Here is a 50294-nt window from a genome sequence, read left to right as displayed (position 1 = left end):
CGTTCTCCCCGTCGACCTCCACCACCGCGCCCCGCGGCGCCCGCAGCGCCGTGTGCAGCACCGCCCGGTCCTCGGTCGTGTTGATCTTCTCGCCCCGGAACATCGCGTCCCGCAGCCCGAACACGTCGGTGGCGACGGCGAGTTCCTGGAGCAGGGCCAGGGTCTCGTCGGTGATCAGATGCTTGGAGTAGTCGATCCGCAGGTCACCGACGCGGACGACATAGCGCTCGGCGCGAGCGGGGTCGGCGGCGAACAGCTCGCGCAGCCGCGGGTGGAGCAACGCGGTCGCGCGGTGGTCCTCCAGGGCCACCCACTCCGGGCGCCGGGTGGGCTTGGGGGAGTCAGACATGTCGGGGGGTCTCCTTGGTTACCTCGCCCCGCAGGGCGATGGCGTACATCTCGTCCGCGTCGAGGCGGCGCAGTTCCTCGGCGATCAGCTCGGAGGTGGGGCGCACCTTCAGCGCGAGGGTCCGGGAGGGCTGCCCGGGCAGGGTCAGGGTGGCCAGCGGGCCTTCGGGGCGGTCGATCACGATCTCGCCGTTCGCGGTGCCGAGCCGGACGGCCGTCACCACGGGGCCCGCGGTCACGACGCGTTCGGTCCTGACCTTCAGGCGGGCCTCCAGCCAGCGGGCCAGCAGCTCGGCGCTCGGGTTGTGCGCCTCGCTCTCGACGGTCGCCGAGATCACCTTCGTACGGGCCTGGTCGAGGGCCGCCGCCAGCATCGAGCGCCACGGGGTCAGCCGGGTCCAGGCCAGGTCGGTGTCGCCCGGCGCGTACGAGGCGGCGCGGGCGTCGAGGGCCTCGAGAGGGCCCTCGACGGCGTACATGTCGGTGATCCGGCGCTGCGCGAGGGCGCCCAGCGGGTCCTTGACCGGGTTGTCGGGCGCGTCCACCGGCCACCAGACGACGACCGGGGCGTCCGGCAGGAGCAGCGGCAGGACCACCGAGTCGGCGTGGTCGGAGACCTCGCCGTAGGTCCGCAGGATGACCGTCTCGCCGGTTCCCGCGTCGCTCCCGACGCGCACCTCCGCGTCCAGACGGGAGTTGGTGCGGTCGCGCGGGGTGCGGGCGACGCGCTTGATCACGACGAGGGTGCGCGAGGGGTGCTCGCGGGAGGCGTCCTCGGCCGCCTTCATCGCGTCGTACGCGTTCTCCTCGTCGGTGACGATGACCATCGTCAGAACCATGCCCACGGCGGGGGTGCCGATGGCCCGGCGCCCCCGTACGAGCGCCTTGTTGATCTTGCTTGCCGTGGTGTCGGTCAGGTCGATCTTCATGGCCTGCGCCAGCTCCGTCCGTCTCTTGCGAGCATCTCGTCGGCTTCCTTCGGGCCCCAACTGCCCGAGGGGTACTGCGCGGGCGTGCCGTGCGCGTCCCAGTACCCCTCGATCGGGTCGAGGATCTTCCACGACTCTTCCACCTCCTGGTGACGGGGGAAGAGATTGGCGTCGCCGAGCAGGACATCCAGGATCAGCCGCTCGTACGCCTCCGGGCTGGACTCGGTGAACGACTCGCCGTACGCGAAGTCCATGGTGACGTCCCGGATCTCCATCGACGTACCCGGCACCTTCGATCCGAAGCGCACCGTCATGCCCTCGTCGGGCTGGACCCGGATGACGATCGCGTTCGCGCCGAGTTCCTCGGTGACCGTGGAACCGAACGGGGAGTGCGGAGCGCGCTGGAAGACCACCGCGATCTCCGTCACCCGTCGCCCGAGGCGCTTGCCGGTCCGGAGGTAGAAGGGGACGCCCGCCCAACGGCGGTTGTCCACCTGGAGCTTGACGGCCGCGTAGGTGTCGGTCGTCGAGCCGGGATCGATGCCCTCCTCCTGGAGGTAGCCGCGCACGTGCTCGCCGCCCTGCCAGCTCGCCGCGTACTGGCCGCGCACCGTGTGCTCGCCCAGGTCCTCCGGCAGCCGCACCGCCCTGAGCACCTTGAGCTTCTCGGCCAGCAGCGACCCGGCGTCGAAGGAGGCCGGCTCCTCCATTGCGGTCAGCGCCATCAGCTGGAGGAGATGATTCTGGATCACGTCCCGGGCGGAGCCGATGCCGTCGTAGTAACCGGCCCGGCCGCCGATCCCGATGTCCTCGGCCATCGTGATCTGGACGTGGTCGACGTACGACCGGTTCCAGACGGGCTCGTACATCTGGTTGGCGAAGCGGAGCGCCAGGATGTTCTGGACGGTCTCCTTGCCCAGATAGTGGTCGATCCGGAACACCTGGTCCGGGTCGAACACATCGTGCACGATCCTGTTCAGCTCGCGCGCGCTCGCCAGGTCGTGGCCGAACGGCTTCTCGATGACCGCGCGCCGCCAGGAACCCTCCGGAGCGTCCGCCAGCCCGTGCTTCTTGAGCTGCTCGACCACCTTCGGGAAGAACTTCGGCGGCACCGAGAGGTAGAACGCGTAGTTCCCGCAGGTACCCCGGGAGGCGTCCAACTCCTCCACGGCCGAACGCAGTTGCTTGAAGGCCGCGTCGTCGTCGAAGTCGCCCGGGATGAACCGCATGCCCTCGGCGAGCTGCTGCCAGACCTCCTCGCGGAACTCGGTGCGCGCGTGCTCGCGGACCGAGTCGTGCACCACCTGCGCGAAGTCCTGGTGCTCCCAGTCACGGCGGGCGAACCCGAGGAGCGAGAAGCCCGGCGGCAGCAGACCCCGGTTGGCGAGGTCGTACACCGCCGGCATCAGCTTCTTGCGGGACAGGTCGCCGGTGACGCCGAAGATGACGAGACCGGAGGGGCCCGCGATCCGGGGGAGCCGACGGTCGCGCGGGTCGCGCAGCGGATTGTCCCGGTCGACGGCGGGGACGCCGAGAGCCTCGGCGCTCAGGCCGCCCGCTTCCACGGCCGGGTCACCGGGTCCCTGCGGCGCGGCGGGCGCACCCTGCGGACCGTCGTCGGAAAGTGCCTCACCCTTCGTCATGCCCCCTCGACCCCCTTGCCGCGGAGCGAGGTCGCCACCGCGGCGAGAAGGTCCTCCCAGGCGGCCTCGAACTTCGAGACGCCCTCGTCCTCCAGCAGACCCACGACCTCGTCGTAGGAGATCCCGAGCGCCCCGACCGCGGCCAGGTCGGCGCGAGCCCGGTCGTAGCCGCCGGTCACCGCGTCGCCGTGGATGTCTCCGTGGTCGGCGGTGGCGTTGAGCGTTCCCTCGGGCATGGTGTTGACGGTGCCCGGCGCGACCAGTTCGTCGACGTACAGGGTGTCCTTGTAGGCCGGGTCCTTGACGCCCGTGGAGGCCCACAGCGGACGCTGCCTGTGGGCGCCGGACGGGGCGAGGGCCGTCCAGCGGGCGCCGCCGAAGACCTCCTCGTAGGCCTCGTAGGCGAGTCGCGCGTTGGCGAGCGCCGCCCGGCCCTTGAGCCCGAGGGCCTCGTCCGTGCCGACCTTCTCGAGCCGCTTGTCGATCTCGCTGTCGACCCGGGAGACGAAGAAGGAGGCGACGGAGTGGATGCCGGCGAGGTCGATGCCCGCGGCCCGCGCCCGCTCCAGGCCCGCCAGGTAGGCGTCCATGACCTCGCGGTAGCGCTCCAGGGAGAAGATCAGCGTGACGTTGACGCTGATGCCGAGCCCGATGACCTCGGTGATCGCCGGGAGACCGGCCTTCGTCGCCGGGATCTTGATCATCACGTTCGGGCGGTCGACCAGCCAGGACAGCTGCCTGGCCTCGGTGATCGTCGCCGCGGTGTCGTGGGCCAGCCGGGGGTCGACCTCGATGGAGACCCGGCCGTCGCGGCCGCCGGTCGCCTCGTACACCGGACGCAGGACGTCGGCGGCGGCGCGCACGTCCGCGGTCGTCATCATGCGGACGGCCTCGTCGACCGTCACCCCGCGCACGGCGAGGTCGGCCAGCTGCTCCTCGTAACCCTCGCCGGAGCCGATGGCGGCCTGGAAGATGGACGGGTTGGTGGTGACGCCCACCACGTGGCGGGTGGCGACGAGTTCGGCCAGGTTGCCGGACTCGATCCGCCTGCGGGAGAGGTCGTCGAGCCAGATGGAGACGCCCTCGCGCGAGAGGCGCTCAAGAGGTACCGCGGTCGCGGTTGCTTCGGTCACAGTGATCATCTTCCTTCGTGCGGGCGGATCAGCCGCGCAGGGCGGCGGTGGAAGTCGTGGAGTCGAGCGCGGCCCGCGCGGCGGCGGCGACGTTCTCCGCGGTGAAGCCGAACTCGGCGAACAGCGTCCCGGCGTCGGCGGAGGCGCCGAAGTGCTCCAGCGAGACCACGCGTCCCGTGTCACCGACGTACCGGTACCAGGTCAGACCGATCCCGGCCTCGACCGCCACGCGGGCCCGCACGGACGGCGGAAGGACGCTCGCCCGGTACTCGGGGGTCTGCTCCTCGAACCACTCGACGGACGGCATCGACACCACGCGGGTGCCCACGCCCTCGGCCTCCAGCAGTTCGCGCGCCCCGACGGCGAGCCGCACCTCGGAGCCGGTCGCGATGAGGACGACGTCCGGGGTGCCGGTGGAGGAGTCCCGCAGGACGTAGCCACCGCGCGCGGCCTCGGGGTCGGCCGGGTAGGTCGGCACCTCCTGCCGGGTGAGGGCCAGACCGTGCGGGGCCGGGTGCGTGGAGTGGCGCCGGAGGATCTCGGCCCAGACGATCGCCGTCTCGTTCGCGTCGGCCGGACGGACCACGTTCAGACCGGGGATCGCGCGCAGCGAGGCGAGGTGTTCGACCGGCTGGTGGGTGGGGCCGTCCTCGCCGAGACCGATCGAGTCGTGCGTCCAGACGTACGTCACCGGGAGCTGCATCAGCGCGGAGAGCCGTACGGCGCCCCGCATGTAGTCGGAGAACACGAGGAAGGTGCCGCCGTGGACACGGGTGTTGCCGTGCAGCACGACGCCGTTCATCTCGGCGGCCATCGCGTGCTCGCGGATGCCGAAGTGGATCGTGCGGCCGTACGGGTCGGCCTCCGGCAGGGGGTTGCCCCTCGGCAGGAACGAGGACGACCCGTCGATGGTCGTGTTGTTCGAGCCGGCCAGGTCGGCGGAGCCGCCCCACAGTTCGGGGACGACCGCGCCGAGCGCCTGGAGGACCTTGCCGGAGGCGGCGCGGGTGGCCAGGGACGTGCCCTCCTCGAACACCGGCAGGGCGGTCTCCCAGCCCTCCGGCAGCCGTCCCGCGACGACCCGGTCGAAGAGCGCGGCGCGCTCGGGTTCGGCGGTGCGCCACGCGCCGATCCGCTTGTCCCAGGCGGCGTGCGCCTCGGCACCCCGGTCGAGCGCCCCCCGGGTGTGGACCAGGACCTCCTCGTCGACCTGGAACGTCCGCTCCGGGTCGAAGCCCAGGATCCGCTTGGTGGCGGCGACCTCCTCGGCGCCGAGCGCCGAGCCGTGCGAGGCCTCGGTGTTCCGCGCGTTGGGAGCGGGCCAGGCGATGATCGTGCGCATGGCGATGAGGGAGGGGCGCCCGGTCTCGGCCCGCGCCGCCGTGAGCGCTGTGTACAGGGCGTGGACGTCGATGTCGCCGTCGGTCGAGGGTTCGATCCGCTGCACGTGCCAGCCGTACGCCTCGTAGCGCGCCGGCACGTCCTCGGAGAAGGCCGTCGCCGTGTCGCCCTCGATGGAGATGTGGTTGTCGTCGTAGAGGAAGACCAGGTTGCCGAGCTTCTGGTGGCCGGCGAGCGAGGAGGCCTCGGCGAAGACGCCTTCCTGGAGGTCGCCGTCGGAGACGATCGCCCAGACGGTGTGGTCGAAGGGGGACTCCCCCTCGGGGGCCTCGGGATCGAACAGGCCGCGTTCGTAGCGGGCGGCCATCGCCATGCCGACCGCGGTGGCGGCGCCCTGCCCGAGCGGACCGGTCGTCGTCTCCACGCCCGCGGTGTGTCCGTACTCCGGATGGCCGGGCGTCTTGGACCCGTGGGTGCGGAACGCCTTGAGATCGTCGAGGCCGAGTTCGTATCCCGACAGGAAGAGCTGGGTGTAGAGCGTCAGCGAGGTGTGGCCGGGGGAGAGGACGAAGCGGTCGCGGCCGGTCCACTCCGGGTCGGCCGGATCGTGACGCATCACCTTCTGAAAGAGCGTGTACGCGGCCGGGGCCAGGCTCATCGCGGTCCCGGGGTGCCCGTTGCCGACCTGCTGCACGGCGTCGGCGGCCAGGACACGGGCGGTGTCGACGGCGCGGCGGTCCAGTCCGGTCCAGGTGAACCCGTCGGAGCCCTGCGTACTCATCTTCAAGAAGTCCTCACTGAATGGGCGATCCCTGGTGTCGTGACTTCAAAAGTAAAAGTCAGACTTTTGCCGGGGAAGGTGCCCGTGTGTCAGCCTTCGGTGAAAGTGGGACACGCAAGGGCGTGGCGAGCCGACGCGAGAAGGACATGGCAGACAGAACCACTCAAGGCGGTACCGGGAGTGAGGACGGCCCGGACGGCATCAGGACCTTCCCGTTCCCGGCCGATCTGAGCCTGTCCGGGGTGGGCATGCAGGTCGGCGCGATGGGGACCGGGCGCATCTGGCACGCGGACGCCCCGCTGGAACGCGTGCACCGCATCGACTTCCACGTCGTGATGCTCTTCCACGAGGGCCCGGTCCGGCACATGGTCGACTTCGCCGAGTACGAGGCGGCGGCGGGCGACATCCTGTGGATCAGGCCCGGCCAGGTGCACCGCTTCTCCAGCACCGACCGCTACCAGGGCACCGTCCTGACCATGCAGCCCGGCTTCCTGCCCCGCGCGACCGTGGAGGCGACCGGCCTCTACCGCTACGACCTGCCCCCGCTGCTGCGCCCCGACCCCGCCCGGCTGGCCGCCCTGGAGCACTCGCTCACCCAGTTGGAGCGCGAGTACGTCGACACGACCACGCTGCCGCTCAGTCTGCACACCTCGGTGCTGCGGCACTCGCTCACCGCGTTCCTGCTGCGCCTCGCCCATCTCGCGGCGAGCTCCGCGGAGACGGCCCGCGAGCACACGGACACCACCTTCACCCGCTTCCGGGACGCGGTCGAGAGGGACTTCGCCGTCAACCACAGCGTCAGCGCCTACGCCGACACCCTCGGCTACTCGCGCCGCACCCTGGTCCGGGCGGTGCGCGCCGCCACCGGCGAGACGCCCAAGGGGTTCATCGACAAGCGGGTCGCCCTGGAGGCCAAGCGGCTCCTCGCCCACACGGACCTGCCGATCGGGCGCGTCGGAGTGGCCGTCGGCTTCCCGGACGCGGCCAACTTCTCCAAGTTCTTCCACCAGCACACGGGGGCGACCCCGGTGGCCTTCCGCGCCGAACTGCGCTGAGCGGGACGGACCGTGTGGTCCGCCCCGCTCAGCCGGCCGTGCGGCGGCCGTCCGTCACCGGCGTCCGAAGCGGACTTCGGAGCGGCCGTGGAACAGATGGCTCTCCGTCGGTTCACCTGCCGGTGACGGTCGGTGGCCTCTGGTGGGTCAGTGGCCGAAGTCGAACCAGTTGACGTTCACGAAGTCCGCGGGCTGGCCGCTGGTGAACGTGAGGTACACGTCATGGGTTCCGGTGACGGAGCTCATGTTGGCGGGCACGGTCCTCCAGGACTGCCAGCCACCGGTGTTGCCCAGCGCGAAGCTGCCGACCGGTGTGCTCGTACGGCTGTCGAGGCGCACCTCGACCAGACCGCTGACGCTGCCCCCGGCACCGCTCGCGACCCGGCCGTAGAACTGCTTGGCCGCCGTGGAGCCGAAGTTGACACCCTTGTAGACCGCGTAGTCGCCGTTCGCGATCGAGCTGATGTTCTGGCCGCCGCCGGTGTCCGTGGTGGTCTCGGTGCCGACGCCCGTCTGGCTGTCGTACGACTCGGCCTGGATGGCGCTGTACGCGTCACGGTTGCCGGTGGGCGGCGGGGTGGTGCCGCCTCCGCCGCTGCCCGACTGGAGCACCTGCACGTAGTCCACGACCATCGGGTGGCCGGGCTGGGTGTCACCGTCGAGTCCGCCGCCGAACGCGTCCGGGAAGCCGCCGCCCATCGCCACGTTGAGGATGACGAAGTAACCGTGTCTGGTGGCGTTGGCCCAGGTCGTCGCGTCCACCTGGTTCGCGTTCACCGTGTGGTAGTTGACGCCGTCGACGTAGAACCGGATCGCCTCCACGCTGCCCGAGCGGTCCCACTCCATGCTGTAGGTGTGGAAGCCCGACTGGCAGGTCGTGTTGGGACACGCGACGGAGTTGCCGATGCCGGTGGTCTCGTTGCACGGACCGCCGGGGTTGCTGCCGCAGTGCACCGTGGCCCAGACCTTGTTCAGCCCCTGGACGTTCTCCATGATGTCCAACTCGCCGACGGACGGCCAGTTCTGGTAGTTGCCGCGGTACGGCGCGCCCAGGGCCCAGAACGCGGGCCAGTACCCCTCGGCGGCGGTGCCGGTGACGTTGGGCATCTGGATGCGGGCCTCGACGCGCAGCTTGCCGCCGGACGGCGGCTGGAAGTCGGTCCGCGTGGTCTCGATCCGGCCCGAGGTCCAGCGGCCGGCGGAGTCGCGCAGCGGGGTGATGCGCAGGTTGCCGCTGCCGTCGAGCGAGACGTTGTTCGTGCTCGACGTCATCGTCTCGACCTCGCCGGTGCCCCAGTTGGCGGCGCCGCCCGGATAACTGGTGCCCGTGTCGTACTGCCAGTTGGCGGTGTTGACCCCGGTTCCGGCGGCTCCGTTGAAGTCGTCGAGGAAGACCTGGGACCAGCCGGTGGGGGGTGTGGGGGCGGAGGCGTTCGCGGGGAGGGTGGCCGCCGTTGCGGCGGCCGCCGCCAGGCTGATCGTGCTGAACACGGCGATGAGCACGCGTCGCAGTGAGCCGCGTCTGACGGGTGTGCCGGAAGTTTCACTCATGGGGTGTGCCTCTTCGGGTACGGGATGTGGGGTGCGCGGGTGACCGTGAGAGCGCTCCCATGGCCATTGAGAGCGCTCTCACAGCAGTTGCGCGGCCAATGTGCTCTCTGCCACTCCCGTCGTCAAGAGGTGAAGCCGAGAAAGTCCTTTCGTGGCAAGGGAGTTCACGCCGTGAAAGAAGCGGGTGAACAGGAGGGGCGGGCCCGGCGCGTGCGCCGGTACCCGCCCCTCGGCCGGACCGTCACGGAGCGCTCCCCGCCTTCCGGCCCGCCCACGACAGGTTCCAGCCGTTGAGTCCGTTCGACGCTTCGACGGTCCGCTCGCCCGAGTTCTCGACGACCACCACGTCACCGGGCCTCGAGCTCTCGTGGAACCGTGCGCCCGGGACCGAGTCGTCGCCCGCGTCCTTCGCGTCGTGCGGCCCGATGCGGCCGTGGCTGGTGTCGGCACCGCCGAACACCGAGGTCGCGGCCCCGTAGTTGCCGTGGATGAAGGTGCCCGAGGTGGTCAGGCGCTGAGCGTGCGGCACGTCCGCGATGTCGTACTCGTCGCCGAGCCCGACCGTCGAGGACTCCGTCCGGGTCGTCCGGAGCCGCTCGCTGATCACCATGATCCCGGACCAGGTGGTGTGGTCGGCGTCGCCACCGGTGACGGGGTACCGGGCGAGCGTCGCGCCGTCCCGCTCGACGGTCGTCGTCCGCCCCGCCAGGTCGACCGTGCTCACCTGGCGGCGTCCGATGGGGAAGGTGACGTCCTTGGAGTGGACGCCGTACGCGCCGTCCGCGCCCTCGGCGTCCCGCAGTCGCAGGCTCGGCGTGATCTGCGTGCCCGCCGCCCGGTACTCCGCGGGCCGGAAGTCCAGCCGGGTGTCCCCGAACCAGTGACCCACCACCTCCACCGCGGGCTCCGCCGTCACCGTGACGGCCTTCTCGACCGCCGTCCGGTCCGCCACGGCCTTCGTGAAGTTGATCGGCACGGGCATGCCGACCCAGGAGGTCGCATTCACCTCGGGCGTGAAATAGCCCGCGAAGGTCCCGCCGGGCGACTTCGTCACGAACCTCGCGGTGTACTCCGCGCCGCCCTCGGCTCCGGCCGTGACCGTGTATTCGGTACCCGAGTACGGATTCCGGCGGAGGCCCATTTCGTACGCCCGTCGTCGAAGGAACCGGCCAGAGTGGAACCTTCGTTGGCGGACACCCCGACGCTCGACAGCGTGCCGTCCTTCACCGAGACCTGGACCGGACTCGTGAAAGCCGCCTTCCTCGCGCCGTCGGCGGGAGTGACCGTGAAAGCCGGCGTCCTCACCTGGGCTTTCGTCCCGGTCCCGGCTTTCGCGCCGCCGCTCGCCAGCGCGTCCGCCGACTCGGCCGCGTCCGCCGGGTCACCGCATCCGCTCAGCGCGAGGGCGGGTACGGCGGCTCCGAGGACGGCGAGGATTCCGCGCCGTGACCAGGCGGGACGCCCCGGCCGGTGCCGCGCCCGCCCCGAGGTCCCCGGTGCGGGACCGGGCCGGTTCGATATCTCAGGGACGTCCACGAAACGCCTTTCCTCGGTTTTTCGCTCAACCACTGCGGACGCATCCTGGGCGACTTTCCTGGGTTGATTCTTTGAATCCGGCGGCTCCAACCTGAGATTCCTCTGAAGGCACCCGAGGAGACGGCCGAATTCCACGGTTGCCGGGTCGTCCTGGATTGTGAACAGAGTATGAAGGGCCGGCCGGACCCCCTGAATCTTCCGTGAGATCTCCCGTCCCGGAGTCCCTTTCGGCGCGTCCGGCCGGCGCTTCGATCAAAGAGTTCCGCTTGTCGGTTCCGCAGCAGACACCGCCGGAGGTATCCGTGAATCCAGCCCGTGGGCGGCACACCGTGGCCATCGTCGGAGCGGGTGCGGCGGGGACGCTCACCGCCGTGCACCTGTGCGAGACGGCGGCCCGTCGCCGGACGGCCCTCGACGTGGTCCTCGTCGACCCGGCCCCGGAAGCCGGACGGGGCACCGCGTACGCCACCCCCGATCCCCGGCACCGGCTCAACGTGCCGGCCGGCGGCATGAGCTGCTACCCGGACGACCCCGGCCACTTCACCCGCTGGCTGTGCCGGCACGGCGAACCCGACGTCAGGGAAACCGACTTCGCCACCCGCTACCGCTACGGCGCCTACCTCGCCGACACCCTGGCCCGGGCGATCGTCCACGCCCACGGAACCGTCGCCGTGCACCGGCTGCGGACCCGGGCGGAAGGCTGCGCCCGCGCCTTAGACGGGCGGCTGGAGCTCCGACTCGCCGACGGGGGGAGCCTGTCGGCCGACAGCGCGGTCCTCGCCACCGGACCCGCGGCCACGACCGGTGACTGGGCCCCGCCGGGACTCCGTGCCTCCGAACGGTTCGTCCGGTCCCCGTGGGCGCCCGGCGCCCTCGACGGACCGCTCGCCGATCCGGCCGCCGGCGCGGACGACGGCCCGCCCGGCGACGTCCTGCTGGTGGGGACCGGTCTCACCGCGGTCGACCTCGCCCTCGGTCTCGACCGGCCGGGACGCACCGTGCACGCCCTCTCCCGCACCGGCCTGCTCCCGCAGCCCCACGCGCTGAGCCCCGCCGCGGAGATGGCCGCGCCCGAAGGACTCGACGTGCCGACGCTCGCCGCGCTGCGCCGGACCGTCTACCGTCACATCGGCCGCGCCGTGCGCGTCCACGGCGACTGGCGGCCCGCGCTCGACAGCCTGCGACCGCACACCGCCCGCCTGTGGCGCAGCCTCACCCCCACCGAGCGTGCCGCGTTCCTGGAGCGCGAGGGCGCGCTCTGGAACACCCACCGCCACCGGATGGCGCCGACGACCGCCGAGTCGGTGGCCCGTGCCCGTACCGCCCGGCGGTTGCGCGTGCACACCGGCAGGATCACCGGTGCCGTCCCGCGGCCGGACGGCACCGTGCTGGTCACGTTCTCCAACGGCCTTCACATCAGCGTCGGTTGGGTGATCGACTGCACGGGTCCCGGACCCCGCCCCGAAGACCCCCTGTGGCGTTCGCTGTTCGACACGGGCGCCGCCGTGCCCGGCCCGCTCGGCCTCGGTGTCGCGACCCGGGACGGCAGGCTCCTGGACGCCGAAGGCCGCTGCGGGCCACCGGTGTTCACCCTCGGCGCCCCGCGCCGCGGCGAACTGTGGGAGACGACCGCCGTTCCCGAGATCCGGGTCCAGGCCGCCGACCTGGCGGCGGAGCTGCTCGCACCCCTGACCCCACGACCCCGGACCGCGCGACGCCGTCCGGCCGACGCGCACGGGCTTCCGCTGTCCACCCACGCGGACGCGGCCGCCGCCCACCGCACCGGCCTGGAGCGGGTCCTCAAGGTCAGGGCCGGCGCCGAGGCCTCCTTCGCGCGTGCCGTCGCCCTCGACCCCGGCTTCGCGCTCGGGCACGCCGCGCTCGCTCTGCTCGGCCACGAATGCGGCGCCGACGTCGACGTGCCGAGGGCGCTGGCCGACGCGCGACGCTGCGCGCGGGAACGGGCGGACGAACGCGAGCGCTCCTTCGTGGACGTGGTGACCCGGCGGGTGCGCGGCGACTCCCCGGACGGTGGCGCGGGGGCCCTGCTCGGGCACCTCGCCACGCACCCCGCCGACGCGCTGGCGCTCGCCGCCGCCGTGCCCACCATCGCCTTCTCCGGCATCAACGACCTCGACCCGGCCTACGCGTTGGGCCTCGTCGAACGGGCCGCGCCCGCCTACGACGGCCACTGGTTCCCGGTCTCGCTCCTCGCCTTCCTGCGCCAGGAACAGGGCCGGTACGACGAGGCGACCGCCCTGGCCCGGGACGCGCTGGCCGCCGAACCGGCCTCCGGACACGCCGTGCACGCGCTCGCCCACGTCCACTACGAGTCGGGAGCCCACGCGGCCGGCCGTGACTGGCTGGACGCCTGGGTGTCGGGGCACGGACGCGGCGCCGTCCACCGGGCACACTTCTCCTGGCACATCGCCCTGCACGAACTGGCCCTGGACGATCCCGCCGCCGTCCGCAGGCGCTGGTTCGCGCAGCTCGCGCCGGGGCGGGTGACCGGCGTACGGGCCCTGGTCGACTCGGGATCACTGCTGTGGCGGGCCCGGCTCAGCGACAGCTGGCGGGGGCGCGTACCGGCGGCGGACGTCCTCGACAGCGTGGCCCGCGAGATCGTGGAACGGCCGGCGACCGCCTTCACCGCGCTGCACGCGGCGGTCGCCCTCACCGCCGCCGGCGACCTCGCGGCGCTCCGCCGGCTCCGTGATCACGCGGCGGGCGCCGACCCCGTGCAGCGCGAGGTCGTCGTCCCCCTCTGCGAGGCCTTCGCGGCCCTCGTCGAGGAGCGCTTCCACGAGGCGGCCCGGGGCCTGGATGCGCTCCTCCCGGTCCTCGGCCGGGTGGGCGGCAGCGCGGCCCAACGCGAGGTGGTCGAGGAGACCCTGCTGTACGCCCTGGTCGCGGCGGGCAGCTGCGAAGCGGCCCGCCGTCTCCTGGACACCCGCCTCGACCGCGGCCACGCACCCCGCGATCGCCGCCTGATGGCGCAGCTGACCGGGTGAGGGCCGTCCCGCCGATCGCGGTGCCGGGACCCGCGGTGCCGGGACCCGTGGTGCCGGGACTCCCGCGTGATCGGCCGGGTGTGTTCCGGGGCCTGCCCGGTCGGGCAGGCCCCGGCCGGGCGCGTCCCTCGGACGGTTCAGACGCCGGCCGGCCAGCGACGCTCGGCCGGCGCCTCGCTCACGCCGAGCCGGTCGTGCGCCCTGCGCAGCGAGGACGGGGCCCACCACGCCCACCGGCCGAGGAGCGCCATCGTCGCCGGGACGAGGAGCATGCGGACGACGGTCGCGTCGATCAGGACGGCGAGGGTGAGGCCGAGCCCGATCTGGAGGATGGGCGAGAAGCCACCGGTCATGAACGCGCCGAAGACGACGGCGAGCAGCAGGGCCGCGCAGCTGACGACCCGCCCCGACCGGCGCAGCCCGGTGACGACGGCCTCCCGGTGGTCACCGGTCCGCAGCCAGGTCTCCCGCATCCGGGCCAGGATGAACAACTCGTAGTCCATGGCGAGCCCGAAGGCGATCGCGATGATCAGCGGCGGAGCGGTCAGGCTGAGCGACCCGAGACCCTCGGCACCGAGCGCCCCGGCCAGATGCCCGTCCTGGAAGACCCAGGCCACCGCACCGAGCGCCGCGCCGAGACTGAGCAGCGTCGTCGCGATCGTCCGCAGCGGGATCAGGACCGAGCCGGTGAAGGCGAAGAGCAGGACGAGGATGCCGACGAGCACCGTGACCGCCGCCCAGGGTGCCCGGTCGGCGAGCATCGCGCGGAAGTCGACCAGCCGGGCCGCGACTCCGGTCACCTCGACGGGTTCCTCGCCGCGCACCTGGCGTACCCGCTCGACCAGGTCGGTCGCCGCCGCGCCGTCGGCGCTTCCGGAGGGCCGCAGACTCACCAGCGTGCCGCCGTCGGGCAGGACCCGCGCGTCACTCGTGGCGGTGAGGGCACGGACGCGGTCCACCGTGCCGGAGCCGGCGCCGGGGCCGACCACCACGGACACCGGGGACACCCCGGTACCGGGCGGGAAGTGGGCGCCCAGCGTGTCGTACAGCCGCCGTGCCTCGGTGCTCGCGGGCAACTGCTTCGCGTCCCCGATGCCGATCCTCATGCCGACGGCCGGCAGCGCGAGGACGATCAGGGCCGGGACGAGGGCGACGAGGACGACGACGGGGCGACGGGTCGCGAACCGGGCCAGGCGGGCGAAGAGGCGCCCCTCGACGGCGGGGCCGTCCCCGTTGCCCCCGGCGTTCACCCGGGCCGGTGCGATCCGGGCCCCGAAGCGGGTCAGCAGGGCGGGCAGCAGGGTGAGCGCCGCGAGCATGTCGACGACGACCACGGCGGCCACCGCGAGACCCATGCTGCGCAGGAACGGACTCGGGAAGACCAGCAGCCCGGTGAGGCTGACGGCGACGGTGAGCCCGGAGAACAGGACGGTGCGTCCGGCCCCGGCCACCGTGCGGTGCACGGCCTCGACCACGTCGTCGGTGCGGCGCCTCTCCTCGCGGAAGCGGACCACCATCAACAGGGCGTAGTCGATGGCGAGTCCGAGCCCCAGCATGGTGGTGATCTGGATCGCGTACACCGAGATGTCGGTGACCCGGCTGAAGGCGAACAGCGCGAGGAACGCGCCCGCCACTCCACTGATCGCGATCACCAGCGGCAGAGCGGCGGCCCGCAGCCCGCCGAAGACGACGAGGAGCAGGGCGAGGACGACCGGCAGGGAGATCAACTCGGCCCGCTGCACGTCCTCCTGGGCCCGCTCGCCCATCTGCTGTCCGAGCAGCGGGCCGCCGCTGACGTGGGCCTCGGGCGCGTCGACGCGCTTGACGCGGTCGGCCGCGGCGTCCACGGCCCGCTCCTCGTCCTCGGACGACAGACCGCCCTTGAGGGTGACGGGAATGACGAGGGCCCTGCCGTCCTCGGACGTGAGGCCGCGGGTGGTGTAGGGGTCGGGTACCTCGGCGATGCCCGAGACGGTACGCAGGTCCGCGACCGCCCGTTCGACCTGGGCCCGCAGCCCGGGGTCCGACACGGAGGTGCCCGCGATGACGGCGGTGATCGACTCGCCGGTCGGGTCGACGCGGTCGAGACGGGCGGCGAGGCGGTCCGACTCGGTGCCCGGGACATCGGGCACCGAGTCGACGAGCCGGCCGAAGACGCCCGTGCCGAGGCCGAAGCCGATCAGCAGCATGAGCAGCCAGACGAGGATCACGGTGATCGGGCGGCGGGTCGCCGCCCGGGAGATCGTGGCGAGCACGGTGCGCCTCCCGGCGGTGGCTACGGGTTCCTGACAACCCGTTCAGCGTCGTGCCCGACCGGGGTCCGGCGGATCGCCTGAGGGAGCGGTTTCCGGTATCCCCCGCAGGAGTGAGACGTCCCGACGGCTCATGCGCCGGGACCGGTTCCGGGGCGCGTCCAGAGCGCGTCAGGGCTGTGTCCAAGGCCGGTTCCAGGGCTGTGTGCAGGGCCGGTTCCAGGACCTGGGCGCGGCGGCACCCGGGTGTGGGGGCGAGCAGCCCGGTGGATGCCTTGTGCCCGCCGCGTCCGAACGGACACGTCCTAGGGGGAACCCGGGGTCACGAGTCCCGTCTCGTACGCGCAGATCACCGCCTGCACCCGGTCCCGTAGGCCCAACTTGCCCAGCAGATTGCTGACATGGGTCTTGACGGTGTGTTCGCTCACGAAGAGGCTCTTGGCGATCTCCGCGTTGGACAGCCCGCGGGCGAGCAGCAGCAGGGTCTCCTCCTCGCGGGCGGTGAGGACGTCCGGCCGCCGGGGCGTGACCTCGACGGCCGCCTCGGCGAGCCGGCGCCGCACGATGTCCGCGACCAGCCTGCGGGTCACCGTCGGGGCGAGCAGCGATTCCCCGGCCGCGACCACCCGCACCGCGTGGACGAGATCGTCGCGGCGGACGTCCTTGAGCAGGAAGCCGCTCGCTCCCGCGCACAACGCCTCGTACACGTACTCGTCCAGGTCGAACGTGGTGAGCATGAGGACCTTGCAGCCCGACTCCGCGCACACCACGCGCGCCGCCTCCAGGCCGTCCATACGCGGCATACGGATGTCGAGGAGCAGGACGTCGGGCGCGTGCTCGCGCACGGCGGCCACCGCCTGGAGGCCGTCGCCCGCCTCGGCCACCACCTCGATGTCCCGCTGGGCCTCCAGGATCATGCCGAAGCCGCTGCGGACGAGTTCCTGGTCGTCGGCGACCACCACGCGGATGCTCACCCGAGGGCCGCCCGCCGGTCGGCCGCGGCCGGCAGGCGCACGGCGACCCGGAACCCGCCGTCGGGGCCGCGGCCGGTGTCGGCGCTGCCTCCGCAGGCGGCGGCCCGCTCGCGGATGCCGATCAGCCCGTGTCCGCCGGTCGGGGGTCCGAGTTCCCGACCGCCCGGCGGGCGCACCGGCCCCCGCCCGTCGTCCGTCACCGTGAGCGTCAACGCGTCCTCCGACCAGTCGAGTTCGATCCGTGCCGACGCGGCGTGCGCGTGCTTCACGGTGTTCGTGAGGGCTTCCTGCACCACCCGGTACGCCGCGACCTCGGTGTCCTGGTGCAGGGTGCGGCGCTCGCCGGTGATCCGCAGCTCGACGCGCAGCCCGGTCGACTCCGTGACCTGCGCGGCGAGTTCACCGAGCGCGCCGACACCGGGCTGCGGCACCCGCGCCGACGGACCGCACCCCGGTTCCTCCTTGAGGACGCCGAGGATGCGCCGCAACTGGGTCATCGCGTCACGTCCGCTCGTCGCGATCGCCTCGAAGGCCGCCTCGGCCCGCTCCGGATCACTGCGCACGACCACGGGTCCCGCCTCCGCCTGCACCACCATCAGGCTGACCGCGTGGGCCAGGATGTCGTGCATGTCGCGGGCGATCCGGGCCCGTTCCTGGGTCTTCGCGCGCGCGGTGTCCGAGGCGCGCTCCCGTTCCAGGCGTCGGGCCCGGTCCTCCAACTCCGCGGTGTAGGCCCGCTGTACGCGGGTCAGGACGCCGAGCGCGTACGCGCCGAGGAAGCTCGTGAGGTGGAAGGCGTACTCGAAGGGCTGGGCGTGCTCCTTGGCCGTCATCGTCAGCGAGGCGCCGACCAGCCAGGCCACCAGCATGAAGCGGCGTCGCGCGGGCGGGCAGAGAGCGGCCACCGTGTAGAGGACGACCAGGCCGCCGTAGGAGACGTTCGGCGGCGGCGCGTGGTGGACCGCCATGGCCGATGTGCAGAACGACACCGCGAGGGCGGACCGGAACGGGGCCCGGCGCCGCCACACCAGCGGCGCGGCCGTGCCCACGGCCAGCAGGAAGCCCTGCCAGGACAGCCGGTCGTCGCCCTCGTCGGGGAACATCCACTGGAGCGAGGCGGCGAACAGCACGAGCGAGGCCAGCACGCTGTCGAGCAGGTACGGACGGGTCGTGCGCAGCCGCGCGACGACCGGCCGCCAAGGGGCCGCGGCGGCGGGTGACACGGCCGCCCGCCAGCGCGCGGCGACGGGCGTGATCCGGGACGGGGCGGTCATGCGCGGCTCCTTCGGACAAGGGCCGTCCCAGTATCCCGATCCGGTAGGGCGGGCGCCTCACCGGCGAGAGGGATATCCCGTCCGGGCCGGGAGCGCCCACCCGGCGGGCTTCGTCCCGTGATCGGACCCGGGGCGCGTCAGGTGTACGGCCGTGCTCCGGTCGCCGGACGCCAGCCGAGGGCCCGGGAGATCCCACGGGCCGCCAGCCCGACCGCCGGGGCCAACACCCTTACCTGGGCGTCCGCCTGGGGCACGACGACCGACACGGCCGCCGTCACCGTCCCGTCCGTCCCGCGCACCGCCGCCGCCACCGACAGGGCGTCCTCGGTCACCTGACGGCTGCTCACCGCCACGCCGGTACGCCGGACTTCTGCCAGGGCGCGGCGCAGCCGGTCCGGATCGGTGAGGGTGAACGGTGTGAAGGCGGCCAACGGCCCCGTGCAGTAGGCGTCCTGGAACGCGGGCGGCGCGTGCGCCAGCAGTGCCAGCCCGACCCCCGTGGCGTGCAGCGGCCAGCGGGCGCCCACCTGGATGCGGACGCCGACCGAGGAACGCCCCGCTATCCACTCGGTGTAGACGACCTCGGTGCCGTCCCGGACCGCCAACTGCACGTTCTCGTGCGTCGCTTCGTACAGGTCCTCCAGGTACGGCAGCGCGATCTGCCGCAGCGCCAGGCCGCGCGGGGCCAGCGCCGCGATCTCCCACAGGCGCAGACCCACGTGGTACGCGCCGCCGGCGTCGCGCTCCAGCGCGCCCCACTCGGTGAGCGCGGCCACCAGCCGGTGGGCGGTCGTCAGCGTGAGGCCCGCCCGGCGGCCGATGTCCGTCAGGGACAGTGCCGGGTGCTCGTGGTCGAAGGCCGCCAGCACGGCCAGGAGGCGGCCGGGGGCGTCGACGCGGGCGGGCCCGCGGGGACGGTCTCCGGCGCGCTGCTCGGCTGAGATGGCGGGCCTCCCGGGTCCGGGCCCCGGGACGGGCGCGGGGCGGGTTCGGACGTACGGATCCAGGATGCCGTACGTCCGAATCCCCGGACCGGGTCGGTTCAGCCGGTACGCGTACACGGAGGTCGCGACGGCGCACGCGCCGGGCTGGACCACCTCGGCACGCAGGGTCCCGCTGTGCCGGTCCACGGGTCACCTTCTCCGGACGCGTGCGAAACCGGGCCGTACGGAACCGGACCGTGCCGGTGGGGCGCCGCGCCGAGGTGTCCGACGCGGGGTGCGGCGAATCCTCCCGAGAAGTGATGGAAGGCGACGGCTATTGTTCAGCCTTGCCGCCCGGGTGACCGGGCGATGGACGTGATCCCTCGCCGCGCGATCCGCGTCCCCCCACGAACGGCGAAGGCGGTACCTGCGTGAGGCTGACCATTCTGGGCGGCGGCGGATTCCGCGTCCCCCTCGTGTACGGGGCGCTGCTCGGGGACCGCGCCGAGGGGCGCGTCACCCGGGTCGTGCTGCACGACCTGGACGCGGGACGGCTCTCCGCCGTGGCCCGGGTCCTGGCCGAGCAGGCGGCGGGGCACCCCGACGCGCCGGAGGTGACGGTCACCACGGACCTCGACGAGGCCCTGCGCGGCGCCGACTTCGTCTTCTCCGCGATCCGCGTCGGCGGCCTCGCGGGGCGCGCGGCGGACGAGCGCGTCGCCCTCGACCAGGGCGTCCTCGGCCAGGAGACGGTCGGCGCCGGCGGTGTCGCGTACGGCCTGCGCACGGTGCCCGTCGCCGTGGACATCGCCCGCCGGGTGGCCCGGCTCGCGCCGGACGCCTGGGTCATCAACTTCACCAACCCGGCGGGCCTGGTCACCGAGGCCATGTCCCGGCACCTCGGCGACCGGGTGATCGGCATCTGCGACTCGCCCGTCGGCCTCGGGCGCCGGATCGCCAAGGTGCTCGGAGCGAACCCGCGCGAGGCGTGGATCGACTACGTCGGGCTCAACCACCTCGGCTGGGTACGGGGCCTGCGCGTCGCGGGCCGTGACGAACTGCCGCGGCTGCTCGCCGACCCCGCCCTGCTCGGCTCCTTCGAGGAGGGCAGGATCTTCGGCCCTGACTGGCTCCGGTCGCTCGGCGCCGTGCCCAACGAATACCTGCACTACTACTACTTCAACCGCGAGACCGTCCGCGCCTACCAGGGTGCCGACCAGACCCGCGGCGCGTTCCTGCGCGACCAACAGGCCCGGTTCTACGACGAGATGAAGGACCCGGGAGCCGGGGCGCTGACCGCCTGGGACCGTACCCGCGCCGAGCGCGAGGCCACGTACATGGCGGAGAACCGCGACGCGGCCGGTGCCGGGGAGCGCGACGCCGACGACCTCTCCGGCGGCTACGAGAAGGTGGCGCTCGCCCTGATGCGGGCCATCGCCCGCGACGAGCGCACCACCCTGATCCTCAACGTCCGCAACCGCGGCACCCTGGCCGTCCTCGACGGCGAGGCCGTCATCGAGGTGCCCTGCCTGGTCGACGCCAACGGCGCGCACCCCGTCGCCGTCGATCCGCTGCCCGGCCACGCCACCGGCCTGGTGTGCGCGGTCAAGGCGGTGGAGCGGGAGGTGCTCGCCGCCGCCGGGTCGAGGTCCCGTACGACCGCGGTGAAGGCCTTCGCGCTCCACCCGCTCGTCGACTCGGTGAACGTGGCGCGCGCCCTGGTCGACGGTTACACGGCCGTGCACCCGGGCCTGGACTACCTGAGGTAGGGACCCGCGGGACCCGCGCCGCGCTGCGGGGCGTACGACGGCGCGAGCGCGCGGCCCGACATCGGGGCCGGGCGGACGGCGCGCGGGACGAGCGTGCCGGGGCCGGACGCGACGGGCCGCCCGGAGGTCCCGGGCGGCCCGCCGCGCTGTCCCGTCGTCGTGCGTCAGCCGGTGAAGCCGGCCGTGATCGACGTGAACTGCCAGGTGCTCTGGTTGATGCCTGAGCAGTTGCTCACCACGCCGCCGCCGGGGCAGGGCCGGTCACGGTTCACCGACCAGTAGGCGAGCCGCGCGATGTGGTGGCTGTTGGCCCAGTCACGGATCGACGTCCAGATGGCCGGGGTCGTGGTCTCCTGCTGGTCGGACAGGCCGTTCATGCCGGAGATGCCGATGTGGGAGTAGGCCGTGGCGTCGTCCCAGCCGAAGGTCGACTTCAGCTTGTTCTTCAGCCCCTCGGTGGCGTTGACCGTGTTGCCGTACATGTCGGAGCCGCCGCCGAAGTCGAACGGCATGATGGTGAAGACGTCGATGTTGGCGTTCAGGGACTGCGCCTGCTCGATGAGCCGGTTCCCGTAGTAGGTCGGGCCGGTCGTCGAGGTGCCGAAGGTGACGATCGTCTTCAGACCGGGGTTGTTGGCCTTGACGGTCTTCAGCGCCGTCAGGATCCGGGCCTGGACGGCCTCGTTCTCGAACTCGTCGGTGTTCTCGATGTCCATGTCGATCACCTTGAGGCTGTAGGCGTCGATCACCTTCTGCAGCGCACCGGCGAGCGCGCTCGCCGAGGAGCAGTTGGCACCGAGCTTGCTGCCCTGCCAGCCACCGAACGACGGGACGATGTCACCGCCCGCGGAACGGATCTGGTTGATCGCCGTCTGGTCGACGCCGCCGGTCAGCGCGCGGCTCCCGTCCCAGGCCGGGTTGCAGCCGCCCGAGTCGAGCACGAACGCCATCGTGAACCACTTGACGCCGGTCGCGTTCATCACCGTGGTCGGGTTCGGGGGATCGCCCCAGCCCTCGTACAGATACGGCGCGGCCTGCTTGAAGCCGGTGCCGCCACCGCCGCCCGCGTTCGTCGTGACGCTCACGGAGTTGGAGGCGGCCGAGGTGTTCCCGGCCGCGTCCCGCGCCTTGACGGTGAACGTGTAGGCGGTGCTCGGGGACAGCCCGCTGACCGTGGCGCTGGTGCCCGACACGCTCAGCAGTTGATTGGACCCGCTGTAGATGTCGTACGCCGTGACGCCGACGTTGTCGCTCGACGCGCCCCAGGACAGCGAGACGCTGGAGGAGGTCTTGCCGGTGGAGGTCAGGCCGGTGGGCGTGGTCGGCGCCTGGGTGTCGGAGCCGCCACCGCCGCCGGGGCCGTCCAGGGTGATGTCGTCGGCGTAGTAGGTGCCCTGCGCGTACCAGCCGTGGACGTAGATCTTGGCACTGGTCTGCGAGGCGCCGGTCGTGAAGGAGACGGTGAGCTGGCTGTACGCCGACGGGGAGGTCGTCCAGGTCGAGGCACCGCCGTCCACGCCGAGGTAGACGTAGCTGCCGCGGACCCAGCCCGAGAGGCTGTACGTGGTGTTCGGCTTGACCGGGACGGTCTGGGTGCACTGGGCGTTGTCGCTCGAACTCGCGGCCCCCGCAAGGGCTTTGGAGCCGCCGTGCACGGGGCCGGCGACGGTCGAACCGAGGTTGCCGGAACAGGACCAGGGGGAGAGGCCGCCCGTCTCGAAGCCGGGGTTGGACAGGATGTTGGCCGCCTGGGCCGTGCCCGGCAGGGCGACCGCCCCGGCGAGTGCCAGCGCGAGGGTGCCCAGCAGGGCGAGGAAGCGATGTCTGGAGCGTCTGAGCTGTCTGATGCGCACGCGATCTCCCTGGGGATATGGGGGTGTTCGGGAGTGCAGAGAGGTGCGCAACCAAGTTGGTATGGACCAATCCCGCTGTCAAGACACTGCGCGGGAATTGGTCCAGACCGGTAAGGGGCGGGGTGGGACGGGCGATCTCAGGCGGGCGCTATGGCCGCGGAGGCGGACTGCGCGGGGGCCGGTGAGGCGTTCGTGTCGACCGGGACGGAGGCCGTGGCCGCGGTGACCCTGGCGGCGGGGGCCGCGGGCGCCATGGTGCCGGGAGCCGCGGAGGGGGACTCCGAGGGCTGCGTGGGCACGGCGGGCAGGGGCGGCGCGGGAACGGACGGTACGGGAAGCCCGGACGAGGCCGGCGCGGGCGCCTCGGACCGTTGGTGCGGCAACGGCGAGGGGCGCACCGGACGCGGTCCCGAGAGCACGGTGTAGTCCTGCCCGAGGAGCGGCGGGACCACCTCGCCCGTCTCCTCGCCCAGCGCCAGCCGCACAGCCGCCCAAGGGGCGTTGACGCCACACTGGGAGAGCTGGTGCAGCCCGCCCGCCGGACGGGTGTTCACGTCCATCAGGACCGGCTCGTCCCCGTACATGCGGAACTGGATGTTCGACAGGTAGTGCAGCCCGAACGCCTCCGCGAGCAGCCGGGCGGGCTCGATCCAGGACGGGTCGAGGGTGAATCCGCGGCGCCGCCCGTTCTTGGTGCGGCCGATCGCCATGCGCACCCGGCCGTCGGTTCCGGTGAGGCAGTCCACCGACACCTCCGGCTGACCGAGGTGCGGCATCACCAGCCAGTCGACGGGCTCCTCGGCCCCGCGCAGCGCCTGCGTGACCAGCTCCAGCGGCACGTACGCGCTCGGGAACCCGGTGAGGTGCATCATCGAGAACGGGGCCCGGGTGATCATCCGGAAGCCCACCCCACCCGCTCCGGCCGCCGGTTTGAAACAGGCCTTCTGGCCCGCGGCCTCGATGAGCTCGACCGCCGTGACCAGCTCCTCCTCCGTACGCACCCGCCACCACGGAGGCACCGGAACCCCCACGGCCTCGACGGCCCGGTACGCGGTGGCCTTGTCGTGGAAGACGGCGACCGCCTCCGACGGCGGCGCCAGCAGCGCCGTGCCGAGCGCCGCGAACTCGGCGCGCTGCGCCACGATCGCGGCCTGGTGCAGGACCGGTACGAACACGTCGACGGAACGCCGTGCGCACATGTCGAGCGCGTACTCGACATAGGCGCGCGGCGACAGGCCGTCCGGCTCGAGTTCGGCGGTGTCGGCGGCGGCCAGTACGGGAGAGTCGGCGTCGCCGTGGGTGGCATGGATCTCGACCGCGCGACGCTGCGGATTGCTTCGCAGCTGATCCATGAAGAACACGTTCTCCGCGTACGTGCGGTTGAGCCAGACGCGTACGCGAGAGCCCATGCAGGCCACCTTTCACGGTTCGCGGGCACGGCGGAGCAGGCCGGGCCCGGCCAGGGGTAGGGGAGGTGCACCGAACGCCGTCGAGCGCCGCAGCGGCTCCGAGACGGTGGTGTTGGGGCGATCATAGGGGGCGCGGGACCCCCGTGCTGCTACAGGGATGTTACGGATTCACCGATGTGCCGACCGGGGCCCGCTTGTCCGGCGGCGGGACCGTGTGTTCTGGTGTTGCCATCGCTTTCTACGGGGGTGGCGCGTGCGGCCGACACACGGCGGAGACGGGAACCTGCTGGCCATCAGCGACCTGCACATCGGCTACGCCGAGAACCGCGCCCTGGTCGAGAACCTGCGCCCCGGTTCGGACGCGGACTGGCTCCTGGTGGCCGGTGACATCGGCGAGCTCGTGGACGACATCAGGTGGACCCTGGAGACGCTCGCCGGACGCTTCCGCGAGGTCATCTGGGTGCCCGGCAACCATGAACTGTGGACCCACCCCAAGGACCCCGTCCAACTGCGAGGTGTCGCCCGCTACGACCATCTGGTCTCCCTGTGCCGGGAGTTGGGCGTCACGACCCCGGAGGACCCCTATCCCGTCTGGAACGGACCGGGCGGTCCCGCGGTCGTCGCGCCGCTCTTCCTGCTCTACGACTACTCGTTCCTGCCCGAGGGCTGCGCCACCAAGGAACAGGGGCTGGCCCATGCCCACGGGACCGGAATTGTCTGCGCGGACGAACACCTGCTCCACCCCGATCCCTATCCGAGCCGTGAGGCGTGGTCCCGGGCCCGGGTCGCGGAGACCGAGCGACGGCTCGCCGATCTCCCCGGCGACCTGCCGGTGATCCCGGTGAACCACTACCCGCTGCACCGCCACCCGACGGACATCCTGCGCTACCCCGAATTCGCCATGTGGTGCGGCACCACGGCGACGGCCGACTGGCACCGCAGGTTCCGCGTCGAGACCATGGTCTACGGACATCTGCACATCCCTCGGACCACCTGGCACGAGGGTGTCCGGTTCGAAGAGGTGTCGGTGGGCTATCCGCGAGAATGGCGTCGACGACCGGGGCCGCCGGGCGTGCCGCGCCGCATTCTGCCGACGGAGGTCAAAGCCGGTGATGGAGGAACTGCTTCCGGGGTTCGTCGTGACCGTGGAGAGCCTCGGTGACGACGGGGCCGAGGGCGCGATCCTCCACCCCGAGGAGCGGGCCGTCGTGGCGCGCGCGGTCGAGAAGCGGCGCCGCGAGTTCGCCGTCGTACGCGGCTGTGCCCGGCGCGCGATGGAGAAGCTGGGCGTGCCCCCCGGGCCGGTGCTCCCCGGTGATCGCGGTGCCCCGCAGTGGCCGGCCGGCCTCATCGGCAGCATGACGCACTGCGAGGGCTACGCCGCCGCCGCACTCGCCCACGCCACCGATCTGGCCTCCGTCGGCATCGACGCCGAACCCCATCTGGCGCTCCCCGAGGACGTCCTGGGGGCCGTCGCCCTGCCCGGCGAGGCGAGCCGTCTGGACCGCCTGGGAACCCTGACACCCGCCGTCCACTGGGACCGGCTGCTGTTCAGCGCCAAGGAGTCGGTCTACAAGGCCTGGTTCCCGCTCACCGGCAGATGGCTGGACTTCTCCGAGGCGGACATCGACTTCTCCACCGGCCGGACACTCGGCGCCCCCGGCCTCTCGGGCGGCTTCCGTGCCCGGCTGCTGGTGCCGGGACCCGTGCTGGACGGGGTTCCGGTCCAGGTCTTCGACGGAAGCTGGACCGTCCGGCGCGGGCTGGTGGCCACCGCCGTCACGGTGCCGCACGCGCCCTCGGGGCCGGTGTCCGGCCCCGACCCTGGCAAGTGAACCAGTCACTGGGCAGGGGCTGTTGACCCCGACGGGCATCCTGGGCTCTCGGGCCGTGGCCACCGCGACGCCGTACGTCCGCACGCCCGGCGGCACCTGAGCGGTACCCGGGGCAGGAGCAGAGCCGGGGTCCCGGCGCCGAGCGGTTCTCACGGCCGGCCCGGTTCCGGGCACCACGCGTGCAGGAGGCGGAAGAAGGTCTCCTCGTTGCCCGCCAGCCCGGCCGCCGCCAGCGCCCGTTCCGCCTCGGCGAGTACGGCGGGCGGCACCATGGCAGGCCTACGTCCGTCCGGCGGGCCGTCGAACGCCGCCCGCACGGTCTGGAGAAGGCGGAGGTAGGCCTGCACGGCGGCGCGTTCGTGTTCGGTCAGTACGGCGGTCGGCATCGGACGGCCCTCCCGGGTCGGCTGGTCGTGACACTGGTCCTGACCCCAGCTTGCCGTCCGGCACTGACAATCCGGTTTCGGCCCGTGGAGGTTCGCCCGCTTAGCGGAGGCGAAACATCACGGAAATCCCTTGTGGGACACGGGCCCTACGCTGGACAGGAGAGCGGGGGCCGCCCACCGGACGGCCCCGAAGCCGTCGTTCGGACGGCTCGGGAGCCGCCTCACGGCGGCCTGGGAACGGGAGGTCAACCCGTGGTCGACTCACCGCCTCGTCATCCACGGCGCACCCCACGGCTGCGTTCGGTCGGTGACGGGGAACTGCGGCTGCGCCACCGCGTCGTGCACGGCTACCGGCGCGCCTACCGGATGGCCGGAGAGGGCCCGGCGCTCGTCCTGATCCACGGCATAGGCGATTCCTCCGCGACCTGGGCGGAGTTGATCCCCGACCTCGCCCGCACCCATACCGTGATCGCCCCCGACCTGCTCGGCCACGGCGCCTCCGACAAACCGCGGGCCGACTACTCGGTGGCCGCCTACGCCAACGGCGTCCGCGATCTGCTGTCCACCCTCGGCATCGAGTCCGCCACACTCGTCGGGCATTCGCTCGGCGGGGGAGTGGCGATGCAGTTCGCCTACCAGTTCCCCGAGCGCACCGAGCGGCTGATCCTGGTCAGCGCGGGCGGCGTCGGGGGCGAGGTCAACCCCGTCCTGCGCGCCGTGTCGCTGCCGGGCGCCCACCTGATGCTCACGGCCCTGCGGCTGCCGGGAACGCGCCTCAACATCGCCCTCTTCCTTTGGGTGATGCGTCTGCTCGACACCGATCTGGCTCAGGACGCACCGGAGTTGGTGAACCTCGTGGACGCGCTGCCCGACGCGACCTCGCGCAGCGCCTTCATCCGGACCCTGCGGGCCGTGGTCGACTGGCGCGGGCAGGCGGTCACCATGCTGGACCGCTGCTACCTCACCGAGGGCATGCCCACCATGCTGCTCTGGGGCGACCGGGACAGCGTGGTGCCGGTGCGGCACGCCCACGGGGCACACGCGGCCATGCCGGGCAGCCGTCTGGAGATCTTCGAGGGCGCCGGCCACTTCCCGTTCCACAGCGATCCGGCCCGCTTCCTCGCCCTGGTCGAGGAGTTCACGACGACGACGAGCCCGAACGACTGGAGCCGCGAGCACTGGCGGGAACTGCTGCGCTCCGGACGCCCGGGTACGGCGGCGGGGCGACCGGACACCGTCGAGAACCGCGCGGCGGAGCGGGACCTGCGCGAGGCGAGCGAACGCAGCGCGACCTGACCCTTCCGCGAGGACCGCGGCACGCCGCCGCCCTCGGCCGTCACGCGACGCCACCGCCGATCCCCGACGCGTCGAGCCCCGGTCGCACCCCCGTTCCCGAGCAGGAACCGGGGACAGGGGTGCGGCCGGGGAGAGACGGTCGCGGTCAGCCCGTGACCCGGACGACGCCGGAGTCCGTCGCCTCCGCGCCCGTCCCGCCGGCCGGGGCGGCGGACACCCGCCAGGTGTAGGCGCCGGCCGGCACCGGGGTACCCGCGTCGGACAGCCCGTTCCAGGGCACCCGTACGGTGCTGAGCTTGTCCTCCGCGGGAGTTGGGTATGAGACGTGTGCCGTTCCTGTCGCAGGGGTGTCGCGAGGGGGCGAGAGGGCCGAAGGCGCGCGGCGTGCCTCGATACGGGTCGCGAAGCCAGGTGGGCGGGGTTGCCCGGACGCGGCTCAACCGGTCCGTTCGCGGGAGTCGTTCCGCGGACCGGTCGTCGCCTGTCCGCGGGCGGCGGCGACGACGGGTGACCGGCGCAGCGCGACGGACATGCGGACGAGGTCGCGCGGTCCGTCGGGGGGAGTGGATCCGGCCGCGGGCGGTGCGGGGGCCGCCTCGGCCGAGCTGATGACCCGCCCCTCCGGGTCCGCGGCCCTGGCCCGCACCGCGACCGTCACCATCACCGCGTCCGCCTCCGCGTGCGCCTCGGTGGGGGAGGAGCCCGTGGCCACGGCGGTGCCGTAGGCCCGGGAGCGCACCTCGGAGTCGAAGTACGGGTAGAGGCTCAGCATGCCGTCGTGGATGTCGGACTCCCGCTGGGTGACCTGGAGTTCGGCGGGCGACCACCAGGAGATGCGCACCGCGCGGTCCTCCGGCACGGAGACCGGCTTCAGCTCGCGCCACAACGGACCGAGCCGCCGGTACGTCGACCAGGTGTTCCAGCTGTCCCCGATGCGCTGGCAGGCCAGCGGGAGGCAGAAGCCGACGGCGGTGATCTGGGCCCCGGCCGAGGCCAGCGCGGGCGCCACGTCCGTGCTCAGACTGTCGAGGTTCCCGCCGTTCCAGCGCGCCACCACCGCGGCCAACTTGGCCGCCGAATAAGGGACGTTGCACAGGGAACCGAACGCGATGATCACCAGCCCGGCGCGCAGCCGGCCCCGCACCTCGACGGCCCAGCGCCAGCACATGATGTTCATCGCGACGCCCGCCGTGGTCAGCGAGACGAGGTAGAGCACGATCATCTCGCGGATGAAGGGGGTGTTCGCGTAGTAGGTGTCGAGGTCCCGCAACCGTTCGACGGAGGCGTCCCCGAGGGCGAACAGCGTGACCAGCGCCACGCCGACCACGGTGTAGCCGAGGATCCAGCGGCGTTCCAGGCGCCGGGTCACCTCGGGCGGTCCGCCACGCCAGTTGATGATCAGCACCAGGCACGAGGCGCTGTAGGCGCTCAGGAGGCAGTAGACCAGGGGAGCCGAGACGTTGGGTATCCCGGTGACGTCGTTGACCGCGGCGATGGTCGGCGGGGCCGCGAAGAGGAACACCAGACCGGCGAGGGCGAGCAGCACGCCCACGGAGCGCAGCAGCGGGTCGCGCCAGCCGGCCAGCAGCGCGGGCGCCTTGAACGTGATGGCGGCGCCCATGGCGACGGCGGGGATGTAGTAGCTGGATCCGTCCATGGCCCGGGGACCTTCAGCCCCGTGGCCCGCGCGCGCCCAGGGACGCCTCGATCCGGCCGGCCAGACCGCTGCGCTGTGCCGGGCCGCGCAGCGACGAACCGGGCAGCCAGGTGCGGCACTTGCTGGCGAGGAGCAGACCGAAGCTCTCGGCCTCCTGCTCGTCGGCGAGGTCGAAGCGGGTGCGCGCGGCCACCTTCAGGACGGTGGCCTGGAGGTCCGCTCCGTCGCCGAGTAACCGTGCCGCGACGGCCGCGCCCTCGACGTGGTGACCGCGGTGTCCGGCCTTCATGTGCCACAGCTCGTGGCCGAGGATGACCAACTGGTGGTCGGGCGCGGTGCGTTCCTCGACGACGACGACATCCTGCTCGGCCATGTCGAGCCACAGGCCGCTGGCGGTGCCGGGCGGGAACACGGCCGTGCGGAACCGGACCGGGCGGCCGCGGCGTCTGCTCATCGCGCCGCACAGCGCCGTGTACAGGTCGGCGGGTGCGGACGGCGCCGGGAGGGGGAGCTCCGAGACCAACTCGCCGCACAGACGGCGCATTTCCCTTCCGATGCCCACTGATCTCCCCCGGCTCACGACTCGGGCCGTTTGACGCTCTCCAGGAGCATGTCCAGCCACTCCGCGACCTTGTCCCGGTGCTGGTCGGTGGGCAACTGCGCGGCCCGCCAGGCGATTCCGCGGACCCCGTGGTCGAGGAGCAGTCGCTCCAGCGGATCGCTCGCGACGGAGGCGGCCGCGCGTTCGCGGTCGGCGAGTCGTTGCAGGAGTTCCTGCTCCGAGCGTTGCAGGGCGCCCACGAGCGCCTCGGAGTCCTCGGCGGTGAGGAACCCGGCGTGCACCCGGAAGAAGCGCTGGATGGCGTCGCAGTGCTCCATCGTGGGGCGCCGGTCGCCGTTGATGAGGGCGCCCGCCTGCTGGCGTGACATGGCGGCGCCGTCCGCGATCTCCTGCTGCGTGTAGCGGCGGCCGTTGGGCTTGAGCCGGGTGCGGCGCAACAGGTCCAGGCGCTGCAGGAACCGTGCCTGCAGATCGGGCTCCCCCGCGGGGCGGCCGACGAGCAGGGCCTTCACCACGGGTTCGGGGACACCGGACCCGGCCGAGAGCCGCTGGACGTCGAAGACTTCGGCGTGCGGCACGCCGAGCCGGTCGGCGAGCGCGGTGACCCGGGCCACGACGGCCTGCAGCAGAACCGTCGCCGTGGCGCCCGGAACCTCGAAGCCATCCGTCACCGACAGATCTCCTACGTCTCTCTCAGGTGGCTCTCGCGAAGGATCGGGAACCATGTGGACACGAAGGTCGGAAAACCGCCCCCGGCGCACAGGACCCGGGGACCAAGCGGAGCGTAGCCCGTCACTCGAACTCACATCCAGGTCTCGCCACAACTGTGGCGAGATTCAGCCGTCAACGGGCGCCAAATGCCACGATAGTTGACACGCCTGTGCCCGGGGCATCAGGATCGGGGCGCCGCGTGAAGGCCGCAGAGGCAAGAGGGGTGACCTCCCGATGGCGTACCAGGCAGGAAGGCAGCGGTCCCAGCCGCGACCTGTCCCCGAGAGTCTCGAAGCCCAGGCGTACCTCCGGGACTACGCCACGCTTCTCGACGCCGTCCACTTCCCCTCCGTCGTCTTCGACCACCGCTGGGACGTCGTTCTGTCCAACGCCGCGTTCGAGACACTTTTCGACGGCGTGGGAGCCCATCCGACCGCCATGCCGGGTGACAACTTCCTTCGGTTCGTCCTCTTTCACCCCGACGCGGGGTCGGTCCTCGGCGAGCACGAGTCGAGCTGGTGCCTGCCGATGCTCGCGCGCTTCGCGGCGGCGGTGGAGCGGTACGGCCAGGACCGTGGTCTCCAGTCGATCCGCCGGGACATCGCCCAGGACCCGATCATGGAGGCCGCGTACCGGCACGGCCTCCCGCACTGGATCGAGGCGGTCGGCCCGGGCGCGGTCGAGCACGACGGCGCCGTGCGCCCGCTGGTGCATCCCGATCCGCGCTGGGGCAGGACGAACTGCCGGATCGTCGACGACACCCCGAAGAGCCTTCAGGACATGGGCTACACGCGGATGACCCTGGTGCTGCGCGAGGCGGTCCGGCCGGTCACGGGACGACCGCGCAAGGCGCGCACCACCCGCAACGGAGCGGCGGAGTTGCGGTCGGTGTGACGCGCGTCGACCGCGCGCTTCGGCGCCGCGGACGGGTGCTCCGTTGATCCGTTCGCCCGTCCCGCCGGGTCCGTTCAGCCGGCCCGCGTCACGAGGACGAGGGGCACGCCGTCGCACGGGACGAGCCGCATCCCCTCGAAGCGCGTGCTCCGTGCCTCCCTCAGCACGGCCGCGAAGTCCGGTCCCCTGGTGAGGGATCCGGCCAGGTGCGCCGGGTCGGCGGACGCGGCCACCCGTCCCCGGGCGTTGACCAGATGGGCGGCCCCGGGCAGCCGTTGGAGGAGCGGGACCACCGCGCCCTCGAAGTGCCGCAGATAGACGTCGGCCGCGGTGACCCCCACGAACCGTCCCTCCACGTGGACGGGCGCGGACAGCGTCAGGCTGTACTCGTCGGAGCAGAGGTAGTCGACGTAGGGCCCGGCGACCGCGCGCTGCCCGGTGTCGCGGGGGAGCGCGAACCAGTCCCAGTGCGTGTAGTCGGAGTACGCGGAGTGCTCCGGATCGAGGTCGAGCAGCAGCGGCCGTACCCCGCCGTCGGCGCCGCGCTGCCACCATTCCAGCCAGGCCGGTACGTCGCCGAGCAGTCCCGGTGCAGCCACGAAGCCGGCTCCCGACACCAACTCCTGCCGGGTGAGCCGCAGATGCAGCCCGGGGCGCAGCGCCGCCAGGTCCGCGGTGACGGGGCGGCCGTCCCGCGCGGCCACGCGGGCGAGCAGCGCGGTCGTGTCGGCCCGTGTCTCGGCGACCGCCGCGAAGACGGCCTCCAGCGTGCGGCGGACCCGCGTGGCGACGGCCGCCTCGGGGGTGGCGTCAAGCGTCGCCGTCGCGCCGACCGGGCCGGGGCTCCTGCTCACGGGTGCCCTCCAGTGGACGCCTGCCTGGATCGGCGCGCGGCATCGCGAGGCGGAGGGTGATGAGCCGCGCCGTCGAGTCCTGTACGCACCGCTCGGCCAGCGCTCTGGCCGATTCGTGGGCCCCATCTTGCACGGCCGAGATTACGGAGCGGTGACGGTCCGCGACTTCTTCACGATATTCGTCGTCCCCGAGCACCAGGCACATCAGTGCCCCCACTTCCGTCTGGAGCACGACCTGTTCACGGGTTAGCCGGGCCGACTGCGCGGCCGCGGCGAGCTCGACGTGGAACCGGCCGTAGACGCGGCTGCGGGCGGCGGCGTCCTCGGCGGACGCCAGGTCGTCCAGGGTGCGCCGCAGGGCCTTGAGGTCGGCCGGTTCCGTCCGCTGCGCCGCGAGCCGTGCGGCCGCCCCGGACACGGCCGCCCAGTGGTCGCCCAGGTCGCGCAGCTCCTCGGTGCTCCATTCGGCCAGCCGGGCCAACAGCCGCTCCTCGCCCGGCACTTCGGGCAGCGAGACGAAGCTGCCGCCGCCGCGTCCCCGCCGCGTGGTGACCAGGCCCTGCTGGCGCAGGGCCATGAGGGCCTCGCGCAGGGTGACCGTGGAGACGCCGAGCTGCCCGGCCAGCTCCATCTCGCCGGGCAGCTGCTCTCCGTCGGCCAGCAGTCCGAGCTCGATGGCGTCGCCGATCCGGTGCACGACCGTCTCGACGCGCGCGCGGTTGTCCACGGGAGTGAAGACGGCTCTGCGGACGCCGTCGCCCCTGTGTTGCTTCACGGTCACCACCTTGTGCGTTGACTCAACCTTTACTCTAAAGGGGTCTTGAGATTTGAACTATGACTTCATATCTTTCCGGTCAGTGTTGCACCGCGCATCCGCACCAGAAAGGTTCCCCGCCCATGGAGGCAAAGGCGATCCGGCTCCAGGGCCTGCGCAAGGCGTTCGGTGACACGACCGCCGTGGCCGGAGTCGATCTGGAGATAGCCGACGGCGAGTTCTTCTCGATGCTCGGCCCGTCGGGCTCGGGCAAGACGACCGTCCTGCGGATGATCGCCGGATTCGAGAGCCCGACCGCCGGCCGCATCGAGCTGGCCGGCCAGGAGGTCACCGGTCTCGCCCCCTTCGAACGGGACGTGCACACCGTCTTCCAGGACTACGCCCTGTTCCCGCACATGACCGTCGAGCAGAACGTCGCCTACGGACTCAAGGTCCGCAAGGTGGCCAAGGCCGAGCGGCTCGTCCGGGCCCGCAAGGCGCTCGCCGACGTACGCCTCGAAGGGTTCGGCCGCCGCCGCCCCGGCCAGCTCTCCGGAGGCCAGCGCCAGCGCGTGGCCCTCGCCAGGGCCCTGGTCGGTCGCCCCCGCGTCCTGCTGCTCGACGAACCGCTCGGCGCCCTGGACCTCAAGCTGCGCGAGCAGATGCAGGTCGAACTCAAGGCGATCCAGCGCGAGGTCGGCATCACCTTCGTGTTCGTCACCCACGACCAGGAGGAGGCCCTGACGATGAGCGACCGCATCGCCGTCTTCCACCAGGGCCGCGTCGAACAGGTCGGCACCCCGGCCGAGATCTACGAACGCCCCGCCACCCCGTTCGTCGCGGGCTTCGTGGGCACCTCCAACCTGCTCGACGGCCAGGCGGCCGAGCAGGTCGTCGGCGCCCCGGGCACGTACAGCATCCGGCCCGAGAAGATCCGGGTGACCGAGGAGTCCGCCGACGGGCCCGCCGGGGCGGACGGGCCGGACCACTCCAGCACGGCGGGCACCGTCGCCGAGGTCGTCTACCTGGGCGACTCCACCCGTTTCCTGGTGGACCTCGACGCGGGCGGCCGCCTCACCGCCCTCCAGCAGAACCTGGAGACCTCCTCCGCGGACGTCGCCGCCCTGCGCGGCACCCGGGTCCGGCTCCGGTGGCACCGCCGCCACACCTTCCAGGTCCCCACCCCCCGCTGACCCCCGCTCAGTCCACCGTCACCCATGGAGTACGCCGTGCGCCTCACCCCAACCCTCAAGGCCGCCGCCGCCGTCGCGGTGCTCCTCGCGGCCACCGCCTGCGGATCGTCCGACACCGGCTCCTCCTCGTCCACCGGCCTCAACCCGCCCGACCTGAAGGCGCAGTCGAAGCTCGGCAAGACCGAGGGACAGGTCAACCTCATCGCCTGGGCCGGCTATGTCGAGGACGGTTCCAACGACCCCGACGTCGACTGGGTCGGCGACTTCGAGAAGCGGACGGGCTGCCAGGTCAACTCCAAGGTGGCGGCCAGCTCCGACGAGATGGTCAAGCTGATGAAGACCGGCCAGTACGACGCGGTCTCCGCCTCCGGCGACGCCTCCCTGCGCCTCATCGCCTCGGGCGACGCGGCCCCGGTCAACACCGGCCTCGTACCGAACTACAAGGACGTCTTCAGCGGTCTGAAGAAGGGCGCCTGGAACTCGGTCGACGGCCAGATGTACGGCATCCCGCACGGCCGGGGCGCCAACCTCCTGATGTACAACACCGAGAAGGTCAGCCCCGCCCCGACGTCCTGGTCCGCGGTCTTCGACGACGCCTCGGCGTACAAGGGCCACGTCACCGCGTACGACTCACCGATCTACATCGCCGACGCGGCGCTCTACCTGAAGTCGTCCAGGCCCGAGTTGAAGATCAAGGACCCCTACGCGCTCGACCAGAAGCAGTTCGACGCGGCCGTCGCCCTGCTGAAGAAGCAGGGCGCGAACGTGGGGGAGTACTGGAGCGACTACCTCAAGGAGATCTCCGCCTTCAAGAGCGGGGACTCCGTGGTCGGCACCACCTGGCAGGTCATCGCCAACCTCACGGCCGACGAGGGCGCGAAGATCAAGGCCTTCGTGCCCACGGAGGGTTCCACGGGCTGGTCCGACACCTGGATGGTCTCCGCCAAGGCCGAGCACCCCAACTGCGCCTACAAGTGGCTCGACTGGATCATCTCGCCGAAGGTGAACGCCCAGGTCGCCGAGTACTTCGGCGAGGCCCCGGCCAACGCGAAGGCGTGCGCCGAGACCGGCGACAAGGGATTCTGCGACACCTTCCACGCCACCGACGAGAGCTACTGGAAGAACATCGCGTTCTGGAACACGCCCATCGAGCAGTGCCTCGACGGCCGCACCGACGTCACGTGCGTGCCGTACGCCAAGTGGGTCCAGGCCTGGACCGAGATCAAGGGCTGACCGAGCGATGACCTCCACCGCGCAGGCCGCCGGACGTTCCCCCGTCCGGCGGCTCGCCGGGACCCTGCACCGGCACTCGCGGCTGCGGCTGTCCCTGCTCCTGACCGCGCCGCTGCTCTGGCTGGCGGTGCTCTATCTCGGTTCGCTGGCCGTGCTGTTCGTCTCGGCCTTCTGGACGACGGACTCCTTCACCTCCGAAGTGGTGAAGGTCTGGTCGACCGACAACTTCCGACAGCTGTTCACCACCCCCGTGTTCCGGCAGGTGATCCTGCGCAGCGTCGGCGTCGCCCTCGCGGTCACCCTCCTGTGCGCGCTGATCGCCTTCCCCGTGGCCTTCTACACCGCACGCGTCGCCAGGCCCGCGCGGCGCCCGCTGCTCGTCGTCGCCGTCCTCACGCCGCTGTGGGCGAGTTACCTCGTCAAGGTGTACGCCTGGCGCCTGATCCTCTCCCAAGGCGGCCTCGCCGACTGGATGCTGCGCCCCTTCGGACTGAGCGGTCCCGGGTACGGGCTCACCGCGGCGATCATCGCGCTGACCTATCTCTGGCTGCCGTACATGATCCTGCCGATCCACACCGCGCTGGAGCAGCTGCCCGCGAACCTGCTGGACGCGTCCGCGGACCTGGGAGCCCGGGCGGGCCGGACCTTCCGCTCGGTCGTCCTGCCGATGGTCCTCCCGTCGGTGGCCGCCGGCTCGGTCTTCACCTTCTCGCTCAGCCTCGGCGACTACATCACGGTGCAGATCGTCGGCGGCAGGACCCAGCTCATCGGCAACGTCGTCTACTCCAACATCGAACTGAACCTGCCCATGGCCGCCGCGCTCGGCACGGTCCCCGTGGTGGTCATCGTGGTGTACCTCCTCGCGATGCGCCGCACGGGCGCCCTGAGCAGTCTCTGAGGAGCCCGCTGTGCAACTCTCCCGTTCCGCGCGGATCGCGCTGCGCGTCGCCGCCGGGCTCGGCTTCGCGATCATCTACGTGCCCCTCGCGCTCGTCCTGGTCAACTCCCTCAACCCGGACCGCAGCGCGAGCTGGCCGCCGCCCGGACTCACCTTCCACTGGTGGTCGGTCGCCTGGGCGAACGAGGGAGCCCGCGAGGCCCTGTGGGTCTCCGTCAAGGCGGGCCTCGGCGCCACGGCCATCGCGCTGGTGCTGGGCACGCTCATCGCCCTCGCGGTCGCCCGGCACCGCTTCTTCGGCCGCGACGCCGTCTCCTTCGTGGTCGTCCTGCCGATCGCGCTGCCCGGCATCGTCACGGGCATCGCGCTCAACTCCGCCTTCAGCACGGTGCTCGAACCACTGGGCGTGGGACTGGGCATGTTCACCGTGATCGTCGGCCACGCGACCTTCTGCATCGTCGTCGTCTTCAACAACGTGGTCGCGCGACTGCGCCGGACGTCAGGCAGTTACGAGGAGGCGGCGATGGACCTGGGCGCGGACACCTTCCGCGCCTTCGTCGACGTCACCTTCCCGCTGGTGCGCTCGGCGCTGCTGGCCGGCGGACTCCTCGCCTTCGCGCTCTCCTTCGACGAGATCGTGGTGACGACGTTCACGGCCGGGCCCGGCATCGAGACCCTGCCGATCTGGATCTTCAACAACATGACCAGACCCCAGCAGGCACCGGTCGTCAACGTCGTGGCCGCCGTGCTCGTCCTGCTCTCGGTGCTCCCGATCTACGCGGCACAGCGACTGTCCGCCGACACGGCGGCCGAGAGCAGGATCTGAGCGGGCCGGAACGGCCGGCCGTTCCGAGCCGACTCACCGGCCCGGATGGGCCGGGCGGCCGGGTCCCGGGGCGCGGCCGCCCGGCGCCCGTCCGGCGAACTCCCGCTTCCACGCCTCGACTTCGGTTGCGCGGGCGATCTCCGGCGGGATACCCCGGTGACGTGTCGGTGCGGGCGTCGGCCATTCCCCGCAATAGAAGCATGTGACATAGTACTGATGTGAGCAAGCCGTTTACCTGCGATGTCGTGGTCGTCGGAGCCGGAATGGTGGGTGCCGCCTGCGCCCTGTACGCGGCTCGCGCGGGCCTCGACGTCGCCGTCGTGGACCGCGGCCCGGTGGCCGGCGGCACGACCGGCGCGGGCGAGGGGAACCTGCTCGTCTCCGACAAGGAACCCGGACCCGAACTCGACCTCGCGCTGCTCTCCGGACGGTTGTGGGCCGACCTCGCCGAGGAACGGGCGCGGGCGATCGAGTACGAGGCCAAGGGCGGCCTCGTCGTGGCCTCCACCCCCGAGGGCCTGGCCGCGCTGGAGACCTTCGCCGCGGGTCAGCGGAGCGCCGGCGTGCTGACCGAACCGGTCACCGCCGACCGACTCCGCGACGTGGAACCGTACTTGGCGCCCGGCCTCGCGGGCGCCGTGCGCTATCCGCAGGACACCCAGGTGATGCCCGCCCTGGCCGCCGCGCATCTCCTGCGGGCCTCGGGTGCGCGGCTGCTGACCGGGCGCACGGTGACCGAGGTGCTGCGCGCGAAGGACGGATCGGTCCGCGGCGTACGCACCGACCTGGGAGAGCTGCACGCGCCGGCCGTCGTCAACGCGGCGGGGACCTGGGGAGCCGAGGTGGCGGCCCTCGCGGGCGTCACCCTGCCCGTCCTGCCCCGCCGGGGATTCGTCCTCGTGACGGAACCGCTGCCGCGCCGGGTGCGCCACAAGGTGTACGCCGCGGACTACGTCGCCGACGTGGCCAGCGACTCGGCCGCTCTGCAGACCTCGCCGGTGGTGGAGGGGACCGCGGCCGGACCGATCCTCATCGGCGCGAGCCGCGAACGCGTCGGCTTCGACCGCTCGTTCTCCCTGCCCGTGGTGCGCGAGCTGGCCGCGGGCGCCACACGGCTCTTCCCGTTCCTGGCGCGGGTGCGCGCCCTGCGGACCTACCTCGGCTTCCGCCCCTACCTGCCCGACCACCTGCCCGCGATCGGCCCCGACCCGAGGGCGCCGGGCCTCTTCCACGCCTGTGGGCACGAGGGGGCGGGCATCGGGCTGGCCACCGGCACCGGACGGCTCGTCGCCCAGGTCCTGACCGGCGGGACGCCCGATCTCGACCTCGCGCCGTTCCGTCCCGACCGCTTCGCCGAGGAGGCCCCGTGAACCCCCTGGACCTCGTACGGGCCGAGCCCGGCCCCGCGTTCACCGTCACCCTCGACGGCCGGGACATCGACGTGCTGCCCGGGCGGACCGTCGCGGCCGCCCTGTGGGCGGCCGGTGTCACCTCCTGGCGCAGCACCCGTGCCGGGGGCCGCCCGCGCGGCGTCTTCTGCGGCATCGGCGTCTGCTACGACTGCCTCGTCACCGTCAACGACCGGCCCAACCAGCGGGCGTGTCTGGTCCCGCTGAAGCCGGGCGACAGCATCCGTACGCAGGAAGGCACGGGCCACGATGACTGACGTACGCCCCCGCCTCGCGGTGATCGGCGCGGGCCCGGCGGGTCTCGGCGCCGGTCTCGCCGCGGCGGCACGCGGCATCCGGGTGACCCTGATCGACTCGGCCGCGGCGGCGGGCGGACAGTTCTACCGTGGCCCCGCGCACGGACTCGGTGCCCGGCGACCCCAGGCACTGCACCACCGGTGGCGCACCTGGGAACGGCTGGAGCGGGGCCTCGCGCGGCACCTGGAGGCGGGCACGATCGAGCACCTGACCGACCACCATGTGTGGGTGGTCGAACGGACGGTCCGGCCGTCGGAAAGGGGTCTGTCGACCACGGGCGGCGCCCCACCGTCCGGATTCACCGTCCACGCCCTCCTCGGCCCGCTCCAGGAGCGTCCCGTCACCGTCCGTGCGGACGCCGTGGTCCTCGCCACCGGTGGATACGAGAAGGTGCTGCCCTTCCCCGGCTGGACACTGCCCGGCGTGGTCACCGCGGGCGGGGCCCAGGCCATGCTCAAGGGCGGCCTCGTCGTGCCGGGCAGGACCGCCGTCGTCGCCGGGACCGGACCGTTGCTGCTGCCGGTGGCGACCGGACTGGCCGCCGCGGGCGTCGAGGTCGCCGCGCTCGTGGAGTCCGCGGATCCGCGGGCGTTCCTCCGCGGCGCCGGGGCGCTGGCGGCCCGGCCGGGCAAGGTCGCCGAGGGAATCCGGTACGGCGCCCGACTCCTGCGCCACCGCGTGCCGTTCGTTCCCCTGCACACCGTCGTCGAGGCCCATGGCACGGAGCGGCTCGACGCCGTCACCGTCGCCGCGCTCGGCCCCGACGGACGGGTCGTGGCCGGGACCCGGCGCCGTATCCCCTGCGACACGCTCGCCGTCGGGCAGGGGATGATCCCGCACACCGATCTCGCCGGAGCGCTCGGCTGCCGTGTCGACGGATCGGGGGTCGAGGTGGACGACGAGCAGCGTACGGACGTGCCCGGCGTCTGGGCCGCGGGCGAGACCACCGGCATCGGCGGTGCCGAACTCTCGCTGACCGAGGGGCACATCGCGGGCGTGTCGGCCGCCGCCCGGCTCTCCGGCGCCGGGCCCGACCCGCGCGCGGTCGCCCGGGCCCTCAAGTCCCGCACGAGAACGCGGAAGTTCTCCGCCGCGCTCGACACGGTGTACGCGCCGCCCGCGCACTGGCCGGAACAGGTCACCGACGACACCGTCGTGTGCCGCTGCGAGGAGGTCACCGCGGGCCGCGTCCGCGAGGCCGTCACCGACCTCTGCGCGGGCGACGTACGGACCGTGAAACTGCTCACCCGGGCAGGGATGGGCTGGTGCCAGGGCCGGATGTGCGAACCCGCGGTCGCCGGGCTGCTCGGCCGCGAACCGGAGCCCACGCGAAGGCTGTTGGCCCACCCGGTACCGCTCGGCGCGCTGGCCGGTACCGGAACGGACGGCGACGACGGGACACCGGGGCCGGGCGCTCCACCCGGCCGGGATGCCCCTCCTGGCCGGGGTGACCCGCCTTCGCCGACTCCTCCGGTGACTCATCCGGGGTGATTCGCGCAGTAGAGGTATCTGCCGCCCGCGACCGCGTCGGCGCGACCTCCCTCCCGTCTCCGATCATCAATAAAATGTCACACCTTGTCGAAAGGCGAGTGCCTCATGACCGTCAGCCCCGAAAGCCGTCCCTGGCGCGGAGTCCTCGTCGCCACCGCGCTCCCGCTGAACGACGACCTCTCCGTCGACCATGACCGGTACGCCGAGCACTGCGCCTGGCTCGTCGAGAACGGCTGCGACGGGGTCGTACCGAACGGCTCGCTCGGTGAGTACCAGGTGCTCACGCCCGAGGAGCGGGCCAAGACCGTCGAGACCGCCGTCGCCGCGATCGGCGGGTCCCGTGTGATGCCCGGCGTCGCCGCCTACGGCTCCGCCGAGGCCCGCCGCTGGGCCGAGCAGGCTCGGGACGCGGGCTGTGGCGCCGTGATGCTGCTGCCGCCCAACGCCTACCGCGCCGACCGGCGTTCCGTCCTCGCCCACTACGCGGAGGTCGCCCGGGCGGGCGTCCCGGTCGTCGCGTACAACAACCCGATCGACACCAAGGTCGACCTGGTGCCCGAACTCCTCGCCGAACTGCACGCCGCCGGTTCCATCCACGCGGTCAAGGAGTTCTCAGGCGATGTGCGCCGCGCCTATCGCATCGCCGAACTCGCTCCCGAACTGGACCTGTTGGTCGGAGCCGACGACGTCCTGCTCGAACTCGCCGTCGCGGGCGCCAAGGGCTGGGTGGCGGGCTACCCGAACGCGCTGCCCCGGGCGGGCGTCGAGCTCTACCGCGCCGCCGTGGCCGGTGACCTCGACACGGCGGGCAAGCTCTACCGTCAGCTCCACCCGCTGCTGCGCTGGGACTCCCAGGTCGAGTTCGTCCAGGCCATCAAGCTCTCCATGGACATCGTCGGCCGCCACGGCGGGCCGGTCCGCCCGCCACGCGTCCCGCTGCTGCCCGAACAGGAGGCCGCCGTGCGCCTCGCCACGGACCGGGCCGTCGCAGCCGGCCTCGCCTGACGAACCGAGCCTCGCCTGACGAACCGAACCGAACCGCCCGATCCGACCGGTCGACGGCCCCGCCCGTCACCGCGCGCTCCACGTTCCCGCCGGCACCGTTCCCGCCACCCAGCCGGGGCGGATGTCCGCGATTCCGCCCCCACCGCCCAGGAGTCCCATGCGCAGCAAACTCGTCCTGCACGCCGTCGACTCGCACACCGAGGGCATGCCCACCCGGGTGATCACGGGTGGCATCGGTACGGTGCCGGGCGCGACGATGAACGAGCGGCGGCTGTACTTCCGTGAGCACCTCGACGACATCAGGCAGCTCCTGATGAACGAGCCGCGCGGCCACGCGGCGATGAGCGGCGCCGTCCTCCAGCCGTCCACCCGCCCGGACTGCGACTACGGCGTGATCTACATCGAGGTCTCGGGCTACCTGCCGATGTGCGGACACGGCACGATCGGCGTGGCGACCGTGCTGGTGGAGACCGGCATGGTCGAGGTGGTCGAGCCCGTCACCACGATCCGCCTCGACACCCCGGCGGGCGTCGTCGTCGCCGAGGTGGCCGTCGAGGAGGGCGCGGCCAGGTCGGTCACGCTGAGGAACGTGCCGTCGTTCTCCGTCGGGCTCGACCGCGAGGCCACGCTCGCCGACGGGCGTACGGTGACCTACGACCTCGCCTACGGCGGGAACTTCTACGCGATCCTGTCGCTGGAACAGTTCGGCCTGCCCTTCGACCGCTCGCGGAAGGACGAGATCCTCGCGGCCGGGCTCGCCCTGATGGAAGCGGTCAACGCCGAGGGCGAGCCCGTGCACCCCGAGGACCCGTCCATCCGCGGGTGCCACCACGTCCACCTGTACGCGCCCGGGGCGACGGCCCGCCACTCCCGCCACGCGATGGCGATCCACCCCGGCTGGTTCGACCGCTCCCCCTGCGGTACGGGCACCAGCGCGCGCATGGCCCAGTTGCACGCCCGGGGCGAACTCCCTCTGGACACCGAGTTCGTGAACGAGTCCTTCATCGGGACGCGGTTCACCGGGCGGCTCCTCGGCACCACCGAGGTGACCGGAATCCCCGCCGTGCTGCCGAGTTTCACGGGACGCGCCTGGATCACCGGCACCGCCCAGTACCTCCTCGACCCCTCGGATCCCTTCCCGGCCGGATTCGTCCTGTGAGCGACCCCCTGGCAGGACGTGGATACTGGTGGTCCGAGTAACACGTGATATGGCACAGGGCCGGTGCGGCGAAACGACGAGGCGACCCACCGGCCCGTACGAGGAGACCCCGATGACCGCCCAGCGCAGCAGCGCACCCCCGGCCGCTCCCGACCTGCCCGCGCTGGGCGGCCGGAGGAGCAGCTTTCGCGAGCGGGTGGCCGACGCGCTGCGCGCCGCGCTGATCGCGGGCGAACTGCGGGCCGGCGAGGTCTACTCGGCACCCTCGCTGGCGGCCCGCTTCGGCGTCTCGGCGACGCCGGTCCGCGAGGCCATGCTCGACCTGGCCAAGGAGGGCCTGGTCGACACGGTGCCCAACAAGGGGTTCCGGGTCACGGCCGTCTCCGAGAAGCAGCTCGACGAGTACACCCACATCCGCTCGCTCATCGAGATCCCCACCGTCGTGGGGCTGGCCGCCACGGCCGATCCCGTCTCGCTGGAGGCGCTGCGCCCGGCCGCCAGGGAGATCGTGACCGCGGCGGCGGCCGGTGACCTCATCGCCTACGTCGAGGCGGACATCCGCTTCCACCTCGGCCTGCTCGCGCTGGCTGGCAACTCCCACCTGGTCGAGGTCGTCGGAGACCTGCGCAAACGCTCGCGGCTCTACGGGCTCCACGCCCTGGTCGGGGCGGGCCGCCTCCAAGCCTCGGCGGAGGAGCACCTGGAGCTCCTCGACGCCCTCCTCGACCGGGACGAGCGGGCCGTGCGCGCGGTGATGACCCGCCACCTGGGTCACGTCCGCGGACTGTGGGCGGCACCCTGAGGGCGCCGGCGGCGCGAGCGTGAAATGACGCGACTCTTACGCAAGCAGCTTGCATATCTTGCGCTATTCTTGCGCTCATGACGCGACGACTTGCTCAGGTGGCGAAGAAGGTCGGGGTCAGCGAGGCCACGGTCAGCCGGGTGCTCAACGGCAAGCCCGGAGTCTCCGACTCCACCCGGCAGGCGGTCCTCTCCGCCCTCGACGTCCTCGGCTACGAGCGGCCGACCCAGCTGCGCGGCGAACGCGCCCGGCTCGTCGGCCTCGTCCTGCCCGAACTGCAGAACCCGATCTTCCCGGCCTTCGCCGAGGTGATCGGCGGGGCGCTCGCGCAACTCGGCCTGACCCCGGTGCTGTGCACCCAGACCAAGGGCGGCGTCTCCGAGGCCGACTACGTGGAGCTGCTGCTCCAGCAGCAGGTCTCCGGGGTGGTGTTCGCCGGCGGTCTGTACGCCCAGGCGGACGCCCCGCACGACCACTACCGGCAGCTCGCGGACCGCAACATTCCGGTCGTGCTGATCAACGCGGCCATCGAGCACCTCGGTTTCCCCTGCGTCTCCTGCGACGACGCCGTCGCCGTCGAGCAGGCCTGGCGCCACCTCGACTCGCTCGGCCACGAGCGGATCGGACTCGTCCTCGGCCCCGGCGACCACATGCCCTCGGGCCGCAAGCTCGCGGCGGCGCGCGCCCTGGCGCCGGACCTGCCGGACGAGCACGTCGCCCGGGCCATGTTCTCCCTGGAGGGCGGCCAGGCCGCGGCCACCCGGCTGCTCGACCGGGGGGTCACCGGCATCATCTGCGCCAGTGACCCGCTCGCGCTCGGCGCCGTGCGGGCCGCCCGTCGCAGGGGACTCTCCGTCCCGGGCGAGATCTCCGTCGTCGGGTACGACGACTCGGCGTTCATGAACTGCACCGAACCCCCGCTGACCACCGTCCGCCAGCCCATCGAGGCCATGGGGCGCGCGGCGGTGGAACTGCTGAACGCGCAGATCGGTGGCAGCAGCGTGACCGCCGAAGAGCTCTTGTTCGAACCGGAGCTGGTGGTCCGCGGGTCGACCGCGCAAGCGCCGCGCGGCTGAGCGCGCAACCACCCGCCACAGAGACCTCGATTGCTGTCAAATAATTACAGATTCTGCGCGACATCTTGCGGACGGATGTCGGCGGTGCTTGAGTGTGCGGCGCCAGAACACGGCGGCACGCCCGCCGTGGGCCTACCTCGCTCCTGCCCAAAGGGGTCCACCAATGAGAAGCACCGGGTTCCGCCGTACCTTCGTCATGCTCACGGCGTCCTCCCTCGCGCTCACCGCCACCGCGTGCGGTTCGAGCGACGACGACGCGGCCAACGGAAAGACCCGCATCACCGTCAACTGCGAGCCGCCGAAGAGCGCCAAGGTCGACCGCTCGTTCTTCGAGGCCGACACCAAGGCGTTCGAGAAGGCCAATCCGGGCATCGACGTCGTCACGCACGACGCGTTCCCGTGTCAGGACCCCAAGACCTTCGACGCGAAGCTGGCCGGCGGTCAGATGGAGGACGTGTTCTACACGTACTTCACCGACGCCAAGCACGTGGTCGACGTCAACCAGGCCGCGGACATCACCAGTTACGTCAAGGACCTCAAGAGCTACAGCACCATCCAGCAGCAACTGCGGGACATCTACACGCTCGACGGCAAGATCTACGGCGTCCCCCGCACCGGCTACTCCATGGGCCTCATCTACAACAAGGCGCTCTTCGAGAAGGCCGGCCTCGACCCCGACAAGCCCCCGGCGACCTGGGAGGAGCTGCGCGCGGACGCCAAGAAGATAGCCGCGCTCGGCAAGGGCACCGTCGGCTACGCCGACTACAGCGCCCAGAACCAGGGCGGTTGGCACTTCACCGCCGAGCTCTACTCGCAGGGCGGGAACGTCGTCGGCGAGGACGGCAAGAAGTCCACGATCGACGGCCCGGAGGGCAAGGCGGTCCTGCAGAACCTCAAGGACATGCGCTGGAGCGACAACTCCATGGGCAGCAAGCAGCTGTTGGTCATCAACGACGTCCAGCAGATGATGGGCTCCGGCAAGCTCGGCATGTACCTCTCCGCCCCGGACAACATCCCGATCCTGGTGAAGGAGAAGGGCGGCAACTACAAGGACCTCGCGCTGGCTCCCATGCCCGGTGGCAAGGGCACGCTCATCGGCGGCGACGGCTACATGTTCAACAAGAAGGCCACCCCGGAGCAGATCAAGGCCGGCCTCAAGTGGCTGGACAGCATGTTCCTGACGCCGGGCGACGGCTTCCTCGGCGACTACGCCCGCGCCAAGCAGAACGACGCCCCCGTCGGCCTGCCCGAGCCGCGCCTGTTCACCGGCGCCGCGGACGCCAAGGACCAGCAGATCAAGAAGGCCAACGCCAACGTGCCCGTGGAGAACTACCAGGCGTTCCTGGACGGCAACCAGAGCCTCCAGATGAAGATCGAGCCGCCGCAGGCCCAGCAGATCTACTCCGTCCTCGACGGCGCCGTGTCCGCGGTCCTCACCAAGAAGGACGCCGACGTCGACCAGCTCCTCAAGGACGCCGCCGGAAAGATCGACTCCATCCTGGCCCGAGGCTGACACCGTTCTTGACTTCCTCCCCTGCCTAGAGGCGGGGGGTTCCAGCGGTCGCCCGCTGGGGTTCCTGCTTCACCGACGACCGCCCCGTCCGGGAGGACTCCCGTTGAGGTCTTACACCGTCTCCACAGGCAGACACGGCCAGCCCGGCCGCGAGAATGTTCTGCGCCGCGTTCGCGTCGCGGTCGTGCACCGTGCCGCACTCGCACGTCCACTCACGGACGTTCAGCGGCAGCTTCGCCCGGATCGTGCCGCAGGCCCCGCACAGTTTCGAGCTGGGGAACCAGCGGTCGATCACGACGAGTTCGCGCCCGTACCAGGCGCACTTGTACTCCAGCATCGTCCGCAGCTCACGCCAGGCCGCGTCCGAGATAGCTCGGGCGAGCCCGTGGTTCTTGACCAGGTTGCGGACGGTGAGGTCCTCGATCACGACCGTTTGGTTCTCGCGGACGAGTCGAGTGGTCAGCTTGTGCAGGTGGTCGCGGCGCCGGTCGGTGATCCGGGCGTGGATTTCGGCGACCTTGCGGCGTGCCTCGGCCCGGTTCACGCCATCGCCAGGAGCTTTGCGGGACAGTTCCCGCTGGGCCTTGGCGAGGCGGGCGCGGTCGCGGCGTTCGTGCCGGGGGTTGGTGATCTTCTCCCCGGTGGACAGGGTCACCAGGGAGGTGATCCCGGCGTCGATGCCGACAGCGGCCGTGGCGGCCGGTGCGGGGGTGATCGTGTCGTCGCAGAGCAGCGACACGAACCAGCGTCCGGCCGCGTCCTGGGACACGGTCACCGTGGACGGCCGCGCACCTTCGGGCAGCGGCCGGGACCACACGATGTCCAGCGGCTCGCGCATCCTGGCGAGCGTGAGCCGGCCGTCGCGGTAGCGGAACGCCCAGCTGGTGTACTCCGCCGACCGGCGGGACTTCTTTTGCGACTTGAACCGCGGGTACTTCGCCCGTCCCTCGAAAAAGCTGGTGAACGCGCCCTGCGGATGCCTCAGGCACTGCTGCAACGGCACCGAGGACACCTCGGACAGGAAGGCGAGTTCTTCGGTCTTCTTCCACGCGGTGAGCATCGCCGAGGTCGCGTTGTAGTTGACCCTCTCCCGCCGCTGGTACCACGCGGTGGTGCGGGCTTCGAGAGCCAGGTTGTAGACCTTCCGCACGCACCCGAACGTGCGCGACAGCTCCGCCGCCTGCGCACCGTCCGGGTAGAAGCGGAACTTGAACGCCCGCTTCACATGAGTGGTCACGACTCACAAACTATAACAACAGATTGTGACCGCCTACGGACTCTTGGTGATGAGCGACGATCCGCCCCGGCGGCGAATCGTCTTCCTCTGCCCTGCTCCGTAGGCAGTCCGATTCCTCCCCGGCCCGAAGGCCGGGGTTTCCCCGAAGGCCTTCGATGAAGACCGCATCGAAGCCCCCCGCCGTGCTCCCTCCGGCCGCCGTCGGCGTGCCGGAGGTGCCGCGGTCGGCCGGGCGCCGGACCGGGGGACCGCGGCGCCGGCGGCTGGCCGACCAGTTGTGCGCGTACGCCTTCCTGATCGGCGGCCTGCTCTGCTTCGCGCTGTTCTCCTGGTACCCGGCGATCCGCGCGGTCGTGATCGCCTTCCAGAAGTACACGCCGGGCAGCGGCGGGGAATGGGTCGGCACCGCCAACTTCACCCGGGTCTTCCACGACCCGGAGTTCACCGCCGCCTGGCGCAACACCCTCACGTTCACCCTCCTCGCCCTGCTCATCGGTTTCGCCGTCCCCTTCGTGATGGCGCTCGTGCTCAACGAACTCAGGCACGCGAAGGCCTTCTTCAGGGTCGTCGTCTACCTGCCGGTGATGATCCCGCCGGTGGTCAGCGCGCTGCTGTGGAAGTGGTTCTACGATCCCGGAGCGGGCCTCGCCAACGAGGCGCTGCGCTTCCTGCACCTGCCGACCTCGAACTGGTCCAACGGCGCCGACACCGCACTCGTCTCGCTGGTCATCGTCGCCACCTGGGCCAACCTCGGCGGCACCGTCCTCATCTACCTCGCCGCGCTCCAGAGCATCCCCGGCGAGCTGTACGAGGCGGCCGAGCTGGACGGGGCGAACATCTGGCAGCGGATCCGGCACGTGACGATCCCGCAGACCCGCTTCATCATCCTCATGCTGATGCTGCTCCAGATCATCGCCACCATGCAGGTCTTCACCGAGCCGTTCGTGATCACCGGCGGCGGCCCCGAGGACGAGACCGTCACGGTGCTCTACCTCATCTACAAGTACGCCTTCCTCTACAACGACTTCGGAGGGGCCTGCGCGTTGAGCGTCATGCTTCTCGTCCTGCTCAGCGCCTTCTCCGCGCTGTACCTGCGGTTCACCCGTTCCGAAGGGGAGGACGCGTGAGCACCCGCACCCTCGTCTCCCCGCTCGCCCTGTCCCGCCGACGCGGCAAGGCCGTCTACTGGTCGGTCTTCGCCGGGGTGGTCCTCCTCTTCGCGCTGGCCTTCCTCTTCCCCGTCTACTGGATGGTGACGGGCGCCATGAAGTCGCCGGACGAGGTCACGCGCACCCCGCCGACCCTCGTACCCGACCAGTGGCACCTCACCGGGTACACCGACGCGTGGGACCTGATGGACCTGCCCACCCACCTGTGGAACACGGTCGTCCAGGCCGCGGGCGCCTGGCTTCTCCAACTCGTCTTCTGCACGGCCGCCGCGTACGCCCTGTCCAGGCTGAAGCCGGCCTTCGGCAAGGTGATCCTCGGCAGCATCCTCGCCACCCTGATGGTTCCCGCGCAGGCCCTGGTGGTCCCCAAGTACCTGACCGTCGCCGACCTGCCCCTCATCCACACGAGTCTGCTCAACGACCCGCTGGGCATCTGGCTGCCGGCCGTCGCCAACGCCTTCAACCTCTATCTCCTCAAACGCTTCTTCGACCAGATCCCGCGCGATGTCCTGGAGGCCGCCGAGATCGACGGCGCCGGGAAGCTGCGCACCCTGTGGTCGATCGTGCTGCCGATGTCCCGGCCCGTCCTCGGAGTCGTGTCGATCTTTGCCCTGGTCGCCGTCTGGCAGGACTTCCTCTGGCCGCTGATGGTCTTCTCGGACACCGGCAAACAGCCCATCAGCGTGGCGCTCGTCCAGCTGTCGCAGAACATCCAACTGACCGTGCTCATCGCCGCGATGGTGATCGCCAGCATCCCCATGGTCCTGATGTTCCTGGTGTTCCAGCGGCACATCATCGCCGGAATCAGCGCGGGCAGCACCAAGGGCTGACGCCGCATGTGACTTCCTCGAACGAAAGGCTACGCACCGTGGGACAGCCCCGCCCTGCCCGAAATCAGTCCGCGTGGTGGCGTTCCGCCGTCATCTACCAGGTGTACGTCCGCAGCTTCGCGGACGGCGACGGCGACGGCACCGGCGACCTCGCGGGCGTCCGCGCCAGACTCCCGTACCTCGCCGAACTCGGGGTGGACGCGCTCTGGTTCAACCCCTGGTACCTCTCACCCCTGGCCGACGGCGGTTACGACGTCGCCGACTACCGGACCGTCGACCCGGCCTTCGGGACACTCGCCGAGGCCGAGAAGCTCATCGCCGAAGCCCGGGAACTGGGCATCCGCACCCTGGTCGACATCGTGCCGAACCACGTCTCCGACCAGCACCCCTGGTTCCGGGCGGCCCTGGCCGGCGGCCCGGAGCGCGAACTCTTCCACTTCCGTCCCGGACGCGGCGAGCACGGCGAACTCCCGCCCAACGACTGGCCGTCCCAGTTCGCGGGCTCCGCCGAACCGGTGTGGACCCGACTGCCCGAGGGCGACTGGTACCTCCACCTCTTCACCCCCGAACAGCCCGATCTCAACTGGGCCCATCCGGCGGTCCGTCAGGAGCACGAGGAGATCCTGCGCTTCTGGTTCGAGCGCGGGGTGGCCGGTGTGCGGATCGACTCGGCGGCCCTGCTCGCCAAGGACCCGGAGCTGCCCGACTATGTCGAGGGACGCGACCCGAACCCGTACGTCGACCGCGACGAACTCCACGACATCTACCGTTCCTGGCGGGCGGTCGCCGACGCCTACGACGGCATCTTCGTCGGCGAGGTCTGGCTCCCCGACACCGAACGCTTCGCCCGCTACCTGCGCCCCGACGAACTGCACACCGCCTTCAACTTCTCGTTCCTGTCCTGCCCCTGGGACGCCGGACGGCTGCGCACCTCCATCGACGAGACCCTCGCCGAGCACGCCCCCGTCGGAGCGCCCGCCACCTGGGTGCTGTGCAACCACGACGTGACCCGCACCGTCACCCGCTACGGACGCGCCGACACCGGCTTCGACTTCACGGCCAAGGCCTTCGGCACGCCCACCGACACGGCTCTCGGCACCCGCAGGGCCCGCGCCGCCGCGTTGCTCTCGCTCGCCCTGCCCGGCTCCGTGTACGTCTATCAGGGCGAGGAACTCGGCCTGCCCGAAGTGGAGTTGCCGCTCGACAGCATTCAGGACCCGATGCACTTCCGCTCCGGCGGCAGCGACCCGGGGCGCGACGGCTGCCGGGTCCCGCTGCCCTGGTCCGCGACGGCCCCGTACGCCGGATTCGGCGGTGACCCCTGGCTGCCGCAGCCCGCCGACTGGCCGGCGTACGCCGCCGACCGCCAGTCCGAGGACCCGGGCTCGATGCTGAACCTCTACCGTGCCGCGCTCCGGGTCCGCC

The 50294-nt window shown here is 71.8% G+C and carries 41 protein-coding genes and 2 pseudogenes (1 of these 43 running past the window's edge); 22 read left to right on the top strand and 21 right to left on the bottom strand.

What is annotated here, in order from left to right:
* The 5 genes and pseudogenes from ACFYW7_RS10930 to tkt all read right to left on the bottom strand — a co-directional run.
* Positions 1–349, bottom strand: a pseudogene (locus tag ACFYW7_RS10930) (glucose-6-phosphate isomerase); the annotation flags it as partial.
* Positions 342–1277, bottom strand: coding sequence for a glucose-6-phosphate dehydrogenase assembly protein OpcA (gene opcA / locus ACFYW7_RS10925; protein WP_389500362.1), 936 nt, complete (start codon positions 1275–1277; stop codon positions 342–344). The gene opcA and the pseudogene ACFYW7_RS10930, both read right to left, overlap by 8 nt.
* Complete coding sequence (gene zwf, locus ACFYW7_RS10920; RefSeq protein WP_389500360.1) at positions 1274–2920, bottom strand: glucose-6-phosphate dehydrogenase; 1647 nt, start codon at positions 2918–2920, stop codon at positions 1274–1276. Before zwf ends, opcA begins: the two co-directional genes overlap by 4 nt.
* A complete protein-coding gene (gene tal / locus ACFYW7_RS10915) occupies positions 2917–4062 on the bottom strand; it encodes a transaldolase (protein ID WP_389500358.1) in 1146 nt (381 codons plus the stop codon). The genes zwf and tal overlap by 4 nt, the downstream gene beginning before the upstream one ends.
* A 19-nt stretch (positions 4063–4081) precedes the next feature.
* The gene (tkt, locus tag ACFYW7_RS10910) at positions 4082–6175 is read right to left on the bottom strand and encodes a transketolase (protein WP_389500356.1); all 2094 of its coding nucleotides are present in this window, start codon (positions 6173–6175) and stop codon (positions 4082–4084) included.
* A gap of 146 nt (positions 6176–6321) precedes the next feature.
* Between tkt and ACFYW7_RS10905 the strand changes: the two genes are divergently transcribed.
* Entirely contained in the window at positions 6322–7230 is a 909-nt protein-coding gene (locus tag ACFYW7_RS10905) for a helix-turn-helix domain-containing protein (RefSeq protein WP_389500354.1), read from the top strand.
* Between the two features lie 147 nt (positions 7231–7377).
* Here the strand turns inward: ACFYW7_RS10905 and ACFYW7_RS10900 are convergent, their stop codons facing one another.
* Together ACFYW7_RS10900 and ACFYW7_RS10895 are read right to left on the bottom strand one after the other, a co-directional pair.
* On the bottom strand, positions 7378–8781 hold the full coding sequence (locus ACFYW7_RS10900; protein WP_389500352.1) for a glycoside hydrolase family 16 protein: 1404 nt from the start codon (positions 8779–8781) through the stop codon (positions 7378–7380).
* 241 nt (positions 8782–9022) lie between these two features.
* Positions 9023–10218 (bottom strand): annotated as a pseudogene (locus ACFYW7_RS10895) (Ig-like domain-containing protein).
* A 401-nt stretch (positions 10219–10619) separates the two neighbouring features.
* Between ACFYW7_RS10895 and ACFYW7_RS10890 the strand changes: the two are divergent.
* Complete coding sequence (locus tag ACFYW7_RS10890; RefSeq protein WP_389500350.1) at positions 10620–13328, top strand: FAD/NAD(P)-binding protein; 2709 nt, start codon at positions 10620–10622, stop codon at positions 13326–13328.
* Positions 13329–13465: 137 nt separating this feature from the next.
* On the opposite strand, the gene ACFYW7_RS10885 is transcribed toward ACFYW7_RS10890, so the two are convergent.
* The 4 genes from ACFYW7_RS10885 to ACFYW7_RS10870 form a co-directional block, all read right to left on the bottom strand.
* Positions 13466–15583, bottom strand: coding sequence for an MMPL family transporter (locus ACFYW7_RS10885; protein ID WP_389500348.1), 2118 nt, complete (start codon positions 15581–15583; stop codon positions 13466–13468).
* A gap of 302 nt (positions 15584–15885) precedes the next feature.
* The gene (locus tag ACFYW7_RS10880) at positions 15886–16554 is read right to left on the bottom strand and encodes a response regulator (RefSeq protein ID WP_389500346.1); all 669 of its coding nucleotides are present in this window, start codon (positions 16552–16554) and stop codon (positions 15886–15888) included.
* Positions 16551–17828: a sensor histidine kinase gene (locus ACFYW7_RS10875; protein ID WP_389500345.1), complete on the bottom strand. Its 1278-nt coding sequence runs from the start codon at positions 17826–17828 to the stop codon at positions 16551–16553. The genes ACFYW7_RS10880 and ACFYW7_RS10875 overlap by 4 nt, the downstream gene beginning before the upstream one ends.
* 137 nt (positions 17829–17965) lie before the next feature.
* Positions 17966–18772 (bottom strand): IclR family transcriptional regulator, encoded by an 807-nt coding sequence (locus ACFYW7_RS10870; RefSeq protein ID WP_389500438.1) that lies wholly within the window; start codon positions 18770–18772, stop codon positions 17966–17968.
* 410 nt (positions 18773–19182) lie between these two features.
* Between ACFYW7_RS10870 and ACFYW7_RS10865 the strand changes: the two genes are divergently transcribed.
* Positions 19183–20520, top strand: coding sequence for a 6-phospho-beta-glucosidase (locus ACFYW7_RS10865; RefSeq protein ID WP_389500343.1), 1338 nt, complete (start codon positions 19183–19185; stop codon positions 20518–20520).
* Between the two features lie 164 nt (positions 20521–20684).
* On the opposite strand, the gene ACFYW7_RS10860 is transcribed toward ACFYW7_RS10865, so the two are convergent.
* Together ACFYW7_RS10860 and ACFYW7_RS10855 are read right to left on the bottom strand one after the other, a co-directional pair.
* Entirely contained in the window at positions 20685–22373 is a 1689-nt protein-coding gene (locus ACFYW7_RS10860) for a carbohydrate binding domain-containing protein (protein ID WP_389500341.1), read from the bottom strand.
* 137 nt (positions 22374–22510) lie between these two features.
* On the bottom strand, positions 22511–23782 hold the full coding sequence (locus ACFYW7_RS10855; RefSeq protein WP_389500339.1) for an ATP-grasp domain-containing protein: 1272 nt from the start codon (positions 23780–23782) through the stop codon (positions 22511–22513).
* A gap of 253 nt (positions 23783–24035) precedes the next feature.
* Between ACFYW7_RS10855 and ACFYW7_RS10850 the strand changes: the two genes are divergently transcribed.
* Positions 24036–24944, top strand: a complete 909-nt coding sequence (locus ACFYW7_RS10850) for a metallophosphoesterase family protein (protein ID WP_389500337.1) — start codon at positions 24036–24038, stop codon at positions 24942–24944.
* Positions 24892–25617: a 4'-phosphopantetheinyl transferase gene (locus ACFYW7_RS10845; RefSeq protein ID WP_389500335.1), complete on the top strand. Its 726-nt coding sequence runs from the start codon at positions 24892–24894 to the stop codon at positions 25615–25617. The genes ACFYW7_RS10850 and ACFYW7_RS10845 overlap by 53 nt, the downstream gene beginning before the upstream one ends.
* Before the next feature lie 149 nt (positions 25618–25766).
* On the opposite strand, the gene ACFYW7_RS10840 is transcribed toward ACFYW7_RS10845, so the two are convergent.
* Positions 25767–26003: a hypothetical protein gene (locus ACFYW7_RS10840; RefSeq protein WP_389500333.1), complete on the bottom strand. Its 237-nt coding sequence runs from the start codon at positions 26001–26003 to the stop codon at positions 25767–25769.
* Between the two features lie 252 nt (positions 26004–26255).
* Here ACFYW7_RS10840 and ACFYW7_RS10835 point away from each other — a divergent pair, with 252 nt between their 5' ends.
* Positions 26256–27299, top strand: a complete 1044-nt coding sequence (locus tag ACFYW7_RS10835) for an alpha/beta fold hydrolase (RefSeq protein WP_389500331.1) — start codon at positions 26256–26258, stop codon at positions 27297–27299.
* Between the two features lie 145 nt (positions 27300–27444).
* Here ACFYW7_RS10835 and ACFYW7_RS10830 read toward each other — a convergent pair whose 3' ends face one another.
* From ACFYW7_RS10830 to ACFYW7_RS10815, 4 genes are all read right to left on the bottom strand, one after another.
* Positions 27445–27579, bottom strand: coding sequence for a hypothetical protein (locus ACFYW7_RS10830; RefSeq protein ID WP_389500329.1), 135 nt, complete (start codon positions 27577–27579; stop codon positions 27445–27447).
* A 156-nt stretch (positions 27580–27735) separates the two neighbouring features.
* A complete protein-coding gene (locus ACFYW7_RS10825) occupies positions 27736–28956 on the bottom strand; it encodes an MAB_1171c family putative transporter (protein ID WP_389500327.1) in 1221 nt (406 codons plus the stop codon).
* A gap of 13 nt (positions 28957–28969) precedes the next feature.
* Positions 28970–29500, bottom strand: a complete 531-nt coding sequence (locus tag ACFYW7_RS10820; RefSeq protein WP_389500325.1) for a toxin-antitoxin system, toxin component — start codon at positions 29498–29500, stop codon at positions 28970–28972.
* 32 nt (positions 29501–29532) lie between these two features.
* Positions 29533–30189 (bottom strand): helix-turn-helix domain-containing protein, encoded by a 657-nt coding sequence (locus tag ACFYW7_RS10815; protein ID WP_389500322.1) that lies wholly within the window; start codon positions 30187–30189, stop codon positions 29533–29535.
* A 274-nt stretch (positions 30190–30463) separates the two neighbouring features.
* Between ACFYW7_RS10815 and ACFYW7_RS10810 the strand changes: the two genes are divergently transcribed.
* Positions 30464–31123 (top strand): hypothetical protein, encoded by a 660-nt coding sequence (locus ACFYW7_RS10810; protein ID WP_389500319.1) that lies wholly within the window; start codon positions 30464–30466, stop codon positions 31121–31123.
* Positions 31124–31197: 74 nt separating this feature from the next.
* On the opposite strand, the gene ACFYW7_RS10805 is transcribed toward ACFYW7_RS10810, so the two are convergent.
* Positions 31198–31977: a cache domain-containing protein gene (locus ACFYW7_RS10805; protein ID WP_389500317.1), complete on the bottom strand. Its 780-nt coding sequence runs from the start codon at positions 31975–31977 to the stop codon at positions 31198–31200.
* Positions 31934–32752 carry a FadR/GntR family transcriptional regulator gene (locus tag ACFYW7_RS10800; RefSeq protein WP_389500315.1) on the bottom strand — a complete coding sequence of 273 codons (819 nt, stop codon included), beginning with the start codon at positions 32750–32752 and terminating at the stop codon, positions 31934–31936. Before ACFYW7_RS10800 ends, ACFYW7_RS10805 begins: the two co-directional genes overlap by 44 nt.
* A 122-nt stretch (positions 32753–32874) precedes the next feature.
* Here ACFYW7_RS10800 and ACFYW7_RS10795 point away from each other — a divergent pair, with 122 nt between their 5' ends.
* The 12 genes from ACFYW7_RS10795 to ACFYW7_RS10740 all read left to right on the top strand — a co-directional run bounded on the left by ACFYW7_RS10795 (position 32875) and on the right by ACFYW7_RS10740 (position 45633).
* Positions 32875–33924: an ABC transporter ATP-binding protein gene (locus ACFYW7_RS10795; RefSeq protein ID WP_389500313.1), complete on the top strand. Its 1050-nt coding sequence runs from the start codon at positions 32875–32877 to the stop codon at positions 33922–33924.
* 24 nt (positions 33925–33948) lie between these two features.
* Positions 33949–35157 (top strand): ABC transporter substrate-binding protein, encoded by a 1209-nt coding sequence (locus tag ACFYW7_RS10790; protein WP_389500311.1) that lies wholly within the window; start codon positions 33949–33951, stop codon positions 35155–35157.
* A 7-nt stretch (positions 35158–35164) separates the two neighbouring features.
* Entirely contained in the window at positions 35165–36055 is an 891-nt protein-coding gene (locus ACFYW7_RS10785) for an ABC transporter permease (protein WP_389500309.1), read from the top strand.
* Between the two features lie 10 nt (positions 36056–36065).
* On the top strand, positions 36066–36881 hold the full coding sequence (locus ACFYW7_RS10780) for an ABC transporter permease (protein WP_389500307.1): 816 nt from the start codon (positions 36066–36068) through the stop codon (positions 36879–36881).
* A 218-nt stretch (positions 36882–37099) separates the two neighbouring features.
* Positions 37100–38251: an NAD(P)/FAD-dependent oxidoreductase gene (locus ACFYW7_RS10775; RefSeq protein ID WP_389500305.1), complete on the top strand. Its 1152-nt coding sequence runs from the start codon at positions 37100–37102 to the stop codon at positions 38249–38251.
* Positions 38248–38547: a (2Fe-2S)-binding protein gene (locus tag ACFYW7_RS10770; protein WP_389500303.1), complete on the top strand. Its 300-nt coding sequence runs from the start codon at positions 38248–38250 to the stop codon at positions 38545–38547. The genes ACFYW7_RS10775 and ACFYW7_RS10770 overlap by 4 nt, the downstream gene beginning before the upstream one ends.
* On the top strand, positions 38540–40078 hold the full coding sequence (locus ACFYW7_RS10765; RefSeq protein ID WP_389500301.1) for an NAD(P)/FAD-dependent oxidoreductase: 1539 nt from the start codon (positions 38540–38542) through the stop codon (positions 40076–40078). Before ACFYW7_RS10770 ends, ACFYW7_RS10765 begins: the two co-directional genes overlap by 8 nt.
* 105 nt (positions 40079–40183) lie before the next feature.
* Positions 40184–41083 carry a dihydrodipicolinate synthase family protein gene (locus tag ACFYW7_RS10760; RefSeq protein WP_389500299.1) on the top strand — a complete coding sequence of 300 codons (900 nt, stop codon included), beginning with the start codon at positions 40184–40186 and terminating at the stop codon, positions 41081–41083.
* Between the two features lie 157 nt (positions 41084–41240).
* Positions 41241–42242: a proline racemase family protein gene (locus ACFYW7_RS10755; protein WP_389500297.1), complete on the top strand. Its 1002-nt coding sequence runs from the start codon at positions 41241–41243 to the stop codon at positions 42240–42242.
* Positions 42243–42354: 112 nt separating this feature from the next.
* Positions 42355–43044: a GntR family transcriptional regulator gene (locus ACFYW7_RS10750; RefSeq protein WP_389500294.1), complete on the top strand. Its 690-nt coding sequence runs from the start codon at positions 42355–42357 to the stop codon at positions 43042–43044.
* Between the two features lie 77 nt (positions 43045–43121).
* Positions 43122–44120 carry a LacI family DNA-binding transcriptional regulator gene (locus ACFYW7_RS10745; RefSeq protein WP_389500292.1) on the top strand — a complete coding sequence of 333 codons (999 nt, stop codon included), beginning with the start codon at positions 43122–43124 and terminating at the stop codon, positions 44118–44120.
* Positions 44121–44283: 163 nt separating this feature from the next.
* Positions 44284–45633, top strand: coding sequence for an ABC transporter substrate-binding protein (locus ACFYW7_RS10740; protein ID WP_389500289.1), 1350 nt, complete (start codon positions 44284–44286; stop codon positions 45631–45633).
* A 25-nt stretch (positions 45634–45658) separates the two neighbouring features.
* Here the strand turns inward: ACFYW7_RS10740 and ACFYW7_RS10735 are convergent, their stop codons facing one another.
* Complete coding sequence (locus tag ACFYW7_RS10735; RefSeq protein WP_389500287.1) at positions 45659–46870, bottom strand: RNA-guided endonuclease InsQ/TnpB family protein; 1212 nt, start codon at positions 46868–46870, stop codon at positions 45659–45661.
* Positions 46871–47025: 155 nt separating this feature from the next.
* Here ACFYW7_RS10735 and ACFYW7_RS10730 point away from each other — a divergent pair, with 155 nt between their 5' ends.
* The 3 genes in view from ACFYW7_RS10730 to ACFYW7_RS10720 are tightly spaced (at most 38 nt apart) and all read left to right on the top strand, a layout consistent with a single transcriptional unit that may run on beyond the window.
* Positions 47026–47997 carry a carbohydrate ABC transporter permease gene (locus tag ACFYW7_RS10730; RefSeq protein WP_389500285.1) on the top strand — a complete coding sequence of 324 codons (972 nt, stop codon included), beginning with the start codon at positions 47026–47028 and terminating at the stop codon, positions 47995–47997.
* The gene (locus tag ACFYW7_RS10725; protein ID WP_389500283.1) at positions 47994–48869 is read left to right on the top strand and encodes a carbohydrate ABC transporter permease; all 876 of its coding nucleotides are present in this window, start codon (positions 47994–47996) and stop codon (positions 48867–48869) included. The genes ACFYW7_RS10730 and ACFYW7_RS10725 overlap by 4 nt, the downstream gene beginning before the upstream one ends.
* Positions 48870–48907: 38 nt before the next feature.
* A protein-coding gene (locus ACFYW7_RS10720) for a glycoside hydrolase family 13 protein (protein ID WP_389500281.1) crosses the window boundary here: on the top strand, positions 48908–50294 show its 5' portion. The gene runs 215 nt beyond the window's last position; only the first 1387 of its 1602 coding nucleotides appear in the window; its start codon is at positions 48908–48910; its stop codon lies beyond the right edge, outside the window.

The sequence above is a fragment of the Streptomyces sp. NPDC002580 genome (assembly GCF_042889485.1).
GTDB lineage: Bacteria > Actinomycetota > Actinomycetes > Streptomycetales > Streptomycetaceae > Streptomyces.
Note: the sequence above shows the minus strand (reverse complement) of the source record. Positions and strands in the feature narration are given on the sequence as shown.

Bases quoted from the DNA above. Each gene is read 5' to 3' on its own strand.
- opcA (WP_389500362.1), bottom strand. From the start codon at position 1,277: ATGAAGATCGACCTGACCGACACCACGGCAAGCAAGATCAACAAGGCG.
- zwf (WP_389500360.1), bottom strand. From the start codon at position 2,920: ATGACGAAGGGTGAGGCACTTTCCGACGACGGTCCGCAGGGTGCGCCC.
- tal (WP_389500358.1), bottom strand. From the start codon at position 4,062: ATGATCACTGTGACCGAAGCAACCGCGACCGCGGTACCTCTTGAGCGC.
- tkt (WP_389500356.1), bottom strand. From the start codon at position 6,175: ATGAGTACGCAGGGCTCCGACGGGTTCACCTGGACCGGACTGGACCGC.
- ACFYW7_RS10905 (WP_389500354.1), top strand. From the start codon at position 6,322: ATGGCAGACAGAACCACTCAAGGCGGTACCGGGAGTGAGGACGGCCCG.
- ACFYW7_RS10900 (WP_389500352.1), bottom strand. From the start codon at position 8,781: ATGAGTGAAACTTCCGGCACACCCGTCAGACGCGGCTCACTGCGACGC.
- ACFYW7_RS10875 (WP_389500345.1), bottom strand. From the start codon at position 17,828: ATGACCGCCCCGTCCCGGATCACGCCCGTCGCCGCGCGCTGGCGGGCG.
- ACFYW7_RS10855 (WP_389500339.1), bottom strand. From the start codon at position 23,782: ATGGGCTCTCGCGTACGCGTCTGGCTCAACCGCACGTACGCGGAGAAC.
- ACFYW7_RS10840 (WP_389500333.1), bottom strand. From the start codon at position 26,003: ATGCCGACCGCCGTACTGACCGAACACGAACGCGCCGCCGTGCAGGCC.
- ACFYW7_RS10825 (WP_389500327.1), bottom strand. From the start codon at position 28,956: ATGGACGGATCCAGCTACTACATCCCCGCCGTCGCCATGGGCGCCGCC.
- ACFYW7_RS10820 (WP_389500325.1), bottom strand. From the start codon at position 29,500: ATGCGCCGTCTGTGCGGCGAGTTGGTCTCGGAGCTCCCCCTCCCGGCG.
- ACFYW7_RS10810 (WP_389500319.1), top strand. From the start codon at position 30,464: ATGGCGTACCAGGCAGGAAGGCAGCGGTCCCAGCCGCGACCTGTCCCC.
- ACFYW7_RS10795 (WP_389500313.1), top strand. From the start codon at position 32,875: ATGGAGGCAAAGGCGATCCGGCTCCAGGGCCTGCGCAAGGCGTTCGGT.
- ACFYW7_RS10790 (WP_389500311.1), top strand. From the start codon at position 33,949: ATGGAGTACGCCGTGCGCCTCACCCCAACCCTCAAGGCCGCCGCCGCC.
- ACFYW7_RS10785 (WP_389500309.1), top strand. From the start codon at position 35,165: ATGACCTCCACCGCGCAGGCCGCCGGACGTTCCCCCGTCCGGCGGCTC.
- ACFYW7_RS10765 (WP_389500301.1), top strand. From the start codon at position 38,540: ATGACTGACGTACGCCCCCGCCTCGCGGTGATCGGCGCGGGCCCGGCG.
- ACFYW7_RS10760 (WP_389500299.1), top strand. From the start codon at position 40,184: ATGACCGTCAGCCCCGAAAGCCGTCCCTGGCGCGGAGTCCTCGTCGCC.
- ACFYW7_RS10755 (WP_389500297.1), top strand. From the start codon at position 41,241: ATGCGCAGCAAACTCGTCCTGCACGCCGTCGACTCGCACACCGAGGGC.
- ACFYW7_RS10750 (WP_389500294.1), top strand. From the start codon at position 42,355: ATGACCGCCCAGCGCAGCAGCGCACCCCCGGCCGCTCCCGACCTGCCC.
- ACFYW7_RS10745 (WP_389500292.1), top strand. From the start codon at position 43,122: ATGACGCGACGACTTGCTCAGGTGGCGAAGAAGGTCGGGGTCAGCGAG.
- ACFYW7_RS10740 (WP_389500289.1), top strand. From the start codon at position 44,284: ATGAGAAGCACCGGGTTCCGCCGTACCTTCGTCATGCTCACGGCGTCC.
- ACFYW7_RS10730 (WP_389500285.1), top strand. From the start codon at position 47,026: ATGAAGACCGCATCGAAGCCCCCCGCCGTGCTCCCTCCGGCCGCCGTC.